This is a genomic window from Nocardioides sediminis, assembly GCF_003047295.1.
Lineage (GTDB): Bacteria > Actinomycetota > Actinomycetes > Propionibacteriales > Nocardioidaceae > Nocardioides > Nocardioides sediminis.
This window is the reverse complement of the sequence record NZ_PZYZ01000001.1, coordinates 169646-227316: the sequence shown is the minus strand read 5'-3', so window position 1 is coordinate 227316 and position 57671 is coordinate 169646. Positions and strand designations below refer to the sequence as shown.

Below are 57671 nucleotides of genomic sequence, written 5' to 3'. Positions count from 1 at the left end.
GAGGTGGGTGACCACACAGAGGAGGAGCAGCGTGTTCATCCAGATCATCCAAGGCAAGTGCACGCGCCAGCAGGAGCTCCACGAGCACCTGGACACGTGGCGCAACGAGCTCGGCCCCGGAGCACAGGGCTGGCTCGGAGGGACCTACGGGTTCACCGACGACGACATGTTCGTGGGCGTCGTCCGATTCGAGTCGCGGGAGGCCGCGATGTCCAACTCCGGCAGGCCCGAGCAGGACGCCTGGGCCGCCAAGATGATGGAGCTGTTCGACGGGCCCGTGGAGTTCCACGACTGCGAGGACGTCACGCTCCTGATGGACGGCGGGTCCGACAGTGCCGGCTTCGTCCAGGTCATCCGGGGCAAGGTCGACGACGTCGACCGGCTCAGGTCGATGATGACCGCCGACACGGAGTCGTTGCACCAGATGCGCCCCGAGATCATCGGCGGCACCCTGGCCATCGAGCCGGACGGCACCTTCACCGAGACCGTCGCCTTCACCAGTGAGGACGCGGCGCGACAGGGCGAGGGCCTCGAGCCACCGGCCGAGGTGCGTGCCGACCTCGAGTACGCCATGCAAGGCGCGCAGTTCTACGACCTGCACCACCCCTGGTTCGCGTCGAAGTGAGCTGACGCCGGGGCGCTCGGGAGCCCCGCTTGGGGTGTCGGCGCGCGCCAGACGCCCGGCCGCACCACGTCGGCGCACACCCCGAACATGGGCTCGCCCGCGTCGTTGGTCGGGCGCGAGGTGACCAGCGCCTTCAGCAGCCGGGCGTCATTTCCCCCGTCTCGGGGTGGTGGTCGATGACCGCCGACCGCGGGATCGGCCCGCCGACCCGGACGACAGGTCGCGCAGCGGCGCCGTGCCGATGAGCGTCAAAAGGCGAGGCGAAGGCCACCCCGCCCCGCGGCGCGGCAGCGAGTCGTTCCTGCGCGAGCGACCGCGAGCACAGCTCGGCGTGGGGACCGGAGGTCAGCTCGAGGGGCACGGAACGACCCCAGTAGTCGCAGTCGACCACCTCGCCCGTCCGCACCGGCTCCGCGGCGACCGACTCCCTGAGCCGCGCAACGACGTTCCCCAGGCGGTCGAGCAGCTGCGAGGAACGAGCGGCGCTTCGAGACCCATCCGTCAGGCGGGCGCGAGGACCTCGAGCCCGAGTGACGTCGCGGCGTCGGCCATCCGCTGGTCGTAGGTCACCACGGCAGCGACCTCGAGTCGGATGGCAGCGGCGAGGTGGAGGGCGTCCAGGGAGCGGAGGCGGTCGCCGGGCAGGAGGCCTGCTTCGGCGAAGAGCGGCGGCGGCAGCTCGTGCAGGTCGACGCCCCGGAGGAGATCGGTCACCGCTCGCTGCGTCAAGAAAGCCTCGCGCGCCACGAGGCGGCGCAGCTCGGTCTCGAGCAGGAGACACGCGACGAGCTCTGGCTCCGCGCTGCTCAGCTCGGCCGCCAGCGCGTCCGACTCGGCCTCCTGGACGAGGAGCTTCACCGCAGCCGAGGTGTCGAGGTAGCAGCGGCTCAACGCTCGCCCCGGAGATCATCGAGATGCTCCGCCATCGGCCGCCCCGCCATGACCCGCGGCAGGGCCGTGACGTCGTACGCGGGGTCAGCCGCCCGGACCCGCCGAAGGTCGGTCTCGGGGACGGGGACCAGGCACGCGACCGGCACGCCACGCTTGGTCACCGTGAAGGACTCGCCCGCCTCGACCGCGCGCATGATCGCCGCGTTGTCGTTGCGGAGCTCCCGCTGGCTGATGGTCCGCACACGAACGAGCGTAGCACCTTGTAGCACTTCGATGATGCGGCTCATTGTTCGCTCAGATCGGCCAGCTCGAGACACCGCTCCCGGACCGGCGACGGCGTTCCCGCCGCCAGGACCCGGAACAACTGCCCCTTGCCCTGTCCCACACTGTGTTCCTTCAGCGCCTCGTGGACGGCTGGATCCATCAGGACTGCCGTCACGTGCGAGGCGATCGGCCCGATGTCCCCGCTGACCTCGGCCACGATCAGGCCGACCTCGACGACGCACACGCCGTTGGCCTGGGGTTCCGTCAGCCCCGCCGCGCGCAGCTCCTTCATGCGACCCGCTTCGCTGCGCTCACCGCCACGCTCGGGAACGATGTCCGTGGACCAGAGCGTGCCGTTGGCGCACGTCGACCCGGAGGGCAGCCGGCCCTGCTCGCAGGCACTGGCCAGGGCTCAGAACCAACCGAGGTCGTCCTCGCCACGTGTCCGCTCAGCGACGTGCTCGGCGGTGGCCCGGTCGACCGGCAGCGGCCTCGACTCGAACATGGCGAACGGCCAGACCGACACCGGGACCACGCGGCCGACGACGGTGCGACCCGGCCCCACGTCCGTCATCGCCCCCAGGTTGAGCAGCCACCGGCTCGTCATCGCTGAGGCGGAGAGCATGAAGCACGTCATCGCGAGCCTCGATGAGCTCGTACGCCGTCACCGCGGCCCGTTCCCACTCGTCGATCTGGTCCAGACGGCCGAGCAGGCCCTGCTCCGCACGCACGTCGAGGAAGTCTCGCAGGCCCCCGAACTCGTAGGCCGCCAGCTGCTGGTAGACCTAGTCACTCGCCGCGACAGCGGTGCCGCACTCGTTCAACGCGGTCGGATCATCCAGCACGGGCTCGATGCGAGAGAAGTGGAGGGCGACCAGGATGGTGCGCACCACGTCGTCGCAGCGCGGGTCTTCGGTCATCAGCATCCAGCGCACTGCCTGGTCGACCGCCCAGCGCGAGCACATCCACGCCGGCGCCTCGTCACCGAGGTTGGCCAGCTCGAACAACCGGTGGTGCGTGAGGGCTTCCTCCACGACGAGCCCCGACATGTGCTCCTCCCACGCCAGGCGAGCCTCGCCGCGAGCCTCGGCGTCCAGCGCGCGCTGCATGCTGCCGTGGTCGTCCTCGGTCAGCAGGTGATCGAGGGACTGCCCCGGCCGGAGCGTCGCCACGAGCCGACGCTCACTGCCCGCTCGCTGCTGTCGGGCTCGCTGTCGTTGGCGAGCGGAGCGATTGCGGGGCTGGCGGTTCCGAGATCTGGGCACCCGTCCAGTCAAGGGCGGCAGACGCCGCTCCGCGAGGCCCGCCAGCACATCTGTGGAGAACCACGACCCGTGACCCCCCACCAACCAGGGGGCCACGGGTCGCAGGGGGACCTCAGCCCAGCACGCCGCCGATCATCAGCACGCCGTCCGGGTCGTAGGTCCGCCGCGCCCGGCGCAGCCGCGCGAGGGTCACCTCGTCGTACGCGTCGACGTACTCCTCCGGCGTGAACGTGAAGTTCGGCAGCCGGTGCCCGCCGATCCACGGCGCCATCGCGTCGAGGATCGCGGCAGCGTGGTCCTCCACTCCGGGGATCTCCGCGATGCCGACGACGAGCAGCGAGTACGCCGCGGCGCGCGACGCGAACGCGCTCGGGTGCTCACCCGGGCGGGCGAACGCGCCGCCGAGCTGGCGCACCTCGACCAGGATCTGCGGCGACGCCACCCCCGGCCCCGTCAAAGCGAGCAGCGCCTCCGCGGTCGCCTCCGTGAAGTCGGTGAGCACGTGGCCCGCCTCGTAGGCCGGGGTCGGGTCGAGCGGGTCCGTGTGGACCGAGTCGATAGCCGTGTAGGGCTTGTCGGCCACGTCGTCGAGGATCACCGGGGCGGCGGCCCGGATGGCGGCGAACCAGCGCTCCCCCTCCTCGGCGGGCCCCGTCCACACGAAGCGGATCGACAGCGTCAGCCGGCCGGCCAGCATCGGCGGCACGCCCTCCATGTCGGGCAGCTGGAAGAGCGCGAAGGACGTGGTGCCCTCCTCCGGCAGCTCCGCCGACCAGGCACGCCAGGCATCGATGACCGCGGGGGCGTCCGCGCCGTCGAACCACAGCGAGCCGCCGTAGAACCTCGGCTGCCGGACGAGGTCGAACTCGATCGCCGTGATGATGCCCAGCATCCCCTTCGCGCCGCGCAGGGCGAAGAAGAGCTCCGAGTCCTCGGTCGGCGTCACCCGGCGGAGCACGCCGTCGCCGGTGACGACCTCGATGGCGCGGACCTTGTCGATGGCGAGCCCGTAGGTGCGAGCCATCGGCCCGAGCCCGCCGCCGGTCGTGTAGCCGACGATGCCGACGTCGGTGATCGAGCCCGAGAGCGGCGCCAGGCCGTACGGCGCCGCGGCCTCCACCACCTTGAGCCACTTCACGCCGGCCCCGGCGCGGGCCCAGCCCTCCTCCGGGTGGATGACGACCTCGTCGAGCTCCTTGGTGGTGACCAGCAGCTCGGTGGTCAGGTCGGCCATCGGGCCGTGGCCGGTGGCCTGCGGGGTGACGCGGATGCCGTGCCGGGCCGCGAACTGCACGGCGTCGACGACGTCCTGGGCGTCGTGCGCCGCGAGGACGGCCGCGGGCCGGACCGGGACGGCCACGTTCCACGGCGAGACGAGGGCGTCGTACGCCTTGTCGCCGGGCACCGCGACGGTGCCGATGGTGAGTGCGTCCAGCTCCGCGAACGGGATGGCGGCGGTGCTGGTCTGTGCGATGGTCATGCTGTTTCCCTCCGGGTGTTCACGTGTCGTCGTTGACCCGACGAAGGTGCACCCGGGTGGTTGAGCCGGACTTGGACGCGACTTGAGCCGCGTCAGTCGCCGGAGCGCTGCGGCCCGACGAAGAGCCCGGTCGGGTCCGCCGCCCTGCGGATCCGGAGGAGCCGGTCGTACGACGCGGGCGACCAGCCGCGCCGGGCCGCGGCCTCGTAGGCCATCGAGAGGTACGACGCTCGCGACGTCCACGGCGCGAGCGAGTCCAGGACCCGCATGGCGTCCTCCCGTACGGCGCTCCAGCCGGTGCCCACGTCGAGCCCGACGCCGAGCACCAGGAACGAGCCGTCGAGGTGGTCGAGCGCGCCGCCGCGCGGGGCGGGCCGGGCCAGCGCGCCACCCAGCTGGCGCAGCTCGACGAAGAGCAGGTTGCTGCCCGACCCGGGGCCGGCGGCCGCGACGAGCGCGTCGACCGCGTCCGCCGGGAAGCCGTGGACCAGGACGCTGTTGGCGTAGACCGCGGTGGGCTCCTGCGGGTCGAGCTGCAGGTGCGCGATGTCGGCGGCCGGCATCTGGGCGAAGGTGTCGAGCTCCGGCCGCAGCGCGCGCAGCGGGGCGATCGCGCGGGCGCCCGCCTCGGCGTCGCCCAGTGCCACCGCGTCGATCATGACCATCTTGCGGCCGCTGAGCCCGGCGGGCAGCCACTCCGCCTCGGGCACCTGGAAGATCCGGGCCACGCTCGTCACCGACTCGGGCGCGTCCTCGGTCCACTCGCCCCACGCGGTGAGGACGCGGCGGGCGTGCCGCCAGTCCCACGCCAGCATCCCGGCGTACGCCGTCGGGACCGGCAGCAGGTCGAACTCCAGCGACGTGACGACCCCGAAGCCGCCGTGGCCGCCGCGCGCCGCCCACAGCAGGTCGGCGTCCTGGTCCTCGGTGGCGCGCACGAAGGTCCCGTCGGCGAGCACCAGCTCGACGGCGGTGATCGCGCTGCACTGCAGGCCGTGCTGCCGGGCGTACCAGCTCACCCCGCCGCCGAGCGACGAGCCGACCACGCCCACGCCCGGGCTGGACATGTGCATCCCGGCCAGCTCGACCCGGCCGGCCCGGGCGACGACGTCGCCCCACAGCACGCCGGCGTCGGCGCGCGCCGTACGGCTCGATGCGTCCACACGCAGCCCGGTCATCGCGGACGTACGCAGCAGCACGGCGTCGCCGAGCCGGCCCGCGAGCGGCGGGGCGCCGTGCCCGGTGCCCTGGGGGGCGACCCGGAGGCCGGACGCCGCGGCGGCCTTGATGATCAGCGCGACCTCCTGCGGGTCGGCCGGGTAGGCGACGGCCGCCGGGTGCTCGTCGACCTGGAGGTTCCAGGGCATCCGCGCCTCGTCGTAGAGGGCGTCCCCGGGCAGGTGGACGGCACCACCGGCCAGCCCGCGGAGCGCTTCGGTCTCGGGCACGGTCACCACCTCACGATCGGGGCACCCCAGCGTGCCCGGGCTGACTTGAGGATGACTTGAGTCGGCGGCTCATCCGCTCGTGGAGGAGCGCGCGCTCACCCGCCGGGATGTCGGCGTGGATCGCGTCGCGCACCAGCGGGTTGACGAAGTCGAGCGGCTGCCCGTCGAGGAGGATCTCGCTGCGGGCCAGTACGTCGAGCGCGGCCGCGACGTCCTCCTCCGAGTGCTGGGCGACGTCGGCGACGGTCACCAGGTCGGCGAGCGGCCCGAGCACCGCCACCGCGTGCGCGACCGTGGTGACGGTCGCCGGCATCCGACGCAGCCGCAGAGTGACGAGCGACGTGATCGCCCGTGACCCCACCGCCCGGACCGTGTCGACGTGGGCGGCGTCGGGCGGGACGCCCTGGTCAGCCAGCGCGCGCAGCAGCTGGCGCAGGAGCAGCGGGTTGCCCGATGTCATCCGGTGGCAGGTGGCGACGAACGTGTCCGCGCCCCGGCCGAGCCGGTCGGTGACCAGGGCGGCGGTGCCCAGCTCGGTGAGCGGCGCGGGGTGCAGCACCGAGACCGCCTCGTTGCCGGCGAGCTCGGCCAGCAGGTCGTCGGCGCCGTGCGTCTCCCCGGAGCGCACGGCGAGCACGACCAGCACGGGCAGTCCCTCGAGGCGCCGGACCAGGTAGGCGAGGAACTGCAGCGACGCCACGTCGCACCACTGGATGTCGTCGACGCATAGCACGAACGGTGCGTCGTCGGCGAGCTTCGTGGTGACCTCGCAGAGGCCGCGCAGCGCGGCGAACCGCTCGTCGCGACCCACCGCCTCGTCCGCGCCGGCGCCGAGCAGCTGCCGGACCACTCCCCACTCGAAGTCCCGCTCGAGGGAGCTGCTCCGCGCCGACCGCACCCAGACGCCGGCACCGACCGCGAGCCTGCGCAGCTCGTCGAGCAGGCGCGTCTTGCCGATGCCGGCGGGGCCCTCGATCAGCAGGCACCCGGAGCTCCCGACGCTGAGGTCGTCGACCAAGGCGCGCAGGACGGCCATCTCACGCTCGCGGTCCACGAGCCCGTCGGGCGTCCGTGGCCGTGGGACGAGCGGGGTCGCGTTCGTGGTCTTCGCGGTGGTCGGCACGTCGAGGTGGGGCGACTGGGCGAGCACCTCCGCTTCGAGCGAGCGCAGCGCGGGGCCGGGGTCGACGCCCAGCTCGTCGGCGAGCACCTGGCGGGCCCGGCGCAAGGCCGCCAGCGCCGCGGCCTGCCGGTGCGCCCGGTAGAGCGCGAGGGTGAGGAGGCGCCAGCGCTCCTCGCGGAGCGGGTCCTCGTTGACGAGCGCCTCGAGCTCGCCGATGACGAGCTGCGCCTCACCCAGCTCGAGGCGCGTGGCGAGGAGGCGCTCGCGGGCGACCGCGCGGAGCTCGGTCAGCCGGCCGATCTCCGCCTCCGCCCAGGACTCGTTGGCGTAGTCGGCGTACGCCGGGCCGCGCCACATCCGCAGCGCGGGCTCCAGCGTGCACACAGCGTCCGCAGGCGCCAGGCCCGCCGCCGACTCGACCGCCGCCTCGAAGGCCCACGCGTCCACGGCGTCGGGTGCTACGCGTAGCACGTAGCCCGGGCCGGCCCGGGCGATCACCCCACCGCGGTGCCTTGCCGTGGCGTCCGGCTCGAGGCGTTTGCGCAGGTGGCTCACGTAGGCCTGCAGCGCCCCGTTCGCGTTCGTCGGTGGCTCCTCGCCCCACACACAGTCGACGAGCCGATCCGCCGGGACCACCTCGTCCCGCGCGATGATCAGCCCAGCCAGTACGGCGCGCTGGCGCCGCCCGCCGAGGTCCACGACCGCGCCGTCGCGCGTGGCCGTGAGCTCGCCGAGCACGTGCAGGTGAAGTTGCGGCTGGCCGTCCACCCCATTCCTCGCGTCGTCTCCGTCGAGGATAGGGCTGGGTCAAGGTTGCCGGCTGCCCCGAATTTGGGCACGCAGGGCTCACGTCGACCCCGCTCAGGGACGATGTGATTGAGGGACGGTCCGGCTACAGATGCTCGAGCTTGGCGTACGGGCTCGTGATGCGCACCGTCTTGGCGCCGAAGTCGACCGACACGGCGTGGGCCTCGACGCCGAGGACGCGCCCGAGGCCGTACAGGTCGTGGCAGACCTGGTCTCCCACGGCATACACCTCGATCTCCGGCTCGGGCTTGGGATGGAAGGGGCTCGAGGAGAGAGGCTTCCGCGTGGACCAGGGTGAAGTCGTCATTGCCTCCAGTATGCGCGCTTGCGGAAGCGAGAGCGGCCAATACGGGCGGATCCACCGCGCTCGGAGACGCCCCAGGTCGCGGTCGACGTCCAAACCTTCCTCGCGAGGCAGCGCGGTTTCCTCATTCCCGTTCTGCGGCGAGCTCCTCGCTCAGCTCGTCGTGGAGGTCGTCCAGGCTCTCCCAGAGGTCGTCTTCACGCACCGGATAGACGATTGTCACGGACCGATTCCGAAAGCCGATCTCGAGATGGTGGTCGTCCACCCGCACCCATGCGTCGTGCTCGTACTCCTCGGAGATCCAATCCGCCAAGTCGTCCGGGGTGTCCACGTGTGCATGCGCCATCACCTCGAGAACGCTGTGGAAGGTCGTCTCAGAAGAAGCCGTCCACGTCCCTCCGCACGACGCGCAGCGTCGGTTGTAGCCGGGATGCGCACACCCCACCCACTCGACCCAGACCGGCCCACTGCCCCAGTCTTCGGGCAAGGCAGGCATCCCGATCACCAGGTGGATGACGTCGTCGGATGCGCAGACCGGGCACGTGCCTCGTGATCCCGTGTGCGTCGCGCCACCGCCCCGTGGCGGCGGGCGGTCTTCTGTTCGGTCCTCGGCCATCAGTCGGCCGCGTAGCGCGAGTGGTACTCGTCGCTCGTGATGTGCGGATCCAGGAAGATGACCGGATCCAGGCTCACGAACGCCTCAGGTCGTCGGAGCAGGCTGCGCCACACCTCGCTCACGGTCACACCGCGACCGCGCAACGACGGGGAGACGTAGGAACGCTGGTACGCCGTGTTCTCCGGGGACAGCACGTGGACGACGGTCACCACCTCGGCGGCTACGTCCGGGTCCCGCTCAAGCTCACGCGCGAGGACCTGCTGCCGCACCAGCTGGTAGAGCGGCTCGTGGAACAGGTCCCCTGGCTCGACACCGTCGACGTCGATGGGTCCGTCCGGCCGGAGCAAGGCCCGTTCGTAGCGCCTGCGACGGGTGGGCTCCTTGCTCGGCGCGTCCCGGTCGGCGCTGGGGTAGGTCTCGGTGAACTTCCACTCCACGAGAGCAAGGGCGTCCTTGCCTCCACTCGTGCGGTAGGCGAAGGCAGCGTCGACGCTGGTCGACTGGGCTCCCCGCGTAAGGACGCCACTCTTGCCCTCACCGAAATAGTCGCGCGGCCCGACGAACTCGAACGTCAGGAACCGGCCCTTCTCCGCAGGGTCGATCTCGCCCAGGTCACGGACCGACTCGATGTCAAGCACTCCACCGAAGGCGCGCCCGATCCGCGTCGGGTCGGCCATCATCTGCCCCAGTGCGTTCACACACTGCACCTGGGACGAACGAAGGTGTGGCGTCGGTCCGCCGTTAACCCCTTGGTGCCAGGTGATTTCGAGGTCGCGGAAGAGTGCCAGCGCCTCGTCCCTCACCTCAGGAAGAAGGTTGTGGGCGGCGTACGCAGCAGGCAGCACGTAGGGAGCCTGGACCTGCTCACCGGACCGGGCGCGTACTAGTCCCGGAACTCGTGCTTCGTCCGGTAGCGCCCGCGACTTCAGCTTCCACCGGACGGCCGAGTCGTTCGACCGGCTCGCGTAGGACCGCAGCGCACGGGGACGGCCGTCGGGCAGGCGCGAATCGTCGAGGGGTACCAGCTCGCCGATCAGGCTCACCTCGAAGATCTCGACGGGCGCGACCCCCAGGTCGACCTCGGCGAGGACCTCACGGACCTCGAGCATGCGTCGGATCATCTCGGCAGACGCACCACGCTGGAGCGCCACGACCGGCACGACCCGCTGATCGGCCGCAAGCGTGAAGTCGCCCGCCGGTGCGAGGCGCACGCGGTGCCGCTGTTCGGCCATCTCACGTAGCACCTCCGTCGGGCCGCCCTCGTCCGTGTCGCCGGAATCGATCCATCGCTGGAGGATGCGCGCGTACATGGTCGCCTGGGCAGCGACCCAGGCGGTGCTGCCGACGCCCAGAGGCTTGACCTCGATGGCCAGCAAGCGGCCGGACCGGTCGATGGCCAGCGCGTCGCACTCGTTGCCCAGCTTCTTCGGCATCCCGCCGAACCCGAGAGCGGCCTTCTCCAGCGCGTCGAGGATCGGGTGCTGACACTCGTCCATGAACTTCTTCTTGAAGGCCTGGTCTCGGAAGGACGGCGTGACTTCCCGGTCCAGCACGACACGGTCCGGGGACCGGTGTGCGGCGACGGCCGCCTGAACGGCGCCCTCCCTGGTTCCGTGCGACCGGGCGGCAACCGGGATGACCCGGTCCAGGTACAGCTCGACGTCCGGCCAGATGGTGGCGAGCCGGTCGGGCGTCATCGGAATGCCCCAGTCCGGAAGGAACTTCCCGTTCTGCTGGTGGGTCTCGTGCACCTTCAGCCGGAGCTTGCCGGACTTAGCGTGGCGCACGTCGAGCACCGACGTGAGTCCGACATAGAGTGACGCGTGCTCGGACCGTGTCTTGACGTCCCTGCGGAATCGCAGGTCGATCGGAAGCAGTCCGCTCTTGGCGTACGACGCCAACGAAGCGGCGATGCCGCCGGGCTCGAAGTGGCTCAAGAACTGTGCGGACACTCGCCGGTCGTAGCGGACGTCGAACGCATTGGTCTTGCTCATGTTGCTTCCCCCATGGTGTGCGTAGCCGTTCGCCGCGCCTTGAAAGGGTGGCTCAGGACATGGGCCGTCGTTCAGCGATCAAGAAAATCGACTGACGCCGCCCCGGTGCCGCGTGCTGAGCTCCTGCGGCGATCGGGACACTACGGCTGACCACCGACATCTCCGCACGCGTCTGCTCAGCTGCGATGTTCCGTGACGAGCTGCTTCAGCAGCCTGGTCCGCTCGGGACCCGGCGGAGCACCAGAGCCCACCTGGCTGCTTGCCACCACGACCTGGCCCGACGGGAGCTTGAATAGGCTCACCCGCCAGTGCCCCATGCGCGACGGCAAGGTCGTGCTCTCCGACGGCCTTCGCGGCCGGCCGGCGACGCTCTATGACAGGCGGCGCTGACCGCTCCCTTGCACGCCGAGGTCCTCGAGCCGACGCACCAAGGGCGCCCACTTGCTGACCTCTCGCTTCGACAAACGCTCGTAGAGAGCACGAACGTCGGCTGCGAGCGCTGCATCCTCCCGGTCGGCGAGCAGACCGTCGAACCGCTCATCGAGCAACCACGACGAAGTACGCGCAGCATGGAAGGCGATGCGGTCGAGGACGAGCTCGAGTGCGCGGAACCCGGGCACGCCCACCTCCTCGGGCAGGTTGATCCAGTCGAGCTGTCCATCCCACAGACGGCCGCGGAGCTTGTCGCCCTTGGAGTCCAGGACCGTCCCGAAGGTCGCGGTCCCACCCTTCTGGTGCTGGACGCGATACTCGTCCACCTCGTGCGCGAGCCGGATGACGTTGTCGTCGGTCATCGACACGCCCACCGCCAAGAGCCGCTTCGTCAGCAGGAGCGACTGGAGGACTGCCGCCGACGGCCGGTTGGCGGCGTCGTACCTGACCATGTGGCGACGCGTGAGGACGATCTGCTCGGGGTGGTCGACATCGCCGTGGAGCTTGAGGATCCATCGATCCGCTCCGTGGGCCGACGCCCACGGCATGACGCTCTTGATGTCGTTGCCCGTGGCAGACACGGCGGCTTCGTAGAGGACGTCGTAGTTGGTCGTCACCACCTGGTGGCAGTCGAGCCCGGCCAGGAGGACGTGCGGCAGGGAAGGTCGCGCGGTGGGCTTGATCAGTTGGGCCACCTGCCACTTGAAGCCGTCCTTGTCCTCGCGCTCGATGAGCTCCGCGCGGTCGGTCAGGGTGATGTCCAGTCCCTCACCAGGCGGGTCGAGGTCGTAGTGCCGCTCGAGGTTCTCGATCAGGGAACCCCAGCCGGGCAGCCCGGCCGCAGCACTGACACCCGCGCCCAGAAGTAGTGCAAGGTGTCCACTCCGGGCACTTGCCGCGAGATCTGCTGCGGTCTCCTCCAGTCGCCCGGGGAGCTGCGGCGCCACCTTGCGTCGGGCGTACTGGGCTGCGGCGTAGACCGCGGCATCGGGGGTCACGAGCGCGAGGTCGAGGTCGAGCCGTTTGGCAGCTGACGTGAGGCGCTCGACGAGCAGCCGCAGCACCTTGCCCCGGTCCTCGGAGAATCCACCGAGGCCGATCCCGATGACGGGCAGGGCGACCAGCGGAAGCGCGCCCGCGCCCCGCTTGACCGGGAGTAAATCGCGAGACTCGTCGACGCGGCCGAGGGCCCCTTCGATGCGCTCGAGGATCACGTCGTAGCTCTCGGTCCCGTCGCCGATGCTGACGGCCCACACCCGGTCCGGCGCGGGCTCGATCTCCCCGAATCCACGCTTGCGCCAGTCGCGCGGTAGAGGCGGATTGGGTCCCACCAGACCCGTCCACACGTAGTTGAAGCGATACGCCTCGTCCACCGGGATCAGCGCCGCGTCGTGGATGACCGACTCGATCCGCCCGTGCACGACAAAGAGGTGCCCCTCGATCCCCGTCATGGCCTGGAGTATGCCGCTTGCCAGCAAGGTCGGCTCGCGAATGCGATCACATGAGGATGATGCGGTCCTTCACGTTGTCGAAGGTGCTGGGCTGAAGGCCGGCGAGGTGGATCAGGTCCTCGGGGTGCTCGAACCGGCTCAGATGCTGACGCGTCTCGACCACGTGCGTTGACTGCTCGCCCGTAAGTCCAAGCGCCTGTCGCAGGACCTCGACGGGGGCACTGTTGATGTCGACCAGTCCACCGTCGTCGTATTGCCGTGGCAGGTCGGGCCGACCGATCCGCAGGTCACGAGCCATCTGAGGATCGCGCCTGGCAATCTCCCGCGCCTCCTCTCGCTTGATGCGCAAGGCGTGGACTCCCGCCACCGCTGCGGCGTTGGGGTTGTAGGGCGGGGGCGGAGGAGGTCCTCCAGGCGCATAGGTCTCCTTGGGCGGCCACAGCACCTTCGGACCCATGACGAGGGCGTAAACGACAGCGCCGATCCATACCGCGAAGTAGATCGTGAGGCCGAGATCGGAGAGCGCGCCTTCGGAGTCGCCGCTACCGACGAGCATGAAACCGACAAGCCACGCAGAGGCCAGAGCGCCGGCCCAAATCCAAGCCTGGCGGGTCTTGGCCTTCGCGGCGATCGCGATCGGCGACACGAAAGCCAGCAGTCCGCACGAGAAGACAGGGAGCATCCACAGCCACCTCGGTGGCCTGCTCGTGTAGTGACCTGCGGGCGGGAGCTGCTGCATGCGCCCGATCGTAGGTGCCGGCAGGGACAGTCGGGCGTGAATACCCAATCGCACCCGGCAGCGGTGGCGCCGGGGTAGCGTCCGCGCATGAGCACGTGGGCGCCCGGCTGGTACCCCGACCCTCTCGGACGTCACCACCATCGGTACTGGGACGGCCGTGAGTGGACGCACCACGTCGGCAGCCGAGGGCAGCAGGGCGTCGACCCCGTCTATGCCGCACCTCCCGCCCCGGCGCAGCCGCAACCGCGGGCTTCGCTGGCAACGGCTAATCAGCCGCCGCAGCCGGCCCAGCCGCGCCACCCGGCACCGCCAGCCCGGACCGACAAGCGAGTCCAGAAGCAGCTCAACAAGCTCGGCGTGACCGACGGCTCGAACTCCGGTGATGACTCATGGCTCGACGAGGCCGTGCTCGTCGTTCACCAGAAGGGCAAGCTCCTCGAGGTCAACGCGGAGTACGTCGTGCACGACCGGACCGGACGGCAGGTCGGCAGCGTGCGTGAGGTCGGGCAGAGCCTGGCCAAGAAGGCGCTGACTCCGACGAACCGAACGCGCAGGTTCCACGTCCTCGATGCTCACGGACGGGAGCTCGTCTCTCTGACCCGTCCCACCGTGTGGCTCAAGGCCAAGATGATCGTACGAGGATCGAGCGGCCACGAGATCGGTCAGATCGCACGCACGCTGTCCTTCGACTACTCACGGTTCAAGCTCGAGGCCGGTGGCCGCACCGTGGGCATCATCAAGGGCGAGAACAGCAAGCAGTCCGACTTCAGCATCCGGGACGCCTCCGGCGCCGAGATCGCCGCATCACGAGGACGCACGCCGGCCTGGTCAAGGAGATGCTCACCAAGGCCGACAACTACGTCGTCGAGGTATTTCGGCCTCTCGAGGAACCGCTTCGATCACTCGTGATGGCTGCCTCTCTTGCAGTCGACACCGCGCTCCGGCAGAAGTAGATCGCCACACCGCCCACGGCGGATAACATCGGCGCCGTGCGCCCAGAAGCGTCAGGCGACGCTTGACGATCCGTCGACGGTGGCCTTACATCACGTGCGTGGCCCACTTCGGATGGCTTGACGGGGACGACTCTCATCGCAGCGCCATGTTGGAGGTCGTGAAGCTCTTCGAGGACTCGTCGACCGTGGACGAGCTGGGCATCGGCAGCGTGCGCGACACGTTCTCCAACGCGTTTTTCCCGGGCACCTCGACGCTGCACACGCGGTTGCGCTACCTCCTCTTCATCCCCTGGCTCGTCAACGACGTGGCTCGACATCGCTGGTCTGCGGAGAAGGCCCAGGGTGAGCTTCGACGTCGGGAGACCGAGCTGATCCACGCTCTCGTCGCCGGTCAGGAGATCCAGGGAGTCATCGGGCGGGATGCGAAGAGCTCGCTGAAGACCATGCCGAGCGCTCTCTACTGGGCCAGCCTCGAGATCCTCGGCATCCGCAGGTGGAAGACCACCATCTCGGGCTACTTCCGCAACGCCGCCCAGCGGTCGACGGCCGTCGATGACCCCGACGCCGACGGAGCAGGCATCGACCACCTCGGCATGATCCATCTTCCCAAGCCGCCCGAGTCCCTGGCCAGCAGCACGACCTTCGACCTGACCCGCGACGAGGCCGAGTTCCTCAAGGCGCAGATCGCTTCGAGCCATCGCGACTCGGCCTTCGGTTGGCTCGCTGTTCACCATCCCGACTCGGAGGCCCGCAGGCTGTGGGAGCACGAGGCACGTGGCGAGTTCCCGGAACCTCTTCGGCAACTGGTCGATGAGGCGCGAAGGTTCCACTTCACGGGCACCGGGCCAGCAATCCTCTACAACCTCATGCTCGCCGAGCTTTCGGACAACGAAGAGCTGGTCGAGCGCTTCTCCGACGATCTGGACGCCTGGGCGGACGACCTCGACGAACAGGAGATCTTCGACGGGTGGGACCGGCAGCTCTTCTGGAGGAGGCTCACGACGCTCAACCCTCGGATCCGCCCTGCCACACAGGCATTCCTCAATGACTGGTGGCACCTCGCCGCCACAGGAGCACATGCGTCGTCGGCTGCACGCGACCTGGTGCAGCGTCGGGAGCTGAACCTCAAACGAGCGCGCGCCCGCCTCACCTACGCCGACGCTCGCTCGACGTGGGGTGTCGGCGCCGGCACCGGCGCGCTCGACTTTCGCTGGACGATCGCCCGCAGCCACCTCAACGACATCGCTGCCGGCCTGGAGGCATGACGTGCTGAACCCCGACGTACGCCACCTGCTCACCGACGCCCTCCGGCCTCCCCACGGCTGGCGCATCGACGCTGCCGTGGCAACGACGTACACCTTGGACCTCAACTCACTCCTGCTCGCACCCCTGTCCATGGCGGCGTACGACCAGGTGGGCAACGGCATCGACGGTGCCGCGCCTCACGAGCTCCTCGAGGCCATCCGGCGGTACGCGGAGCGCACCGTCGTGCTCTGCCAGGCGGGCGGGATCCACGTGCCGTCGACGTATCGCAAGCTGACCGTCTTCGCGGAGGAGTCGATCATCGAGGTGGCCCCTCCCGCGGGACGGGTCTTCCATCCGAAGATCTGGGTGCTGAGGTTCACCAACGTGACGGGCGAGTTCACCCACCGACTCGTCTGCTTGAGTCGCAACCTCACCGGTGATCGTTCCTGGGACACCGTCCTGTCGACGGACGAGGATCCCAGCGCAACGCACCAGATGGCAGCAAGGCCCCTCTCGGGGTTCCTTCGAGAGCTGCTCGACCTGAGCGTCCGCGAGATTCCTCCAAAGCGAGCAGAGCTGGTTCGAGACGTGGCCCGCACACTCCGCGACCGCAGCCTTGCAGTGCCGTCGCCGTTCACCGGCGGCCTCCTGCTCCCCTTCGGCACGAGCGAGGGCGGCGCATGGCCCGTGCCGGCCCGGGCCGACAGGAGCGTGGTGATCTCCCCGTTCCTCGACGCCACCACGGTGCGCAAGCTGCCGGCTGGCGCGACGATCGTCTCCCGACCGGACACGTTCAATCGTTTGGGTGCCGCGGCACTTGACGGCTTCGACACCCAGGTCCTGCAACCGCACGCGGATGCACCACCCGAAGACCTCAGCGGTGACAACGAGACCGACGAAGCGGGAGACGTACGCCCCTGGGAGGTGAAGACAGGACTCCACGCCAAGGTCCTGGCGTGGGACAGCGACCGGACGGCACACCTCTTGACCGGTTCAGCCAATGCCACGTCTGCGGCCTTCGGTGGGAACATCGAGTTCGGCGTCCTGCTGACCGGCCCCGTCTCCAGCTGCGGGGCCGCTGCCATCCTCAAGGACGACGACAAGCAGACCGGATTCACGCGGCTCCTTCAGCCGTTCCAGGCATCGACCGAGCCCGAGCCCGACCTCACGTTCGACATCGAGCGCGAGATCGAGGAGTTCCACATCGCACTGGCGGCGGCCATGCCCGTCGTCACGATCAGTCATGCCGACGGGCAGTACGACGCCCGGCTCGACGTCGCGCGCCCCGAAGACCCCGGGCAGACCTGGGTCCGGCCCGTCACCCTCAAGCCGCAGCACGACCGACCACTGGAGGACTCGACCGGATGGCGCGGGCTCGGGCACCCAGACATCACGCCGTTCGTCGCGGTCCGCACTCGAGTCGAGCGGGACGGTGTCGTGGTCGAGCGCTCGAGCGCGCTGCGGGCCGAGCTGGTCGGCGCACCCGAGGACCGGTCTAACCGAGTACTCCGTGAGCTCCTCTCCAAGGTCGAGGACATCCTGCGCTACCTCGCGCTGCTCCTGAAGGACCCGGGCATCGACGACGTCGCGTCTGCCCTTCTCGACTCCACCAACGACGACCCGGCCGGTGACGGGTCGTGGGGGTCGTCGTGGGCCGACGACCTCATCCTGCTCGAGCCGCTGGTCCGAGCGGCCGCGCGCGAGGACGACTCCATCGACCGGGTGAAGGCGTTGATGGACGACCTCCGAGATGCGGACGGGAAGCTGCCCGACCTCGGGGCGGACTTCGAGTCCTTGTGGCACGTCGTCCTCGCGTCCAAGGAAGCCCGATGAGCAGCCGCCCGACGAAGTGCCCGGACGCAGAGGTCGAGCTCAAGGGCCTCAAGGACTTCCAGCGCGCCACGGTCGACTACATCGACGAGAGGCTGTGGGGCGGCGACGCGACCCGTCGATTCCTGGTCGCCGACGAAGTGGGTCTCGGCAAGACGCTCATCGCCCGTGGGGTGATCGCGAAGTCGATCGAGCATCTCTGGGACAAGGTCGACCGCATCGACGTCGTCTACATCTGCAGCAACGCTCAGATCGCCCGGCAGAACCTCGCCCGACTACGGGTGGGCACCGAGCTCGAGGACGACGGTTCCCCAGCGACCGACGAGTTCGCCGACCGACTCACCCTCCTCGCTCAGCGGATCGACAAGCTCAAGGGGCGCAAGCTCAACTTCGTCTCGTTCAGCCCCGGCACGTCCTTCAACGTAGGCGAGAGCGGAGGGACCGCCCGTGAACGCGTACTGCTCTACTGGATGCTTCGCAGCGAGCTGCCCGAGCTCAAGGGCAAGCACTGGCTCCGCTTCTTCCGGGGCGCGACTCGTTTCGACAACTTCGCTCGTCAAGTCAACGATTTCGACCTGTCCTCGATCCCCGTGGACACGAGTCGAGCCTTGGTCAAGCAGTTGCGCTCCGATTCTGGCTCCGGCGAGAACGAGAGCAAGCTCGAGGAGATCTTCACGACTGCTGAAGAGTTCAAGTACAAGAGCGACGACTGGTGGCCGGAGAGCCCTCTGAGCCGACGTCGCTACGTCTTGATCGGCTCGATGCGGCAGATGATGGCGCGTGCAGCGGTGGCCGCCCTAGAGCCCGACATCATCGTGCTCGACGAGTTCCAGCGGTTCACGTCCCTGCTGCACGACGACAACCCCGGGGCCGAGCTCGCCCGTGCCCTCTTCGACCACGGAGAGGCCAAGCTCCTGCTCCTCTCAGCGACGCCGTTCAAGATGTACACGCTGCCCGACGAGGCCGAGGGTGAGGACCACTACGACAACTTCGTGCAGACGATCGACTTCCTCGCCGGGCCTCGTCGTGCCGAGGTGGTGAAGCATTCCCTGGCCGACCTGCGACGAGGGCTGATGTCCGGCGATCGCGAGCAGGCGGAGGCGGCACGCGACGCCGCACAGGCGGAGCTGCGGCGGGTCATGGTCCGCACCGAACGCTTGGCGTCTACGCCTGACCGGGACGGCATGGTGGTGCAGAAGCGGATGGACGGGCTCGCCCTCGCCCCGCAGGACGTCAGCGACTACAGGTTCCTGAGCCGGGTGGCTCAGGCGCTGCGACAGCAGGACATGCTCGAGTACTGGCGTAGCTCGCCCTACGTCCTCGAGCTCATGGACGGGTACGTCGTCAAGAAGGAGCTCGAGAGTGCAGGCGCTGAGAGCGACGAGGTCAAGCGGGCGATCCGTGAGACTACCCGGTCGCTCACGAAGCGCCAGGTCAATCGCTATGCCAAGCTCGACCCTGGCAACCCCAAGATGCGGGCGCTGGCGCACGACGTGCTCGATCGCGGCGCTCACCGCTTGGCATGGATCCCGCCGTCCATGCCGTACTACGAGACGACGGGCGCCTACGCCGACCCCGACCTCCAGCACTTCACCAAACGTCTCGTGTTCTCCGCTTGGAACGTCGTCCCCAAGGCGATCTCGAGCGTGCTGAGCTATGAGGCCGAACGACGACTTCGTGAGCTCGGTGGTACTACTGAGCGGAGGTACGACGCCACGCGGCAGCGAGGGCTTCTCGCGTTCAACCGTTCGGACGGCCGTCTCTCCGGAATGCCCGTCCTCGCGCTCATCTACCCCTGCGCAGCGCTCGCAGCTGCTGGCGACCCGCTCTACATTGCCCGTCGTCTCCGTGCACCTCTACCTCTCCCGCGGGAGACGATGGTTGCCGAGATCCGCAAGGAGATCGAACGACACCTCGAGGAGCTGCCGCAAGGACCTCGGACCGGGCCCGCCGACGACTCCTGGTACTGGGCCGCGCCCGTGCTCCTCGACCAGTTGAGGATGGACCTCTCCCCCGACGAGGCGGTGAGCTTCGACTACGGCGAGGAGTGGGGGGAGCACGACACCGAGTCCCGCTTCCATGAGCACCTCACGCGCGCTGCAGGCGTCCACGCCGAGGAGCTCGGGCGGAGGCCCGAGGACCTTGTCGATGTACTGACCAACATGGCGCTCGGCGGCCTGGGAGTGTCCGCGCTAAGGGCCCTGAGCAGGGTCGCCGGCGGGCTCGAGAACCTACGCGATCCGGACGTGCGGAACGAGGCCTCGACGATCTCGTGGGCGCTGCGCAACCACGCGAACCAGCCCGAGATGATGGCACTCATCCGAGCGGGCTCGGAGGAGACCGCCTACTGGAAGGACGTGCTGGCCTACAGCGTCGACGCAGGCCTGACGTCCGTACTTGATGAGTACGCGCATGTCCTCAACGAAAGTCTCGGGGTGAACCTCAAGGACGCACCGACCAAGGCGAGGGCGATAGCCGCGGAGATGAGCGCCGCGTTGGGGATGCGGGCCAGCGTCAACAAGGTGTCAGACCTGTCCTTGACCGGCGGTGAGCTGCGCCTGGACACCTTCACCCTGCGCAACCACTTCGCGGTGCGCTTCGGTCGCGGTGTCACCGAGGACCAGGCCATCGCACGGGAGGGGCAGGTCCGCCAGGCCTTCAACTCGCCATTCTGGCCGTTCGTCCTGTCGTCCACCTCGGTCGGCCAGGAAGGTCTGGACTTCCACCAGTACAGCCACGCGATCGTCCACTGGAACCTGCCCAGCAACCCTGTGGACCTCGAGCAACGCGAGGGCCGCGTCCACCGCTACAAGGGCCACGCAGTACGTCGCAACGTCGCTATCAAGTACGGCGCACGGCAGGAGCTGCTGGCCGCTGACGACCCGTGGAAAGCCGCCTTCGAGCTGGCTGACGCCGACCGACCTGATGATCAGACGATGATCTATCCCTACTGGGTGTTCCCGCTCGAGGGTGGCCATCGCATCGAGCGTTACGTGCCTGCGCTGCCCTTGAGTCGGGAGGCGCACTCGTACCGTCGGCTGATGCGCACCGTCGGTGCCTACCGTCTGGTGATCGGGCAGCCACGGCAGGAAGACCTGCTGCGCTACCTCGGCGACGACGCAGAGGACTACTCGGACCTACTGATCGACCTCAGCCCATCGGCGGCGCGCTGATCGATGGTCAGTCGCAGTTGTCGCAGGCACCCGTTGCGGGGATCGCCATGTTGCAGCGCAGGCACACTCGTGCCGGGCGTGGCGCTTGAGCCTTGCGTTGCCGCTCGACTGTGGCTGCGAGCTTCGGCGCGAGCGCAGGCACTCCGCCGTCGGGCGGTAGATCCGAAGCCCGTGCCCAGCGGTAGCACTGCAACCTTGCTTGCGCGGCGTGGTTCTCGCGCTGCATGGCGTCTTCGAGGGGCGGGATCCCCTCGGCACGGAGGACGGCGTCGTATCCATCGCCGACCATTCCCGTGTTCTTCCGGACGACCAGCGCAGTGAGCGCCGGAATGCGGTTGCGCGCGCATCGATGGACCACGATCTCGAGCACGCCGCCGATCCAGTTCCTGATCGCCATCCGGGTCGTGACGCCCGAACGGCGCTGAATCTCCTCTCCGAGCTCGCTGTACTCGATGACCGCGTGATAGCGCCCCGCCACCTCGACGAGGATGTCATAAGCAGCCTCTGCCCAGACGTCCTTGTTGCTCATGCGTCGCCGGCGTCGAACTCGTTGATGACCTCGATCTGGAGGTTGAGAGACTGGGCGATCCGATCGAGAAACTTGGTCGAGGTCAGGAACCATTCGGCACCTGCACGTTTGGTCCGGGCCGCCATGTGGTCGGCGTCGCGCAGCCACGCGTGGAACTTCTTCTCAGCAGCAGCCGACTCGTCCACCGCGTAGATCCGTAGAAGGATCGGCTCCTCAGGAAGAGCCGTGAGTCTGCCAGCGGATCCCGCGCGGTAGTACGCGTCCTTCGCCGAGTGCCCCACCTTGAGGAACGTCTTCCCTGTGTCGGGATCAACCGGATAGCGCACGTAGTGGGGCAGCGTGTAGACGTAGATCCCCGGAGTGCCCTTGGACTCAGCGACCTCCGAAGCCTTGAGCATCCTCGGCCTCAACGAGCTGAGCCTCAACGTTGTCTGCCTTCGACATCAACTTCTGCTCGAGGGTCTGAAGGTCAGCGCGGAGCTCGGGCCTCACCGGGACAGTCTTGAGCCACTTGCGCACCCGTCGAGCTGCTGCGAGGGCCAAGTTGGTGCTGTTGGGAATCTCTTCGTCGAGCAACGCCTTCAGTGTGCTGCGGTAGCCGTAGACGAAGCCCGGACTCGCGTTGCCCTCCTCCTCTGCTATCTCCAGAGGTGTCCGGCCTTCCAGGTCATATCGATAGACGCGGCCAAGCAGGGTGTCATCGCCCGCAAGGATCGCCTCGACCTCCGCGCGACGGTCGTACTGCGACTGCTGACCGTCATCGGCGTTGCTGATCACGATGACCCCCCGTTCGCGTCGCCGAGACTGATGGCCCCGAAGTAGGCGGAGTGGCCATCCACGCCACGGCTGACATTGCGGTTCTTGATCTTCGGGTACTTGGTCCCGAACCCGGCCTGGCCGGCAGCGCGCTCTCCTGCTGAGCCCATGGCGTAGAGGTACTTGAGCACCATGTCGTCGGTTGACCAGTAGTTCCAGACCGACCCCGTGACGGAGTCGTTGAGCGTGCGCCAGTCACCCTTGGCGCCGACGGCGGCACCGAGGAGGTGGACGTCCTCGAGCTTGGGTGCGTCCACACGGGTGCCCAACAGCTGGGCAGTGGTCGCCACCACCCGCGCGCCGAGACTGTGGCCGACGAGGACAAGGGCGGGCTCGTCCGTGCGGGCGATCAGGTCAGCCAGGACGGCTCCTGTCATGCCGGCACGCGTCTTCGCCACTGTCCACGGGTTGGCGGCAACGTCCTTCGCGAGAAGGAGCCAACCGAACCACGAGGCACGACCAGCGGCCTTCCTCGACGCTGTGCTCGCGGCCCGTCTGGCGAAGGCCATCGCAGCCGTGCTTCCTGCTCCCGCAGCTGCGAGAGTTCCGAACACCTTGAGCTCTTTGGCGCCCCAGTGGACGCGGTAGACGGGGCGGTCCGGATAGCGCTCGTCGATCAGTCGCTTCCAGGTGCCCCAACCATCGTCCTTGTCGGTGAGGAAGCCGCTCGCGACCAGCACCGGCGCACCCGTCCCATCCCGGAGCTTCTGCAGCTTGAACGACGGGTCAGCGCCCACGTAGGCCGCCGTCGCGGTGCCACCGATGACTCCGCCCAGTCCGCCGCCAACGGCAGACACCACAGCAGTGCCACCCGCCATGCCAAGGCCACCTGAGGCAACTGATCCACCGCCGAGCATCGCGAGGCCGTGACTCGTAGCCGCTGCGCCGGTCAGCCCCGTCATGCCGCCCAAGGCCCCACCGATGGCCGGCGCCGCCGCCCATGCCGCGGGCGTCACGACGGCGGCGGTGAGCACGACGGCACCCACCACCTTCGTGGTCCTCGAAAGGTTGCGGGACTCGAAGCTCAGCCAGTCCGACCAGTTGTCCAGCGCACCGACCTGCGAGCCAGCCTTCTCGAAGCCGGTGATCTCGTGACGGTGCTGGGCGCAGTAGCGGGGCTTAGTGACGCCAGACGTTCCACGGTTGGACATGTGCTTGCAGGACGGCGCTGCACAGGCGGTCGTGGGAGCACCGCACGTGCCGCACAAGTAGGACTTCGTCGGACCGCGGAAGCGGCGCACCGCGCGGTGCTCCGCCAAGGAGAAGCACGCCGAGCACCACCCTTGGCGCGACTCGTCGCCCAACTCGGACACCAGGTCGGTGATGACCGCTGCCGCCCACTTGTGCTTCTCTGCCTGCTCCGCATGGCTCTTGCGCTTCTCAGCGGACCTGAGCCTGCGTCGATACGCCTCGTGCTTCGCGTAAGCCCACGCATTGGTGACCAGCGCAGCGTTGCTCGTCAGCTCCAAATCTCCGTGCACGGCAGGCGTGACGTCCTCGAGCGTTCCGGAGACCGTCAGCGCCAGCGCCGCCTTCTCGACCGTGCACTCGAAGCCGTCGCGCCCGCGCGGCTTGTAGGCCACCTCGGCCATGGTTCCCCCCGTCCTAATATGGTTAGTTGCCCTGGTCCTCTCGGATGGCCAAGGCAGGCAGGTTGTCGACGATCTTCATCGTCTCGAGGCTCACCGTGACGATGCGGGCGAGCAGGTCGATGATGTAGCGAGGGTCCGACACTTCCCGGGACCAGTCGTTGGGGTCGTTGACGATCCCGGACGCCTTGTCGGTCTTCACCTGGTAGCGGTCGATGATCCACTCGATGGCCGAACGGGAGCCGAGCATGTAGCGGTACGCCGCCTCGGGGATGCCGCTGAGCTCTATGTGCGAGTTGTAGACGACCTTTGTCTTGTCGGCGACGAGCTTCTTGGTCTCAGGATCGCGGACCTTGGCGAAGGCCATCTTCTGGACGCGGAAGAAGTCGTAGGGGTCGGAGATCGGGTCGACGTCGAGTCCCTGGAGCGGGTACGGCGTCACGGACTCGTAGCCGAGGTGGAGGTCCGACAGCTTCCGACCGGCCTCGACGAACGGCCACGGGTCCTCGACCAGCGGGATGCGGGGCAACATCTTCTTGAGGTCGGCGGCATAGGTATCGCGATACTCCGGGGAGTGCAGCAGACCGTAGACGTAGAAGAAGATGTCGTCCTTGGTGATCTCGCCGTACGCTGCCGCGAAGCGCCTGAGCGCCTCATCAGTGATGTTGTCGACCCGGCGGTGGCCCTCGATAGTTCTGCCGTTCGCCTCGAGATCGAGGATGCCTTCGTCGTTAGCGTGGTACCGCCAACGGGCAAAGAACTGCGTTGTGTATACGAAAGCGGCTACATCGGGAATCTGCGCAGACATCAAGACGGCGGGGTTCGCTTCGGCCCGTGGACCCATCACAACTAGTCCGAGATTCCCAGCCCCATGATCCGGAAAGAACACTGGCAATCTATACCGACGCTCGTTCAGCGCCTTGTCAAAGTAGACGTAGCTCTTGGTGAAGGGTCGATATAGAGCAAAAGTGACCCCTTCTTCGTTAAGTCGAAGTGTCGTTCCCCGGCGTGCCATCGCCTCCAGGCCGCCGCTCCAGGAGATGAGTTTGGGATCACGCGTTGTCCTGGCGTGCAGCCGGTCGCTCTCGTAGGTGTCTAGCAAGCGCTCGACATTGGAGCGAACTTCTGTCGCTGAGTAGTTGTAAGTCCAAGCATCTCTGTTGGTCTTCAGTCCACCCGAGTAGGCGCCAAAGAAATCGATGACTGGCATGAACTTATCAAAGTCGTCGCGTCGCTGATTCAGCCAATCTCCGTGATCATTCGGAGTGATCGCCTGAGCCTCCACACCCTCCAGGGACCCCGCCTCAGCGACCAGGGCCAGCTTCTGCTCACGCGTCAGGTAGTCCCCGATGTCGGTGTAGTGGATCGTGGCGCGCCCCGACCCGCCGGGTCGCTTCACCAGAACGGTGATGGCAACGGTAGCCCGGCTGCCGGCGTCGAAAACCTTGCCGCCCTCTTTCCGCGACTGCTCCCCCGCCGTCCGCTGGTTCCCCCGCAGGTTGTAGACATGGATCGCGTCGAACTCCTCGGCCAGCGTCTTGCGCATGCCGTCGGCGGTGTTCGAGTCGAGGAATCCGCCGTTCGTCACGAATGCGATGACGCCCCGGTCCTTGATCCGCAGGGTGGCCCACTTGATGGCGCGGATGTAGGAGTCGTACAGCGAGTTCTTGTTCGTGGCACTCGATCGCTCCGCATAGGTGGATCTGATGGCAGCGTCCAGCGCCGGGTACTTCTCGTTGGCGTTGTCGTCGTTGGCACTGTCCTGCCCAGCCGAGTACGGCGGGTTACCGACGATCACGGTGATCGGCAGCTTCTTGAGCCTCTCCAACCGCTCGTTGTTCTCCGGGAACACGTCGAGGTCCTGGCGGTCGTTGTCCTCCCAGGACTGGAAGGTGTCGGTGAGGATCAATCCCGGGAACTCGACGTACTCGTGACCAGGATCAGCGGCGTGCTTGCCGCCACCCGGCGCGGCCACCTGGGTCATCACGTCGTAGTAGGTGGTCTCGATGTTGACCGCAGCGATGTAATAGGCCAGCAGCAGGATCTCGTTGGCGTGCAGCTCGTTGGCGTACTTCCGAGCGAGGTCCTCCGGCTTGATCAGCCCGGACTGGAGCAGACGGACCATAAAGGTGCCGGTGCCGGTGAAGCCGTCGAGGATGTGGACCCCCTCGTCGGTCAGCCCCTGGCCGAACTCCTGGCGCAGCACGTCGTCGGCGGACTTGAGGATGAAGTCGACGATCTCAACGGGGGTGTACACGATGCCGAGCTTGTCGACGGTCTTCTTAAAGGCCGTGGCGAAGAAGGTGTCGTAGAGCTCGATAATGATCCGCTGCCGGCCCTCGGCGGTGTTGATGCCTTGGACGCGCATCCGGACCGACTCGTAGAACTTCTGGAGCGTGTGGTTCTCGTCGTCGACGTTGTGCTCGTCGAGCGCGGAAAGCATCCGCTCCATCGCCTTGGCGACCGGGTTGTGGTCGAGGAACTGCGAGCCTTCAAAGAGCGCGTTGAAGACGGGGCGGGTGATGAGGTGTTGGGCCAGCATGTCGATTGCGTCGCTTCGGCTGATGCCCTCGTTGAGGTTGCCCCGCAAGCCGCTGAGGAAGACGTCGAACTCCTTCGCGACCTCCGAATTCTCCTCGGCGAGCAGCGCGTTGATGCGGGTGGTCTGTCGAGTGGCGATGTCAGCGACCGACTTCGCCCAGTCCTGCCAGTAGCGACGGGTGCCGACCTTGTCGACGATCTTGCTGTAGATCGCGTCGCGCCATGCGTCGAGGTCGCCGAAGGCGAGGTCGAGCGCGCCCTGCACCGAGTCGCGGGAGTCCGCGCCGCCGACACCGATGACGTTGATCTTGCCGTCACGATTGGACGTCAGGTCGATCCGGTTGACCATCGCGTCGAAGCGCTCGTCGTGAGCGCGGAGGGCCTGGAGCACTTCCCACACCGCGGCGTACCGCTTGTTGTCCCGCAGCGCCTCCTCGGGCGACATCCCCGAGGGCACACCGACCGGCAGGATGATGTAGCCGAACTTCTTGCCCGGTGCCTTGCGCATCACCCGGCCGACCGACTGGACGATGTCGACGACCGACTTGCGCGGCGACAGGAACATCACCGCGTCGAGGGCGGGGACGTCCACGCCCTCCGAGAGGCAGCGGGCGTTGGTCAGGATCCGGGCGTGGTTGGGCTTGGACTCGGCCTGGAGCCAGTCGATGCGGGTGTTGCGCTCGAGGGCGTTGAAGGTGCCGTCCACGTGTCGGACCTGGCAGCTGAGGGGTGACTCACCGGACTCGTCCTCAAGATTGGCCCGGTCGACGTAGTAGCGGGTGACGTCGGTGAAGAGCTCCTCGATCCGCTTGGACGACTTGATGTTGCCGGCAAAGGCCACTGCTCGGCGCATTGGCTCGGGGTCGTCGGCGAAGTCGTGCTCGGCCTTGCCGCGCTTGGCAAGACCGTTCCAGCATCCGACGATCTTGGCGGCGTCGTCGAGATCGAGCTCGTGGTCGCCGTCGGAGAGCTGGGACTGGAACGTGCGGGCGACGGACTCCTCGTCGACGGTGAGGACGAGGACCTTGTAGTCGGTGAGAAGGTCGGCCTCGACTGCCTCGCCGAATCCGAGGCGGTGGAACTCGGGACCGTAGAGCTCTTCGTCGTCCATCGAGGCGAGGACGGCGTTGGCCTGGCCCGCCTTGGCGCGCGAGTTGTCGTCGTAGATGCGCGGGGTGGCGGTCATATAGAGCCGCTTTTCGGCGCGCAGGTAGTCATCGTCGTGGACCCGGACGAACGCCGACTCCGACTCGCCGACGACGGTCGCACCCGTGGTGCGGTGCGCCTCGTCGGAGACGATCAGGTCGAACTTGCCGCCATCGATGGCCTGGGCGACGACGTCGATCGACTGGTAGGTCGCGAAGACGACGGTCATCGCGGACGTGTCGGCAGCGGCATCCGCCAGGCGCTGCTTCAACACCGCGACGTCCGTGGTCGCCGGCAGCGCGAGGTCGGTCGTGGAGATGTCCTCGCTGGTGTTGGCCGACCGCTTGGTCGACTTGGCGTCGGAGCAGACGGCGAGCGGGCGGATCGGCAGTTCGGCCTCCCCCACCCACTCCCGCACAGTCTGCGACAGCAGACTGATCGACGGGACCAGGAACAGGACGCGGCCGCCGGCGCCGACGTTCTCCTCCGCCAGGCGCAGCGAGGTGAAGGTCTTGCCTGTGCCGCACGCCATGATCAGCTTGCCGCGGTCGGTCTCGCCAAAGCCGGCGGTCACCTTGTCGATGGCGATCCGCTGGTGCGGGCGGGGCACCTTCTTCCCGTGGACGGGGAGGTACTCCGGCGTCTCGAGGGAGAACTGCGACCAGTCGACCCGGGAGTGCTCGAGCTCGCTCATGCCGATACGGCGCACCGGGATCAGCTGCTGGCGGATCGTCTCCTCGGCGTTGCTGTTCCATCTCTCGGTGGTGGAGACGATGATCCGCTCCTTGAAGCCGTCCTTTCCGGACGCGGCGAGGAAGGAGTCGATCATCGGCTTCGATACCGAGGTGCTCGGCGCGAAGAACTTGCACTGGATCGCGACGTGATGGCCGGTGTTGCGGTCCTGCGCGACGAGGTCGATGCCCGTGTCGTGCTTGCCGTTGTTGCCCGGGTACTCGCTCCACAGCCAGACGTCGGAGAACTGGTCGGCGAAGACCGGGTCGACGCGCAGGTAGGCCCTGATCAGCTTCTCGAAGCGCGTGCCCTTGTCTGCCTCGGACGTAGCAGTTGCGCGCAGCTCATCGAGCACGTCATAGATCGTCGACCCCATAAGCATGTTCCTATCAAGGTCCGGCGAGCAGGCGCACGCGTATCACCGTTTCATCGCGCCCAGGGGTGAGCTCGACCTACTCTGTTCGTGCACCAAGGGGGATCTCGTGGGAACACTCATCGCCGGAGGCGGCAGCGGCGCGGTCGCCGCGTCGTCCCATGCCGCCTGCGCACGCTTCAGGCACACCGACCCGCTGCTCACCGGAATGACCCGGCGCGCGCTGGCCAGCCTGGTCGACCGACCCGACACCGGTGGCGGCATCCCGGAAGCGCGCTGGGTGCGGGCGATGGCCTTCGAGCGGGCCGTCAACGACACGTCCTTCGTATCGGAGCTCCTCACTCGCGCTGTGGGGCTGCTCGGGCTCGACCGCCCCACCGCTGTGCGCGTGCGATCGGGCGGCGACCTGGCCGACACCACCGCCAAGGAGCTGGCCCAGGCGCACCTCGCGGCTGAGTACGCCGGCGAGGCCACGATGTTGCACCGGCTCGCCGTGCCCTTCTTGAGCCTCGAGTCCGAGGACCACGCCACGTCGATCAAGCCAGACTTCGCCATCGTCGCCGCCCGCAAGGAGGGTGACCAGGTCGTCGGGTCGTGGCTGATCATGGGGGACGCCAAGGACTACGAGCGGGTCCGCGCCCGGATCGACGACCAGCGCATCCTCAAGGGATTCCTGCAGGTAGCCCTCGGCGCCGAGTCCGCGGCCGCCTGGAGCCGACTCCCGAGTGGCATGGAGGTGCACCGGTACGGTGCGCTGGCCGTGCCGCGCAACGTCTACCTCCGGCCCGAGGCCATCGTCGAGGACCTGGGCGACCACCGACGGGAGGTCCGCGGGCGGGCGAAAGAGCGTCTGGAGCAACTGGCCAAGGGTGAGGTCATCACGGACCTGCCGGCGCACCTGGCCCACCTCGAGGCGACCTTCGATCCTCGGTCCTGCCAGTCCTGCAGCCTCTTTGTCTACTGCCGGGCCGAGTTCCGTGACTCGACGGACCCCGAGGCGCTGCTGATCGAGATCGGGGTCCCCAAGCCGTCCCGCCCGGCCGTCATCGGGCTGGTCGACGGCACCGGAACGGTCGGTGCTGCGCCGGGCTCGCTCATCGCCAACGTGGCGGCCACCCGAGAAGGCCGGGCGCAGTGGACACGGCGACGGCGGCTCGACTCAGCCGGCGTCCCCGGATCGATCAACGTCGTCGTGGTGAAGTCGGACTCCGCGGCTCTCGGTGTGCACGGCATCGCCATCCAGCGCCTCGACGGATCGGGGAATGAGGCGTGGGCCTTCGACACCTTCGAGCGCACGAACGCCACCGATACGCGACACCACGTGATGGAGATGCTCGGCCGCGTCGTGCGGGCGGCCATGTCCGCAGGACAGATGCCCGTCCATCTCGTGGTGCCGGACAAGCCGACCGCCGACGTGCTCGTCTCCATGGCCGACTCGCTCGCCGGCGTCGAGCTCAGCCGGATCCGGTGGGAGCGTGACCTCGAGATGGGGCGACCGGTCCTCACGTTCGACGGCGAAGAGGCGACGATCCCCGAGGCGCTGTCCGAGGACGCTCGCCTCGCCGTGAGCTTCCTGCTCGAGGAGGACCGGGCTCGCGCGTTCAGCCTCCGCCAGCCGGTCGTCGTCCTCCGCGACGTCCTCGCCTCCCACCTGGTCACTGGCGGGCCGATGGTCGACGCCGGACGACTCGACTACCTCGTCGAGTGGGCCGAGGCGACGAGTCCCCTCGACCACCGCGCCGTCTCGGACGACATCTCGTCGCGCCCACACACGCCAGGAGCGCGCCTGGCCAACGCCTCCTCGGACGAGATCCACCGCGCCGGACGTCCGGGCAAGGGCGACCCCATCCAATACCGCAACCTCGTCACGGACGAGCTCGAGTACCGCATCGACATCCTGTGCCGCGCGCTCGCCGTGCTGGACCGGATCGAGGACTCCCGATTGCGACCGGTGCACCGCGCGCTCGAGATGGACGCCCAGGTCGTCTGGGGCCGTCGGCTGGCCCTCGAGGCGTCGGACCTCGTGCGCTTCTCGCGCACCTACCGCTACTGGCGCAACGCGCAGGTGGAGATGCTCGACGCCGACGAGAAGTGCCGCGAACAGCTGGCTGTGCTGGCCGACCACGACTACGCCTCTGATCGCGCCACAGACGCAGGGATGCGGCACGTGGCGATGGCGAAGGTCATCTCGACGTCACCTCTGAGGCTCGACGTGGCCTCACGCAACCTCAAGCACGGCGTCGAGGTCGTGGCGCTGCACGTCAACGGAACGGCGTACGCAGAGAGCGACGAGGTGACGCTCAAGATCCAGGCCGGGAGCTTCAAGTTCGGCAACCTGTCGATCGGACGGCTAGAGAAGGACGACGAGCCCGGCTTGCTCTGGCACGCGAAGGTGACGCCCGGAGTGGAGGTCGGTGACGAGCTCGTGCTCGCGACCATGGAGTGGTTTGGTGTGTCGTTCCGTTCCGGACACGAGCTGGCGGTCACACGACCGTCCGTGGACAAGATGGCGGCCCCCAAGGAGTCGTGCACGGCAAGTTCCTACGCCGAGGATCCTGGCACCCACCAGTGGTGCTGCCGGTCGCACCTGTCCGCCGAGGCCGAGTACGCCGACGACCTCGCCGAGCGCCGCGAGAGGGGCGAGCTCAACCCGCAGGTGTGGCCGCCGCTCATCGACCAGGACCGGTTCGACATCGCTCTCGACGACGACCCGGCCGGCTCCGTCGAGGACGTCGTGATCCCGGACGGCCTGACCATGGATGACCTGGAGTGAGGCCATGACAGTCACCTTCACGCCTCCCGCCGTCTCCGTCGAGGCGGACCACCATTCAGCAGCTGCTGCCGGCAACGTCTCGGCCGCAGCCGAGGCAACCCAGGCGCTCATGCACGCCCTCAACGGGGTCGAGGACTACGACAAGGTGCTGCTCCGCGCCGCCGCAGGCGCGGGCAAGTCGTACGCGCTCGTGACGATGGTCAAGGAGGCGCTGGCCAACCCCAACTCCGCACGCGTCGTGGTCACGGCCTTCAAGAACCGGCAGATCTACCCGCTCGCCAAGCGGCTGGGCGGCGAGCTGGGCAAGGAGAAGGTGTGCCTGTTCGTATCCGCCAAGCGGCTCGACGAGGTGCCCGAGAACGTGATCGAGGCGGTCACCGTCGCCACCAAGACCAGCGAGATCCCCGAGGGGGCGACTCTCGTGCTGGGCACCTCTCACAAGCTCGGCGTCTTCGGCGAACCGCAGCGGCTCCTCGACCGGCTAGGCCCCGGTGGCAACGGCGAAACGCCGTTCGACGTGCTGTTCGTCGACGAGGCGTGGGAGATGGCACTCCACCTCTTCAACAAGGTCGAGCGGCTCGCTCCCATCGCCGTCGGCGTGGGTGACGTCGGCCAGCTGCCACCCATCGACCACAGCCAGAACCCGTGGCGGGGGGACCCCGGCTACAACCCCTACCGTGCGTGGCCCACGGCCTTTGAGAAGTCGACGACGACCTTCGTAGCGGAGCTGCCGGCCGTGTGGCGCCCCATCGGCGAGCAGCTCGGGCTGTGGCGTGCGTTCTACGACTCGTGGGACAAGCTCGACTGTGTAGCCGCGCCCGGCGACCGCTCGCTCAAGCTGCCCGCGCTCTCGGGACCAGCGGCTGACGTCTGGGGCGCCGTGGCAACCGGCCAGCCGGCCCTGCTCGAGGTGGAAGGTCTCCCGGACGCCGAAGCCGCCGACATCGACCAACCCCTCCTGGCGGTCGTTGAGGACCTGCTCCGCTCCCTCTTGACTAACGGGTTCACCTTCACCGAGCGGGAGTACGACGACACGGGCGCTCCTGGTCCGGTCGTCTCCATCTCGTCCTTCGAGCCAACGGGTGACCCGTTGATCGTCATCCTTGCTACCCGTAACCAGGCCGTCGACGACGCAGCAGAGATGGTCGAACGGCTGACCGAGGAGCTCAACCTGCCCGAGGGGCTACTGCACGCGTCCACGGTCGACAAGTGGCAAGGGCAGACCAACCGGATCACGGTCGCCATCCACCCCCTCTCGGGGGCCGCTGGGCTCGACGAGTTCAACTCGGCATTCGGGCGGCTCGCAGTGACCTGCACGCGGGCCACCCACGGGCTGCTGATGCTCGCTCGCGCCGGGCTGGACGACTTGCTCACGGACTCCCCCGCACGACCCGGGACTCCGTTCGGGGAGCCGGGAACACGGGCGCTGCCACGCCAGACACACCAGCGAATTCTCCGAACGTTCAGCCGCGGGGTGTGGAACGTGACCACGCATCACGATGCGTAGAGGCATAGACATGCACGTGTACCGCCGACTCGATCTGACAGAGGGTTGTCGGATCCAGTTCAGGCACTCCGCGTCATGACGACGAACCTTGCGACCAGGGTCGTCAGCCAGCTCGAGGCGTCCGGGCGCAGCGGTGAGGCTCAACTCTTGCTGATCAGCCATCGGACTCTGTCATGAAGTGGTCTCGAGAGGCGCCCCACGTACCCTGCGCTGCTTGCGGTGGGCGACTCCGTCAGCGCTGGTACACATCTGAGTGGGGGGATGTCTGGTGCGACTTCCATTCCGGCGCGCCGAGCTGCACCTGGTGCGTGGTGCCGATCATCGACACGTCAGGCACTCTGTGTCGCTCATGTCAGCGGGGTTCGGTCTCGACGAAAGCAGACTTGGCAGGTCCGCTGCACAGCGTCGGCAGATACATGGCCGCGGAAGGAGTCGTCGTGGCTCATCCCGCAAAGCTCGTGCTTCGGGAGAGCGCCGACCTGAAAAGGCTGGGCTACTTCGACAACACGCCCGACGTTCACGGAATCACGCGGTGGAACTTCGATCAGTCGGGCGGAACCGTGACAATCGAGATCGCCATTCAGGCCGGCTTGCCCGACGTGCTCTTCCGTGCGGTGCTCGCTCACGAGTACGGACACGCACTTCTGGCGGGCAGCAAGGCTAGGTCACTGCCGCTGCAACTGACTGAGGGCTTCTGTGAGGCACTGGCAGGAGCCTATTTGGAGTCTTGCCCGCAGGACCGAGCGCATCGAATCGCGCTCGAGCGGATGCGCAGGAATCCCGACAGCACGTATGGGGGCGGCTATCGCGCGGTCTCGCCCGCGCTTCGCCAGTTCGGGCTTGCCCGCACGCTGCGCGCGTTCAAGGCGGGTGCCGTCACGTCGCTCGGGATACCTCCGCCGAAGTAATGATCACGCGGCAAGCGCGTCTAACCACTCGCGCATGGATGGCCTCGAACCGCTTGCGCCGGCTGCGCGGCTCCACAAAGTCCGGAGACGATGTGTCTGGGCCGCGCTCAAACCGGATACGGCAACAGGCACGTTGGCTGGATCCAAGTCCCCTCCGAGCTGACGTGAGACCAGCAGCCGAAAAGCCAGGAGAGCAAACTTGTATCGATCCGTGTCCAAGGTCGCAGCGAAGCCGCTGCTCGCGTATGGGTCGTGCCAGTCGGGACTGTGCGCTGTCTCCTGAGCAGTGAACGAGCGAGACCCAAGCACTCGAGCGGAGTCGAAGTCGAAGACAGCGACGCGGACCTCCGGATCAAGGCTGAAGCAAAGGTTCTTGAAGGAGACATCGCCGTAAGCCACGTCGGTATCGTGCATCGCGCTGAGCCAGCGCGCCACACAGCGGACGATTTCCAGCCGGTCGGCATCGGTGACCTTGAACGGGACCTGAAAGGCATTTGAGGTCCAGATCGCCCAGTCAAGTGTCCTCTCAATCTGCTTGATGCCGCCCTTCGTGGCGACTGGGAAATAGTTGCTCGTTTGCAGCCTCGGCATCACATAGCCCTCGAGGTCGGTCGCCGACCCGTGCACCTCCTCGGGCCAGCACAGGTCGACCTTCGAAGCAGCGAGCACCCTCTGAACGCGCTCCCCCCGGTCGATCAGTTGTTGGAACTCGCGAACTCCACCGGCTATGGGCCGCGCGAAAGTCTTGAGGACGAGGTCGGGTCTTCCAGACACCGCACTCACCGTCCCCTGTCCGCCTGTTCCCAAGGCGTTGCCAGGGGACAACCGGCCGTTGCCGATCCCGCGCCGCCCCTTGCGCGGGTTGAGCGGGGTGGCGCTCGAAGGGTTCGGCGCGGGGACCTGTGAGGGCGAGGCGGCTGCGGCTGTTGTGACAGCCGGCGTGCTCGGCGTCATCGAATGGTCCGAGGCTGAGGGCACTGGGGGGAGCGCTACCGCTGCGAGCGGCGCACTCGGAGCGGCATGTGAGGTATGCCGTCCGCGACGAAGCAGCACGCGACCCAGGAATCTGACTGAACGGCCTAAGCAGCTCACGGCAGCGTCGGCTTCACTGGAACGAATGTTCTAGGCGTCACTCCCAGCATCTCTGGCTTCGCTTCGGGAGCGTCGAGGGCCCGACGGGGTCCAGCCGGCAAGACCGGCTGGGTCGCTCGGTCTGACAGGGCAGCTTGCCACTCGGCCGCCGTTGGCCTAGTTCCGGCTGGCCCGGCTGCTCGTGCCATCATCCCGCTGACTGGCGCCCCGAGGTGGCCGAGGCCGGACACGTCGAGGCCACGGACGGCCGGTCGCGCATCGAGGCTTCGCGTGAGGACTCGGAGGATGGCTAGGGCTAGTTTGTAGCGGTCCTGGTCCATCGTCGGTGGTGCACCCGGGGATGCCTGCGGGTCATTCCAGTCGATGGTGTCCGCTTGGGGCAGCACCGACGAACGGCCCTTGAACTGCATCCCATCGCAATCGAGCAGTAGGACTTGATTCCGCCCCGACCCAGCCCAGAGAACGTTCGCGAACGAGATGTCGCCAAGAACTGTGCCCGACGCGTGAAGCGACGAGACGATCCCCGCGAGATCACGCAGGATCTGAAGCTTGTCCTCAAGTGGCGGGAGCGACACAGGACCCCACATCGGCCTCGGCTCGGCCGCCAGGTAGCTCATGTCCGCGAGTCTCACTCGACCCGCGATCTCGAGAGTGAAGGCTTTCACCACCCGTTGCATGACGAACCCGATGGGCTTGGCGCCGTCCACGACAACTGCTTTAGGCCAGGCTGCGAACTCGTCGACCGCTTTACCCTGGTGCCTGACCGAGTTTCGCTCGGCCACCATGAGCTGCAGGGCTTGACCATCGAACTGCGCATCATCAGGGTTGTGATACCGCTTCATGACATTCGAGGGAGTGCCGGCCAGTTCGTAGACCGCGCCCTGACCCCCATCAGCGATCTGTGGTCCCACCTGCAGGGATGACAGTTGAACGGTCGTCACAAGAACCGGACCCCGATGAGAGTTCTGTCGTCGTCGAAGCTCTTCACCGAGGCATCGATGATCGTCAACAGGTTTCCCAGTGAAGGCGCAGACCCGGCCCAGAGGCGCGCGAGCTCTCGCTCAAAGGACGGATTCCCCAGCAGTAGATTGCCCACTCCGTCCGAAACCAGCGCGAAAGTCTCTCCGGGACGGAAGGTCTCTCGCCACACGGCGGCTTGCAGGTGGAGCGGAAGCGGGTCCACGGCATTGCTCACGATCTCGTCAGCTCCTTCGGCCTGTCCGAGCTGCGACCATGCGGTATCAGTACGTCTCCACGCAGTCGAGTCTCCAAGCTGCGCGAAGACCACCTCATAAGACCCGTCCGCGCTGGGACTTCGAGACACAATGGCCAACATGAGTGTCGTTGCGACGTCTCGAGCAGCAACCTTCAACCCCCGAGCCTCGTGGGTCAGCACCGCAGCGAGATCGCCTAGGCCCAAGGTTCCGAGGGCCGCCGCTGCGACTACGTCCTCTAGGAGCTGAGGGTTCCGAGTCGACTCACGCGCGGCGATGGAGGAGCCGACGTGTGAATGGCTTGCACTTCCCAGACCGTCGGCAACAGCTATCGCAAGGTAGTCGTCCGTCGCTTCCACTGCGAACGCGTCCTGCCGCACTTCACCCAGGTAGCGATGCATGTGCCCACGAGCCGACACGGCTCGCACCTCAGCGAAGCCAAGGTCCACCCAGTCGAGTGCAATGTCAGGCACATGCTCGAGGGCTTCCGGCGACTGCTCTGCGGTTCGTGGCGGGGCAGCTTGGAGACGACCGGCCTGTCCGAACCTGAACTGCCCGTCCTCGCCGATCACCGGCTCCTCGATCACCGGCTCCTCGATCGTCGGCTCGGTAATCGCGCGCTCGGCGACTTCGAGCTCTCCTACACCCGACAGATCAAAGTCCTCGGGCTCGACGGCCCTAGGTGGTGCCTCCACCGAGTCGACCACGCCGCCAGAGCCCGCCGAGAGCTCAGCCGTCAGACCTTCATGGACCACATGATCACCAGGCGGCACGTTCTGAATTTCAACATGCAGATCGAGGGGCATCATCGCCTCGTTAGCGTCCTCGTTCGTGTCCGTCGAGGGGGCGCTGACGTCGCGGACATCCGCGGGATGATCCTCACCTGAGGCTTGCACCTCAGGCTCGCCGATCGAGCGATGGGTCATCAGAGTGCGTCCACCGAGAGGCTCTTGAAGCCGGGGATCTCGTCGGGAGTCTGGAGCGTCATGCCGCCACCGTCGGCAGGGGTGCTGCCGCTTCGAACGATCGACTTCGTCAGCGCGACCGCGAACTCCTGCAGTGCCTGCGCCGGAGACATGGTGCCGTCGGACACAAAGGCGCGGAACGTTGCGACCGCCGAGATGGTGGCGGGGTCGACACCATCCCCCACACCGAACGCCACGATGTTCGGCCGAAATGGGAATGTGGACGCGGTGAGGTCTTCCCACTCTTGCTTGTAGCTGCTTGTCGGCTGGCCGTCGGTCAGGAAGAAGACGACGGGCCTGTAGACCTGGTGTCCCTGGCTCTTCAGACGGTTTACGTCTGCATCGATCTGGACTTTGACCTCAGTGAAGGCAGCTGCGTAGTTGGTGCCGCCCTTGGTGGCAAGGACAGGCAGGTTGGTTACTTGGCTGAGGTCCGAGAGCGGGAGCAGGACCTCCGCAGAGTCGCTGAACCCAATGATGGCGAACTGCGTCTTGTCGGCAACGACCGGGTTGAGCCCGATCTCCTGGTGGAGCTCCGGCAGCGCCTGGTTGATGGCGTCGATCGGCTTCCCCGACATCGAGCCGGACTCGTCACAGACAAGGTAGAAGGGCAGGATCTGCTGGCCCATGAGGCTACTCCTTAGGACGTCCGCGGCGCGGACTGCTTGGTGGTGAACACGAACACTTCGAGACGGGCGGTTCCAAGGGGCAGGCCGCCGTCCCAGAAGGCGCGGAAGGGAGTCCGGGGTGGGAACAGCGTGCGGTCAGCGCAGGCAAGCTGGCTACCGATGGCGGTCGCTACACGTTGCCCCGCTGAAGCTTCCGGAGCACCTCCAAAGATCAATACGAGGGCGGCCCTTTCCCCTTCCAGCTCCCCCCTCGAATCACGAATCGTCCTACATACCGATTCGCCTTCAACAGATCCAGCAGATCCGCCCGCGACGAGCGCAGCAGCGCTGAACTTGATCGTCCTGGAGACGGGAGCAGTCTTCATTCCGACGATCTGCTTGACCGGCTTCGGTTCTTCTGTCTTCGCCGCTGGCCTCGGCATTGGCGGTGGTTCCTGCGGTACTGCGCTCGCCAGGCCCACCACGAACAGAACCAGCAGCAGGTCTGCGAAGACCCATCCGGCGATCGACTCGAACGAAAGCAGACGTCCACGTCGAGAATCCCTTGCCCGAGTGCTCATCTCGCTAGACCGAGACCTCGCTGCGACCGTTGACGTCGGCCCCCAGCTCGAGCTGGCGCAGCAGTCGCTCGGCAGCGTCGCGCGCGGCCGTGAGCTCACTCACCTGCGCTTGAAGGGCGCTGTCGTGTGAGCTCAGTGAGACGCCGAGAGTCGTAACGGCGTCCTTGAGGTCGACGATCAGGGAGCGGGTCTCCAGGGACGCTGTGGTTGACGCCGCGGTGAACGCCTGGAGTTCCGAGCTCACAGCTTTGTGGCTGCCCGAAGCCTTCGCGACCTCGCCTGCAAGATCTCCAGCTGCCTGGGTGGTGGCCACCTTGAGCTGATCCGTCTGCAGTCCGAGGGCCGCCGACATGTCGAGAAGCGACTGAGCAATCCCTGCCTCAAGCGAGTCTGTCTTCTCACCGATAGCGCTTCCAACATTGGCCAAGGCCGTATCCAGCCCTGACTGCACCTTCCCCAGGACGTGGGCGAGGTTTGCCTCAGCCCCATGGAGCGTCGTTGCGGCGAGGCCTAGGTCACCGGTCGCTTTGGTGGCAGCCACTAGGAGGGGACCGACGGTTGCGCCCAGCTCCTCAGCTGCTTCCTTGAGATCGGACGCAGCATTGCTCGTGTCCTCATGTGCCTGACGCAGCTGGCGGACTGAACGTTTGATCAATGCCTCAACGTGTCCCGGCGTGTCGGACCGACGCTGGTTGAGGTGACGTTGAGCGGCCGTCAGCGCCTCCGTAAGACGGGCTTCGCATTCAGCCTGCTCGCCGTCCTCCTTGGCAACTGCCTGTTGCGCCACCCAGCGATGGGCCACGATGCAGATGACCGCAAATACGATCAACGACAGCGACACCATCGCCATCGGAACAAGCCGGTGAAGCCGCTCGATGACGCCATCGAGCCGTCCGTCGAATCCACCGGTCCATAGAGCGAGGAAGGTGCGGCCGCCCTCATCACCATCAGCCAATAGATCGTGGTACGCGCTCGTCGCCGAGTGCAGGCTCCACCAGGTCCAGGCGATGGGCAAGAACACTGAAATGCCAGCCGCCATCCCCCACAGCGTCTCCGCACGGGACTGGTGCCGCACGGCGACGGTGGAAGCGGGGGGAAACGCCGCGAAAAGATCGACGCCTGTCCAGCTGTCGTCGTCCTCATCCGCGACGGCAGACGACAGCGATCGCAGGTCGTCGGCACGTCCTGCGTATCTCGAGTCGGCGACGATCGCGTTCAAGCGCGTGACTACGTCAGGTGACATGGCAATCAACGGGCCCTTCCCCCACTAAGGCTCCCTCGACACCATGCAGAGAGCGAGCGTCAGCACGATACGACGGCTGACGAGACGAGACCTGGCAAACCGGGAAACTGGGCCAGCACCCCGGGACATAGGTGCAAAGGGTGCTTCTCGCCCAACAAACGACGCGCATCCTTGCGAGGATGCTCAGAACTTGTTGCTCTTCCCGAGGTTGCATGGTTCGCACAGCGTCTGAAGGTTTTCGAGGACGGTCTTCCCGCCCTTGCTCACGGGAACGATGTGGTCCACGTGAAGCACAGCACCGTGGATCTTCGCGCTTGCCCCGCAACCCCTGCAACGCGAGTCGTCGCGGTTCAAGACCGCGAAACGCAGGCGGGCTGTCATGCGGTTGCGCTCCTGCTGACGAAGGAACGCTGTCGTGGTCTGAGCTTCGCGGATCGTCCGCATCTCCTGGAGGCCCGCAGCAAGCTGCTCGAAGTCCCAGTCCCGGGATTTGCGGTACGAGTTCCTGCCCTGCGGAGTCGTGTACGAGACCGAGCAACGTACCTGTGCGTGGCACGCCGGCTCAGGCAGGCGCTGCCTGGAGAAAAGCTTCCGCTCGATGCGCTCGAATGTGGCGGCACTCAGACGCTTTGACAGTGTCCGACCGAGCGCCGCCGCTTCGAGCTGATCGAGCTCTCGTTTGTACCGACTGTAGATGCCAACATCCCGTCGGTGCAGGTCGAGCGCGAGCCCTACTTCTTGCTCGAGTCCTATGAGTCTCTCCAGAAAGAACTTGTGAAGGTCGTATCGGTCGAACTTCGATTTGGAAGTGACCCTGTCCTCCCAGGCGTAGGAGATCGGGGCGGGGTAGCGCAGTTGCGCCGCGAAGCGTTCGTTCAACGCCACGAGCCGAGCCAGTGCGTCACTCTCCGCGGTTACGATCGCACGGCGCTTGGAGGCAAGCGTGACTGCGGCAGCGATCCCGACGCTAGCGAAAACGCCTAGGACCAGAAGGACTGTCGACTCTGCACTCACGCGCGCAGGCTAATCGCGCAGCGACGCCCCGTCTCAGGATTGCGAGGACGACCGCTCGAAGTTGGGTGTAGTGACGCGGCGGCCGACTTGGCCCCGATGGGCGAATGCACGAGACTGTGGCACCTTCGGACCACGGTTACCAGTTCAGAGAGTCAGCAGTCGACATGACGCTGCGCCGCGCGGAGTCACCCAGCAGGGCGCGTTCGTTCGGCACGCCGTTCGGGTTTAAGGTACGGCAACTACTTCCAGTCCATGATGCGCGCGGTGATAGCTGAAGTTATTCCCATCCAATTTATGAGCGTCGTTGATATGCAGAACACCTATCAGGGTTCCATCATGGGTTCGGACTTGGAAATCCTCGTCAACGAAGATTCCACCCTTGTCGAATGCCGCGTGATGATTAGGACACATGCAGAGAATGTTGCCCATGACGTCAGGACCGTGATGTGGCTTGCCCAGCGGTCGCACGTGTGCGCCTTCGGAGTAGTAGCCAGTGCTTGTAGCAAGCTTGGTACCACACAGCTGACAAGTGTTGTCGTACATCATCTTGACTGCAGCGGTGATCTTCGTGTCCCGAATGACACGTTCGGTGACCACGACCTTGCTTCCAGGATCAGTTTGGCCGGCGGGCAGGACGAGCATGAGCGGTTGATGGAAGAACGGGTCGACAAGGTGACTCGAGGGCCCGGAAGCACTGCTCGCCGCGACGCCTGAGCCCAGGTCCTTCCTCACGTACGCCTCGGCGTTCGCCTCACGATTCTCTGAAGGCGTGTAGCTGGAGGCTTCCTCGGGCGTGAGCTGCACGAGATGAAACATCCACCGCAGGTAGCCATCACCCGAATGTTTCAGCGGGTAGTGTTTCGTCACCTTGTAGAGACCGTCATAGCGGTACCCGGCGGCCGGCGAAAAGGGACTGTCGTGGCCGGACCCTCGAATTATCCGCAGAGGCTGACCCGTTAGCTGGCTTGTCACGAGTGCAGCGTTATCACTTAGACCGAGGTCTTGGTCTGCGATGTGCGGGCCACGCGGGTTCGACGGGTCCTGCCCGCCGCGACCCGTGTAGAAGATCTCGTGGCCATAGTCCTCATCGGTGTCATACCCGCCAGACAGCACAATCGAAGCGCACCCAACTTTTCGATTGCCCGCAATGCCTTGCTGACGCACCTGATGGACGCCAGCACGAGCAGCGGCCGCACGATTTGGGTAGGCGGTCCCAACTGGCTCACCCGGCAGCTCGCCGAAGAAGTAATCGGCCATCAGTCGCCGATCTCGACAAGGAGATCAGTCCAGGAGACGTCGAGCGCCGTTGTGACGGCGTGGAGCGTTCCAAGTGTCGGGTTGGCCGTCGCGGCCTCGATCCGCCGCACTACTTGAACCGAGACCTGAGCTCTACTCGCCAAGTCCTCCTGCGTCAGCCCCGCGGCCTCTCGGCGGGAGCGGAGAGCAGTCGCTAGGGATCTAGCGGTGGATGCTGGAAGAGGCCGGTGAGAGCCGGTCTTGGTATTCGGCACGCACCAACCCTTGTGGAGTCACTGCAGCCTCACGAGAACATATATGTTCTCTCGCCGATTAGGCTCTTCTCGTCATCTCCCTGCTTCTTCCCGAGACTGAAAGGAGGGCCGGGGTCCTTAGATCCTGGCCCTCCCCTCTCGCAGATCATCAGCTGCAGCCGCTGGTGCTCCCGCATCCCTCGCAGACGTAGCACGAGCCAGCCGGCCGCATCTTGGTGCCGCAGGTCATGCAGAGCGGCGAGTCGACCGCCGTACCGGTGATCTTCTCGAGCAGCTCGGCGGAGGTGTGCGCCTCGCCGGCGGTGACGTGAGCCGGGACCTCGCGGGCCTCGGAGCCGTGCGTGTCCTTGGTCTCCACGTCGAGGACTTCGTGGGTCTCGACGAGCTCGGCGGCCGAGCCGGTCTCCTCCACGATCGGCTCGTAGGAGCCGGTCTCGAGGTGACGCTGGCGCTCCTCGGCGGAGTAGATGCCGAGCATCGAGCGCTCCTCGAAGGACAGGTAGTCCAGGGCGAGGCGGCGGAAGATGTAGTCCATGATCGACTGCGACATCCGCACGTCCGGGTCGTCGGTGAGGCCGGCGGGCTCGAAGCGCAGGTTGGTGAACTTCGAGACGTAGGTCTCCAACGGGACGCCGTACTGCAGGCCGATCGAGACAGCGATCGAGAAGGCGTCCATGACGCCGGCCAGGGTCGAGCCCTGCTTGCCGAGCTTGAGGAAGACCTCGCCCAGCTCGCCGTCGTCGTGGGCACCCGAGGTCATGTAGCCCTCGGCGCCGCCGACCGTGAAGGACGTCGTGCGGGAGACGCGCGACTTGGGGAGGCGCTTGCGGGTCGGGGCGTAGACGACCTTCTCGATGACCTTGGTCGCCTCGGCCTCGGCGGCGTCCGCGGCGTCGGCCGCGTCCTTCTTGGCCTTGCCGCCACCGTCGGAGAGCGGCTGGCCGACCTTGCAGTTGTCGCGGTAGATCGCGGTCGCCTTGAGGCCGAGCTTCCAGGACTGCATGTAGACGTCCTCGATCTCCTCCACGGTCGCGCTCTCGGGGAGGTTGACCGTCTTGGAGATGGCGCCGGAGAGGAACGGCTGGGCGGCCGCCATCATCCGCACGTGGCCCATCGGCTTGAGCGCGCGGGCGCCCATCGCGGTGTCGAAGACCTCGTAGTGCTCGGTCTTGAGGCCCGGGGCGTCGATCACGTGGCCGTGCTCGGCGATGTAGGCGACGATCGCCTCGACCTGCTCGGGCTGGTAGCCGAGCTTCTTCAGCGCCCGCGGGATCGTCTGGTTGACGATCTGCATGGAGCCGCCGCCGACGAGCTTCTTGAACTTCACCAGGGAGAAGTCGGGCTCGATGCCGGTGGTGTCGCAGTCCATCATGAAGCCGATGGTGCCGGTCGGCGCGAGCACCGAGGCCTGCGCGTTGCGAAAGCCGTTCTTCTCACCGGTCTTGATCACGTCGGCCCAGGCCTGGGTGGCGAGCTTGAGCACGCGGCCGTCCTCGGTGTGCAGCACGCGCACCTGGTCGTTGGCGGCCTGGTGCTTGCGCATGACCCGCTTGTGGGCCTCGGCGTTGCGCTGGTAGCCGGCGTAGGGGCCGACGATGCCGGCGAGCTCGGCCGAGCGCTTGTACGACGTACCGGTCATGAGCGACGTGATCGCGGCGGCCATGGAGCGGCCACCCTCGGAGTCGTAGCCCAGGCCCATGGCCATCAGCAGGGCGCCGAGGTTGGCGTAGCCGATGCCGAGCTGGCGGTAGTCGCGGGTGGTCTCACCGATCGACTCGGTCGGGAAGTCGGCGAAGCAGATGGAGATGTCCATCGCGGTGATGATGAACTCGACGGCCTTGGCGAAGAGCGCGGCGTCGAAGGTGTCGTCGTCCTTGAGGAACTTGAGCAGGTTGAGCGACGCCAGGTTGCACGAGGAGTTGTCGAGCGACATGTACTCCGAGCACGGGTTGGACGCGGTGATGCGGCCGGTCTCGGGGTTGGTGTGCCAGTCGTTGATCGTGTCGTCGTACTGCAGGCCCGGGTCGGCGCACTCCCACGCGGCCTGGCTTATCTTCTTGAACAGGTCGCGGGCGTCGACGGTCTCGATGACCTCGCCGGTGCCGCGGGCACGCAGGCCGAACTCGGTGCCCTCCTCGACCGCGCGCATGAACTCGTCGCTGACGCGGACGGAGTTGTTGGCGTTCTGGTACTGCACGGAGGTGATGTCGGCGCCGCCGAGGTCCATGTCGAAGCCGGCGTCGCGCAGCGCGCGGATCTTGTCCTCCTCGCGCGCCTTGGTCATCACGAACTCCTCGATGTCCGGGTGGTCGACGTCGAGGACGACCATCTTGGCCGCGCGACGCGTGGCGCCGCCCGACTTGATGGTGCCCGCCGAGGCGTCGGCGCCGCGCATGAAGGAGACCGGGCCGCTCGCCGTACCACCGGAGGAGAGGAGCTCCTTGGAGGAGCGGATGCGGGAGAGGTTGAGGCCGGCACCGGAGCCGCCCTTGAAGATGAAGCCCTCCTCCTTGTACCAGTTGAGGATCGAGTCCATCGAGTCGTCGACCGAGAGGATGAAGCAGGCCGAGACCTGCTGCGGCGAGGGCGTGCCGACGTTGAACCACACGGGAGAGTTGAAGGAGAAGTACTGGTTGACCAGCAGCCAGGTCAGCTCGTGCTCGAAGACCTCGGCGTCGGCGTCGGTCGCGAAGTAGCCGTGGTCGATGCCGGCCTTGGTGTAGGTCTTCACGATCCGGTCGATGAGCTGCTTGAGGCTCCACTCGCGGGCGTCGGTGCCGACGGCGCCGCGGAAGTACTTGCTGGTGACGATCGTGGAGGCGTTGACCGACCAGAAGTCGGGGAACTCCACGCCACGCTGCTCGAAGACGGTGTCGCCGGTCTTCCAGTTGGTCTGGACGACGTCGCGACGCTCCCAGGTGATGGCGTCGTAGGGGTGGGTGCCCTCGGTGCTGAAGACGCGCTCCAGCGTGAGGCCCTTGCCCTTCGCCTTGGCCTTGGAGCGGGTGCTCACCGTCTCGGTCATGGGTTCTCCTGATCCCTCGTGTGTGGTCGCTGCTGCCGGCCGGTGTCTCACCGACCTTGAGTGGTGCGCCCGGCACGCCGCTTCCCCACGACGTGCCGGGCAGTCTGTGTCAGCCCGCGGGCGCCGAATGGCGCTCCATCCGGAGCATCTCGATCTCCGCCTCGAAGTCCTCGGCGCTCTGGAAGGCGCGGTAGACGCTGGCGAAGCGGAGGTAGGCGACCTCGTCGAGCTCGCGGAGCGGGCTCAGGATCGCGAGGCCGACCTCGTGGGCGGGGATCTCGGCAGAGCCGCTGAGGCGCAGGGCGTCCTCGACGGCCTGGCCCAGGCAGGCGAGCTGGTCCTCGGTGACGGGACGGCCCTTGCACGCCTTGCGGACGCCGGAGATCGCCTTGTCGCGGGTGAACGGCTCGCTCGCCCCGCTGCGCTTGAGGATCGTCAGCTGCATCTGCTCCACGGTGGTGAACCGCTTGGCGCAGTCGTTGCAGGTACGACGGCGGCGGATGGAGCTGCCGTCGTCGGCGACGCGGGAGTCGAGCACACGGGTGTCGGTGTTGCGGCAGTAAGGACAGTGCATGTGCGGGCCTCCCCTCCTCGCTCGTCCGCCCGGTCCTGGGCGCGACTCGAACACCCCTCTGGGGTGTCAACGCCTGTGGACCGGCCGGTGATTCCTGTGGACAAGTAGCCTCTGGCTGTGAGGTCGACACCCGGTCCCTGTGGACTAGATGTGGAGAACCACAACGGTGTAACTACTAGATGTAGTGGTAACCGTACGTCGGTGCGGAGGTGTTGGCAAGTGGCCCGAACGGGCCATTCGGCGTGTCGTTCCCGTGCTGGGCAAACGTGCAGGTCAGGGGCTGCGGAGGGCTCGAGACTTGGGTTGCTCTGACCCGATCGGGCGGCGTGTCGGAGGTCTCCCTTGCGAGTGTTCCGGCCCCGTTCGGCGGCCCCATCGGACACAATGCTCCCGTGGCATCTTCGGGGAAGCGGGCAGGGTCGCGGCGCGGCCCCAAGCAGCGCACGGGCATCAACCACGCGGCCCTCGCCCTGGCCGCCGGCGTGACCCTGTGCGTCGTCGCGTGGGGCTACCTCGTGTGGGTGGCGATCGACTTCGGCACCTCGGCGCGCAGCGGGCAGTCGGGCGCCTGGGCGCTGCTCGCGCTGGCGTCGGTCGGGGCGATGGCGTGCCTGTTCGCCGGGTTGCTGATGATCGCTCGGCTGCTGCGGGTCCTGGGCATCACCTCGGCTCCCGACGAGCCGTCGGAGCCCGCTCCCCCGCGCGTCGCGGGCGGACGCAGAGCGGCCCGCTGAGCGTCGTACTGCTCAACGGGCCGGCTCGGTCCTGTGTCAGCGCAGGGTCGGTCGTGTCACTCGTGCATGGAGCGCGGGATGCTGTTGTTGGCGATCCGGTTCTCGGCGTCGATCATCCAGGCGAGCTGCTCGAGGCGCTCGAGGATGGTGTGGATGATGTCGGCGGAGGTCGGGTCGTCGGCGTCGACCTCGTCGTGGATGCGGCGGCCGGTGCCGGCGACGGCGTACAGCGCGGCGACGATGGTGTCGACGCAGTCGGCCGTGTCGATCTCGTCGGCGGGGAACTCCGGCAGGCTCGTCCGCGCGGCGACGGTCGCGGAGCGCGCGTCGGGCGTGACGTAGATCGCGCGCATCCGCTCGGCGACGGTGTCGGAGAACTCGCGGGCCGCGTCGACGACCTCGTCGAGCGCGAGGTGGAGGTCGCGGAAGTTCTTGCCGACGACGTTCCAGTGGGCCTGCTTGCCCTGGATGTGGAGGTCGGTGAGGTCCACGAGGAGCTGCTGGAGGTGGTCGGCCAGCTGCTGGGAGGCCTGGAACGCCGGGTGGGCGGTGTGCGTGGGGCGGGCGGTCTGGGTCATGGTGACTTCCTCTCGTCGGGGACGGTCACCACCTAACCGGGTTTTCTGGAATGATTCCAGTAAGGCGAGCCTAGCCTGCGGTGCGGAAGAACCTGATCGCGTACGCCGCCGTGGGCTGCGGGAGGCCGTCGATGACGATGCCCTCCACCGTGACCTCGGCCTTGCCGACGGGGTCCTTGGGCCAGGTGCGGTTGGGCATCTCCCACACGAGGGTCGGCTTGCCGACGCCGTTGTCGGGGGTGCGGAGCTTGATGCCCTTCACGGGCTTGTCGTTGAAGGAGACGGCGACGGTGGCTCGGGAGAAGTCGGTGCCGTCTTCCCCGGATCCGAGCGACCAGCGACCTCTCGGGTCGAGGTTGTTGGGGAACCAGCCGGCGCTCGGCCACGGCACCCACTGCGGGTTGGGGGCCAGCTTGTCGAAGGGCGTGCCGAAGAGGTGGGTGACGTTGGCGCGGTTGGTCCCGCCGATCCCCACGGCGGCGAGATAGGGGTAGAGCAGCCAGCGCCGGTGCCCGACGCGGTGGTTGTTGCCGCCCCAGTCGTCGAGGTAGGCCTCGATCTTGTCGCTGTTGCTCTGCCTGCTCGTGCCCTCGTAGAGGTTGGACTGCGCCGCCGCCTCGTAGCCGCGGCGGGTCCAGCACGGCCAGTCCCGCGGCGGGTAGTGGCTGACCGCGTGCTCGGCGGTCATGATCAGCGCGGCCGCCTGGGCGTGCCTGACGGTGCCCTTGTCGAGGACGACCTTTTGGAGGCCGGTCATTCTCCTCGCGAAGTTGATGGCCTGGAGCTGGCGTCTGGTGGAGGTGTCGGCGAGCCTGCCCGGTCTGCAGCGGTCGGTGTCCCCGCCGATCCATCGTGGCCTCACCTCCTCGCCACGGAGCCAGAAGCGGCGGTAGGCGCGTCTCACCGCGCTCTGGCTGGTGGTGTCGATGGCGGCGGTGGCTCGTGGAGTGACGGGGCCGTGGACTCTGTGCTTGGCCGTCGGCGCGTCCGTTTCCATGGTCTGGCTGTTTGCGACCGCGGGCGCTGTGGCCAGAAGCGGGAGCGCCAGCAGGGCGGCGAGCGAGCGGCGTACGCGCATGGTCTGGCCTCTCGGAGGCGGGGTGGGCCGAACGTACTCCACAGGCTGCAGTTTCGGGGTCGTGCTCGCAGCGCCGCTCGCATAGTTTGGACGCGTCGGCCGCGCTCGGGCATGGATCCGGCGATCTCGGGAAGAAGGGCTCACATGAATCTCGGTCCGGTACGCCGCTCGCTCGTCGTCGCTTGCGTTCTGCCGCTCTTGCTCACGGCCTGCTCGGAAGCGGAGCCGACTCCGAAGATGCCGGATCCCACGCCGACGGAGTCCTCGCCCTCGGCAAGTTCATCCGAGACTCCAGAGCCGTGGGAGGAGAAGTCGGAGGACGGTGCGGTGGCTTTTGCCAAGCACTGGATCGACCTCTTCAACGACGCCCGCTTGCAGTTCGAGACCGCCCCCCTTCAATCCGCCAGCACTCCGGCGTGTGAGTCGTGCTCCAACTACGCAGAGGTAATCGAGCAGTGGCGTTCCGACGGAACCACGTATGAGAGCAAGCCGTGGAAGGTCTTGCAGGTGGGGGTGATCTCAGCACGAGAGGCCGAGACGCAGGTCGCCTTGCGCATCAGCCGGCCGGCAGAAGTCATCACACCCTCGAAAGGTCCCGCCGAGCGGAACTCCTCAAGTAGAGCCACCTATGACGCAACTGTCCGCTGGTCTCAAGGTCAGTGGCGCATGCACGAGCTGGTGATTCCGGAATGAGGATTGTCGCCGCTGCACTGCTGGCTCTGGTTGTGACCCTTTCTCCTACTGCGGCCTACGCGGAGGACGAGACGACAGTGACGAACGGCGCTACCACCTTCGACCTTCAGACCATCAAGAACGCCCAACCGAGCGCAGCCGGCGACGGCACGGAAGCGTCAGGATCGGACCTGGCTAACGTTTCGGGTGGGCCAACGCCCGAGGTGAACTACGTGCCGGTCTGCCTTCGAGGTCAGACGGATCTCGAGGACAGCGCATTCGGTTGTCCGACGGGCGAACAAGTGCAATGCGGTAACGACGGACGCCTATTCACTCAGTACGTTACGTACCCAGGTCGCGAGCCGGTCATCTCGAGTGTGTGCCTTGAACCAGGCGAAACCCCACCCGGAATGGACGCACCGCCTGTCGACATCCCGAGCGAGGTGCTGAAGGCGTTCAAGCAGGCCGACCTTCCCGAGTCCACGATCAACGTGCAGCCGCCCGGGGGCGAGACGCTGGTCAACCTCCCCACGATCCTGTCGACGAGCGCCGAGCGCCACCAGATCCCGGTACGCCTCGACGAGGTCAATCTCGACGTCACCCTCGAGGTCTGGCCCAGCCGTTTCGTGTGGCACCACGGCGACGACACCAGCCAGGAGACGACCACCCCCGGCACGCCGTGGACCGAGGGGGCCGACACGGCCGACCTCATCGCCCACACCTACGCGAAGACTTCCGAGGGGCTCGAGCTGAGCGTCGACACGACGTGGTCCGCCCGGTTCAAGGTGGCCGGCCAGCCGAACTGGCGGCCCGTCAACGGCACCGTGTCCATCACGGGCGACCCTGTCACCGTCGCCGTCCTCGAGGCCAAGCCCCAGCTCGTCCGCTGACCCGCGCGTCCTCCCCACCGGCGGAGGAGCCGCAGTCAGCTCGCGCTGCGCCGCCGACCATGGCGGCCACATAGATCCACTCGCTGGCCCTGACGGGCCGCCATCGCTTTCCGCGGGTCCCGGGGGCTGTCCTCGCGGGACCTCTGTCCTGAGTCACTGAGTGACTCAACTCGTAGCACCCGGACGGCCACTACCGCCGCCACGACTTTGAGTCACCCGCTGACTCAAGTCGCAGCGCCCAGACGACTCCCCACGCCGCATCGACTTGAGTCACCGAGTGACTCAGGTCGTAGCGCTCGGATGGCCGCCGCGAACAGAGCGAAATTCGCCCGCCGAGCCGGACGACGCCAGCAGGCGGGCGTCCCCCCGCCACCGGCGCACGGTGGCGCCCCCAACCCGGGCGCACGGCGCGCCAGGGAAGACCCACAGAGACGCCGCAAGGGGCGGGCCAGCGTGTGGCCCGCCCCTTGTCTTCCCCGGCCCGCCAGCCGGGGTCGAAGCGGCTGGCGGAGTCTGTGGGTGGTCAGTCGGTGCTGACCGGCACGCGGAGCTTCTGCCCCGCGGAGAGCGCGACGGTGTCGAGGGCGTTGAGCCGCTCGATCTCGCGCATGGTGGTGCGGACGTCGCCATCGGTGGTGAGCTCGGAGGCGATGCTCCACAGGCTCTGGCCCGGCTCGACCATGACGATCTCGGTGGTCGGGCCCTGGCCGGCCTCGTCGGTGCCGACGGCAACCGAGCCGAGGAAGAAGCCCGCCAGCAGCACCAGGACCAGGCCCGCGAACAGAACGACGGCCCGGCCGCGACGCGTCAGTCGCACGGAGGACCGCGCCTGAGACCGCGCGGCACCCGACGTACGAGAAGCGGGACGCTGGGAGGTGCGGGGGGCGAGAACGGGCGAGATGGTGGCGGTGCTCATGATGTGGCCTCCAGGGGAAGAGTCAGCCGGTGGTCGGTGTCGATCGGTGATGGAGCAATGTCTAGAGGGAGCCACCGACAACGGGGTGGATCGCTCAGACGTTCGATCGAGCACGTGTTCGAGATTAGAGCGGGTGTTCGAACAACGCAAGGGGTGGGACGAACATTTGTTCGAGGCGGCGAGCCAGCGGGTGTCGACACGCCCTTCGAACAGATGTTTGAAGTCGCGGCATCGGCGGGACTAGGGTTGGCACACGCAGAACCGACCGGCGCAGCAGGAGGAACCCCATGGCCAGCAAGGACCGCAGCGGCAAGGTCGTCGAGATGCCCGACGGCCCGCCGGACGCGACCGGACTCACCCCGCGTCAGCAGCGCGTCCTGGCCACCATCAAGGAGGCCATCGAGACCCGCGGCTACCCGCCGAGCATGCGCGAGATCGGCGCCGCGGTCGGGCTGACCAGCTCCTCGAGCGTCGCCCACCAGCTCAAGGTCCTGGAGGAGAAGGGCTTCCTCAAGCGCGACCCCAACCGGCCGCGCGCGATCGAGGTCTTCCTCCCCGAGCTCATGGCCGCGCGCCGCTCCATCTCCAGCGCCGACGAGTCCAGCATCGACGAGACCGACATCGGCAACACCGCTCCCCCGGCGACGTACGTCCCGATGGTCGGTCGCATCGCGGCCGGCGGACCGATCCTCGCCGAGGAGCAGATCACCGAGGTCTTCCCGCTCCCCAAGTCGCTGGTCGGCGACGGCACGCTCTTCCTCCTCGAGGTGTCCGGCGACTCGATGATCGACGCGGCGATCTGCGACGGCGACTACGTCGTGATCCGTCAGGAGCAGACCGCCTCCAACGGCGACATCGTCGCGGCGATGATCGACGGCGAGGCGACCGTCAAGACCTTCCAGCGCAAGGACGGCCACGTGTGGCTGCTCCCCCACAACGACGCCTACGAGCCGATCGACGGCACGCACGCCACGATCCTCGGCAAGGTCACCGCGGTCCTGCGCCGCATGTGACGGAGCCGGCTCGACCCTGAGGACCCCCGACCGTCCCTGATACCCAGGTCGGGGGAAGCGCCGGGAAATTCCCGATGCGCGCGGAATGCTGACGCCGTTCACTTGGGCGGGTGACCACCCTTGTCGCCCCCACCGCCGGCACGCGGGCGGCGCCCGCCTCCCGGACGCGCCTGCCACGCGCCGGCCTGCGCGAGCTCGGCGTCCTCGTGCTGGTCTACGTCGGGTACGCCGCCAGCCGGGTCCTCGCCGACGACTCGTTCTCCCCGGCCGCCGACCGGGCGCTGCGGATCCTCGACCTCGAACGGACCCTGCACCTGGACATCGAGGGCTCGCTCAACCAGTGGTTCCTCGAGCACGACGGCCTGGGGATGGCTGCGTCCTTCTACTACGCCGCCGCGCACTACGTCCTGACCCTGATCGTCGTCGTGTGGCTCTTCCGCCGGCACCGATCGGCGTACGCGCCGGCACGGCTCGCCCTGGTCGGCAGCACCGCGGTGGCGCTCGTCGCCTACCTCGCGATGCCGACCGCGCCGCCACGCCTCATGGACGGGTGGACCGACCTGCTCGCCGTCCACTCCGCCGCCGGGTGGTGGGGCGGCGAGGCGTCGGCGCCCCAGGGCCTCGGCTGGATGACCAACCAGCTCGCGGCCTTCCCGAGCATGCACGCCGGGTGGGCGCTGTGGGTCGCGCTGGCCGTCTCCCACGTCGTACGCCGCCGCGCGATCGCCGTGCTCGCCTGGGCGCACGCGATCCTCACGGCCGTCGTGGTCGTCGGCACCGGCAACCACTGGGTGCTCGACGTGGTGGCCGGCTGGGCCGTCGTCCTCATCGCCTGGCGGACGGTCGGTCCGGAACGGACCGCCGGACCAACCACGGGTGAACAGACGGTGCTCACACCGAGCGGCCGTGATCTCACGGCGGGTCGCTCGTTGACCCGTGCGTGACCAACCTCGACCGACGTACCGTCCTCGCCTCCGGAGCCGCCGGCGCTGCCGGTGCCGGCCTCGCTGTCGTCAGCTCGCGCGCCAGACCGGCCGCAGCCGCTCCCTCCGACCAGGTCTTCCGGCAAGGCGTCGCCTCGGGCGACCCGCTGCCCCAAGCCGTCGTGCTGTGGACCCGGGTGACCCCCACGCCCGACGTGACCCCCGGTTCCGGGCTCGGCCGGGCCACGAAGGTCCGGTGGGAGGTGGCGGAGGACGCCGGGTTCCGCCGGGTCGTCCGGTCCGGCACCCTCACCACCGGCCCGGAGAGTGACCACACCGTCAAGGTCGACGCGACCGGCCTCGCCCCCGACACGGCGTACCACTACCGCTTCGTCAGCGGCGGGAGCACCAGTCCGGTCGGTCGCACCCGCACCGCGCCCGCCGAGACCTCCACGCCGGCCAACCTGCGCCTCGGCGTCGTCTCATGCGCCAACCTCCAGGCCGGCTGGTTCAGCGCGTACCGCCACCTCGCCGCCCGCGACGACCTGCACGCGGTGCTGCACCTCGGCGACTATCTCTACGAGTACGCCCCCGGCGAGTACGGCTACGGCCGCAGCAACGTCGACGTCCGGCCGCACGACCCGCCGACCGAGATGGTGCAGCTCGCCGACTACCGCCGCCGGCACGCGCAGTACAAGCAGGACCCCGACCTGCAGGCGCTGCACGCGCGCCACCCGTTCATCGTCACGTGGGACGACCACGAGGTCACCAACGACGCCTGGCGCGACGGGGCCGAGAACCACCAGCCCGAGGAGGGCGACTACGCGACGCGCCGGGCCACGGCCCACCGCGCGTACGACGAGTGGATGCCGGTGCGCATGTCGGGCACGGCGGCCACGGGCGACGGGACCCAGCTGTTCCGGCGGCTGAGGTTCGGCACCCTCGCCGAGCTGAGCATGCTCGACCTGCGGACCTACCGGGACCAGCAGGTGGCCACGCCGCTGATGGACCCCGCGATCGACGACCCCGACCGGACGATCACCGGTCGCGCGCAGCTCGACTGGCTCAAGGACTCACTGGTCGCGCCCGTCCAGTGGAAGCTGGTGGGCAACCCGGTGATGATCGCGCCGGTCACGTTCGCCCAGGTGCCGAAGGACCTCATCGGCCCCGTCGACGACGTGACCGGGATCCTGCCGCGCGACGGGGCGCCGTACAACGTGGACCAGTGGGACGGCTACACCGACGACCGCCGCGAGCTGCTGGGTCACATTCGCGACCGCGGGTTGCGCGACGTCGTCTTCCTCACCGGCGACATCCACTCGGCCTGGGCGTGCGACCTACCGCACGACCCCGCGACGTACCCGGTCGGCGACTCCGCCGGCGTCGAGCTCGTCTGCACGTCGGTGACCTCCAACAACCTCGACGACATCACCGGTACGCCGCCGCGCACCGCGAGCCTGTCCGTCGAGGCGGCGATCCAGACGAGCAACCGGCACGTGCGCTACCTCAACTTCGACGACCACGGCTACTCGGTGCTCGACGTGACGCCGGCCCGCACGCAGATGGACTTCTACGTCATCGGCGACCGGGCGGACCGCAACGCCACCAGCACCTGGACCGCGTCGTGGGCGACGCGGTCCGGCACCAACAAGGTCGAGCCCGTCGGCCGACCCGTCACCGGCGCCTGAGGAGGAATCGTGTGCAACCAGACCAAGCGGACCACAACCGCCTTCACCCGCGGCCTCGACGACCTCCGCACCGGACGCCGCTCGCTCCTCAAGGTCGCCGGCGCAGGCGGTGCCACCGTGGCGATCTCCACCGCACTCGGGGCGCGTCCGGCCGCGGCCGCGACGACGAGGCGGGCCTACGTCCTGGTGCTCGACGGCTGCCGGCCCGACGAGGTCACCGCCCCGCTCATGCCGCGCGCCGCCGCGCTGCGGGACGGCGGCCTCAACCACCCCTTCGCCTCCTCGATGCCGGTCATGGAGACGATCCCCAACCACGTGATGATGATGACCGGCGTGCGGCCCGACCGCAGCGGCGTACCGGCCAACTCGATCTACGACCGCGCCGAGGGCGTCGTCCGGGACATGGACCGGCCGAGCGACATCCGGGTGCCCACCGTCCTCGAGCAGCTGGGTGCCGCCGGGCTGACCACCGGCACGGTGCTGAGCAAGGAGTACCTGTACGGCGTCTTCGGCGACCGGGCCACCCACCGGTGGGAGCCCTTCCCGGTCGTCCCCGTCTCCGGGCACGCGCCGGACCAGGCCACCATGGATGCCGCCGTGGCGATGGTCGAGCAGCACGATCCGCACCTGGTCTTCGTCAACCTCGGGGACGTCGACCGGGTCGGGCACTCCGACGTCACCGGCCCGCTGTCGCTGCGGCTGGCCCGGCAGGCGGCACTGGCGGCCACGGACCTCCAGGTCGGGCGCTTCGTCGACGCCCTCAAGGCGTCGGGGCGGTGGGCCGACTCGATCGTCATCGTGCTCGCCGACCACTCGATGGACTGGTCGCGCCCGGACTCGGTGGTGCACCTGCAGCCCGTGATGGACGCCGACCCGCTGCTGGCCGGCAACGTCGTCATCGCCGACAACGGCGGCGCCGACCTGCTGTACTGGACCGGTGACCCGGCCTCCCGAGCGGCGGCCGTCGCGCGAATGATCGCACTCGCGTCCGAGACCCCCGGCGTCCTCGAGGCGCTGGACCCGCTCGTCGACCCGACGCTGCGGACCGGGCCGCTGGCCGGCGACGTGGTCGTGCACTGCCGCGCCGGCTGGCGCTTCACCGACCCCGACGTCTGGTCCAATCCGATCCCCGGGAACCACGGGCACCCGGCGACGCGACCGATCCCGTGGTTCATCGGCGGCGGCCACCCCGTCGTACCCCGCGGTGTCTCGGCCTCGGAGCAGGCGCGCACGATCGACGTCGCGCCGACGCTGGCGGCGTACTTCGGGCTCGGCGCGCCGGAGGGCGGGTACGACGGGTCGTCGCGGCTGCCGGCCGGCTGAGGCGCCGCAGCGGCGGCGAAGCGGAGATCAGCCGGCGGCAAGCCGCGCCAGCGCCTTCCGCACGAGCGCGGGGTCGGTCGTCGTCCACATCGGCGGCAGCGAGGCCTTGAGGAACCCGCCGTAGCGGGCGGTGGCCAGCCGGGGGTCGAGCACGGCGACGACGCCGCGGTCGGTGGTGGTGCGGATGAGCCGCCCGGCGCCCTGGGCCATCAGCAGCGCGGCGTGGGTCGCGGCCACCTGCATGAAGCCGTTGCCGCCGGCCTTGTCGGCGGCCCGCTGGCGCGCGGACATCAGCGGGTCGTCGGGGCGCGGGAACGGGATCCGGTCGATCAGCACGAGCTGGCAGGTGTCGCCCGGGACGTCGAGCCCCTGCCACAGCGACAGGGTGCCGAAGAGGCAGGTGTGCGGGTCCTCGACGAACTGCTTGGCCAGCTCGGGGAGCTGGGCGTCGCCCTGGGCCAGGGTGGTGAGGTGCGGGAGGACGGTACGCACGTGCTCCGCCGCGGCCTCGGCGGCCCGGCGCGAGGAGAAGAGCCCGAGGGTGCGGCCCTCGGCCGCGTCGACGAGCTCGCAGATCTCGTCGAGCTGGGCCTTGCCGAGCCCGTCACGGCCCGGCGGCGGCAGGTGGCGGGCGACGTACAAGATGGCCTGCTGGCCGTAGTCGAACGGGGAGCCGACGTCGATGCCGCGCCACGGCAGCACGCCGTCGCCCGACGGCGGTTCGCCCTCCGCGACGACCCGTTCGGTCGGCTTGAGGCCGATCGATGTGGCCACCGCGTTGAAGTCGCCGCCGAGCATCAGGGTCGCGCTGGTGAACACGACCGTCTTGTCGGTCAGCAGCTTGTCCCGCATCTGCCCCCACACCTGGAGCGGCGCGACGTGCAGCCGCGGCGGGACGCGGTTGGCCATGTGCGGCGGAGGCTCGCTGAGCCACAGCACGTCGGACTCGAGGTCGGCGGCCATCCGCTCGGCGTTGGCGAAGACGTCCTGGACCATCCCCTTGGCCTGGGTGCGGCCCGGGTCGGCCTCGCCGTCGCCGGCGGTCTCGCGGGGGTACGCCGACAGGCACGTGCGAGCCGCGTCGCGGGCGAGGGCGAGCGCGGCGCCGAGCTGCTCAGGCATCCGCTCGATCCGCCCCGCGCTCGTCGCCTCGAAGGCGTCCGACAGCGCGTCGGCGGCCTCCGCCAGCCGGTCGGCCGAGTCGTCCTCGACGATCCGCTGGGAGCGCCGCGCGGCCCGCTCGACGTCGTTGACCGCCAGCTCGTCGGTGGCGGCCTGGGTGACCCGCGCGGTGAGCTCGTGGGCCTCGTCGATGACCACGGCGTCGTACTCCGGGATCATCGGCACGCCCTCGATGGCGTCGATGGCGAGCAGGGAGTGGTTGGTGACGATCAGGTGCGAGCGCTGCGCCTTCTCCCGCGCGAGCTCGGCGAAGCACTCCTGGCCGAACGGGCACTTGGCGGCGCCGAGGCACTCGCGGTGGTTGACGCTGACCTGGCGCCACTCGCGGTCGATGTGGCGCGGGGCGTTGTCGCGCTCGCCGGTGCCACCGTCCTCGGCCTCCTTCTCGGCCCAGGCGCGCAGCTCGAGGACCGTCTCGGCCATCGACCCGACGGGGACGTCGACGAGCGCGCCCTGGTCGTCCGGCACGCCCTCGCGGATGCGGTGCAGGCAGGCGTAGTTGGAACGGCCCTTGAGCACGGCGTACGACGTGTCGACGCTGCCCTTGACGGCCTCCATGAGCCGCGGGATGTCGCGCTCGACGAGCTGGTGCTGCAGCGCGAGCGTGGCCGTGGCGACGACGACCCGCTGGTCGTGGAGCAGCGCCGGCACGAGGTAGGCCAGCGACTTGCCGGTGCCGGTGCCGGCCTGGACGAGCAGGTGCTCGCCCTCGGCCAGGGCGGTCGAGACCGCCTCGGCCATCTGCACCTGGCCGGCGCGCTCCTGCCCCCCGAGCGCCGTCACGGCCTCGTGGAGCAGGGTGGTCACGCCGGAGTCGGTGGAGGGCACCGGAGAACCCTATGTCGCGCCACCGACACCCGACGAAGCCGCTCCACAGGGAGACGGAGCGTCAGACGACGGCGCCGGAGTCCTCGGGCTCGCGGACGACCTTCTCGCGCTTGACCCGGCTCATCGGAGCCTTCTGCTGGAGGTAGGTCAGCAGCGGGGTGGCGGTGAAGACCGAGGAGTAGGTACCGACGACGAGGCCGACGAGCAGGGCGATCGCGAAGTCGCGCAGCGAGTCGCCACCGAGCACCGCCAGCGCCGCGAGGATGAACATCGCGCCGAGGCCGGTGTTGACCGTGCGCGGCATCGTCTCGACGGCCGCCTTGTTGGCCATCGCGTTGAACTCGTCCTCCGGGCGGGAGCCGTACCAGCGTTCTCGGATGCGGTCGAAGACGACCACGGTGTCGTTGACCGAGAGGCCGATGATCGTCAGCGCGGCAGCCAGGAAGATGCCGTCGATGGGCTTCT

48 protein-coding genes (1 of these 48 cut by a window edge) are annotated in these 57671 nt (G+C 67.9%); 15 read left to right on the top strand and 33 right to left on the bottom strand.

The annotated features are described in order from the left end of the window. Nucleotides 1–31: 31 nt before the first annotated feature. On the top strand, nt 32–625 hold the full coding sequence (locus DAI17_RS01050) for a hypothetical protein (protein WP_107771048.1): 594 nt from the start codon (nt 32–34) through the stop codon (nt 623–625). A gap of 501 nt (nt 626–1126) precedes the next feature. Here the strand turns inward: DAI17_RS01050 and DAI17_RS01040 are convergent. The 13 genes from DAI17_RS01040 to DAI17_RS00980 form a co-directional block, all read right to left on the bottom strand. Then, the gene (locus tag DAI17_RS01040) at nt 1127–1516 is read right to left on the bottom strand and encodes a type II toxin-antitoxin system VapC family toxin (RefSeq protein ID WP_107771046.1); all 390 of its coding nucleotides are present in this window, start codon (nt 1514–1516) and stop codon (nt 1127–1129) included. After that, a complete protein-coding gene (locus DAI17_RS01035; RefSeq protein WP_107771045.1) occupies nt 1513–1803 on the bottom strand; it encodes a type II toxin-antitoxin system Phd/YefM family antitoxin in 291 nt (96 codons plus the stop codon). The genes DAI17_RS01040 and DAI17_RS01035 overlap by 4 nt, the downstream gene beginning before the upstream one ends. Continuing rightward, nucleotides 1800–2072 (bottom strand): hypothetical protein, encoded by a 273-nt coding sequence (locus DAI17_RS01030; RefSeq protein WP_107771044.1) that lies wholly within the window; start codon nt 2070–2072, stop codon nt 1800–1802. The genes DAI17_RS01035 and DAI17_RS01030 overlap by 4 nt, the downstream gene beginning before the upstream one ends. 120 nt (nt 2073–2192) lie before the next feature. Beyond that, entirely contained in the window at nt 2193–2405 is a 213-nt protein-coding gene (locus DAI17_RS01025) for a hypothetical protein (RefSeq protein ID WP_159081276.1), read from the bottom strand. Between the two features lie 160 nt (nt 2406–2565). Next, nucleotides 2566–2952 (bottom strand): hypothetical protein, encoded by a 387-nt coding sequence (locus DAI17_RS01020; RefSeq protein WP_107771042.1) that lies wholly within the window; start codon nt 2950–2952, stop codon nt 2566–2568. Nucleotides 2953–3157: 205 nt separating this feature from the next. Beyond that, nucleotides 3158–4525, bottom strand: a complete 1368-nt coding sequence (locus tag DAI17_RS01015; protein ID WP_107771041.1) for an FAD-binding oxidoreductase — start codon at nt 4523–4525, stop codon at nt 3158–3160. A 92-nt stretch (nt 4526–4617) separates the two neighbouring features. Beyond that, a complete protein-coding gene (locus tag DAI17_RS01010) occupies nt 4618–5973 on the bottom strand; it encodes an FAD-binding oxidoreductase (RefSeq protein WP_199904875.1) in 1356 nt (451 codons plus the stop codon). 10 nt (nt 5974–5983) lie between these two features. After that, nucleotides 5984–7864, bottom strand: a complete 1881-nt coding sequence (locus DAI17_RS21160; protein ID WP_199904874.1) for a BTAD domain-containing putative transcriptional regulator — start codon at nt 7862–7864, stop codon at nt 5984–5986. Between the two features lie 124 nt (nt 7865–7988). Then, nucleotides 7989–8210 carry a hypothetical protein gene (locus DAI17_RS01000; RefSeq protein WP_107771039.1) on the bottom strand — a complete coding sequence of 74 codons (222 nt, stop codon included), beginning with the start codon at nt 8208–8210 and terminating at the stop codon, nt 7989–7991. Nucleotides 8211–8331: 121 nt separating this feature from the next. Beyond that, nucleotides 8332–8823, bottom strand: coding sequence for a hypothetical protein (locus DAI17_RS00995; RefSeq protein ID WP_159081275.1), 492 nt, complete (start codon nt 8821–8823; stop codon nt 8332–8334). Further along, nucleotides 8823–10817 (bottom strand): PGN_0703 family putative restriction endonuclease, encoded by a 1995-nt coding sequence (locus tag DAI17_RS00990; protein ID WP_159081274.1) that lies wholly within the window; start codon nt 10815–10817, stop codon nt 8823–8825. Before DAI17_RS00990 ends, DAI17_RS00995 begins: the two co-directional genes overlap by 1 nt. Nucleotides 10818–11188: 371 nt before the next feature. After that, the gene (locus DAI17_RS00985) at nt 11189–12700 is read right to left on the bottom strand and encodes an SIR2 family protein (protein ID WP_107771036.1); all 1512 of its coding nucleotides are present in this window, start codon (nt 12698–12700) and stop codon (nt 11189–11191) included. 46 nt (nt 12701–12746) lie between these two features. Continuing rightward, on the bottom strand, nt 12747–13439 hold the full coding sequence (locus DAI17_RS00980) for a ComEA family DNA-binding protein (protein WP_159081273.1): 693 nt from the start codon (nt 13437–13439) through the stop codon (nt 12747–12749). A gap of 87 nt (nt 13440–13526) precedes the next feature. Here DAI17_RS00980 and DAI17_RS00975 point away from each other — a divergent pair, with 87 nt between their 5' ends. From DAI17_RS00975 to DAI17_RS00955, 4 genes are all read left to right on the top strand, one after another. Beyond that, complete coding sequence (locus tag DAI17_RS00975) at nt 13527–14348, top strand: phospholipid scramblase-related protein (protein ID WP_107771034.1); 822 nt, start codon at nt 13527–13529, stop codon at nt 14346–14348. A gap of 142 nt (nt 14349–14490) precedes the next feature. Continuing rightward, nucleotides 14491–15657, top strand: coding sequence for a DUF6361 family protein (locus tag DAI17_RS00965; protein ID WP_107771032.1), 1167 nt, complete (start codon nt 14491–14493; stop codon nt 15655–15657). 1 nt (nt 15658) lies between these two features. Further along, entirely contained in the window at nt 15659–17470 is a 1812-nt protein-coding gene (locus DAI17_RS00960) for a phospholipase D family protein (protein WP_107771031.1), read from the top strand. Continuing rightward, nucleotides 17467–20640 carry a C-terminal helicase domain-containing protein gene (locus DAI17_RS00955; RefSeq protein WP_107771030.1) on the top strand — a complete coding sequence of 1058 codons (3174 nt, stop codon included), beginning with the start codon at nt 17467–17469 and terminating at the stop codon, nt 20638–20640. The genes DAI17_RS00960 and DAI17_RS00955 overlap by 4 nt, the downstream gene beginning before the upstream one ends. Before the next feature lie 7 nt (nt 20641–20647). Here DAI17_RS00955 and DAI17_RS00950 read toward each other — a convergent pair whose 3' ends face one another. From DAI17_RS00950 to DAI17_RS00930, 5 genes are read right to left on the bottom strand one after another with little or no spacing between them, the layout of a single operon-like run. Continuing rightward, the gene (locus tag DAI17_RS00950) at nt 20648–21169 is read right to left on the bottom strand and encodes a hypothetical protein (RefSeq protein WP_107771029.1); all 522 of its coding nucleotides are present in this window, start codon (nt 21167–21169) and stop codon (nt 20648–20650) included. Continuing rightward, nucleotides 21166–21567, bottom strand: coding sequence for a GIY-YIG nuclease family protein (locus tag DAI17_RS00945; RefSeq protein ID WP_107771028.1), 402 nt, complete (start codon nt 21565–21567; stop codon nt 21166–21168). The genes DAI17_RS00950 and DAI17_RS00945 overlap by 4 nt, the downstream gene beginning before the upstream one ends. Beyond that, nucleotides 21542–21946: a hypothetical protein gene (locus DAI17_RS00940; protein WP_107771027.1), complete on the bottom strand. Its 405-nt coding sequence runs from the start codon at nt 21944–21946 to the stop codon at nt 21542–21544. Before DAI17_RS00940 ends, DAI17_RS00945 begins: the two co-directional genes overlap by 26 nt. Then, complete coding sequence (locus tag DAI17_RS00935; RefSeq protein ID WP_107771026.1) at nt 21943–23577, bottom strand: DUF726 domain-containing protein; 1635 nt, start codon at nt 23575–23577, stop codon at nt 21943–21945. The genes DAI17_RS00940 and DAI17_RS00935 overlap by 4 nt, the downstream gene beginning before the upstream one ends. A gap of 22 nt (nt 23578–23599) precedes the next feature. Next, on the bottom strand, nt 23600–28369 hold the full coding sequence (locus tag DAI17_RS00930; RefSeq protein ID WP_107771701.1) for a DEAD/DEAH box helicase: 4770 nt from the start codon (nt 28367–28369) through the stop codon (nt 23600–23602). A gap of 106 nt (nt 28370–28475) precedes the next feature. On the opposite strand from DAI17_RS00930, the gene DAI17_RS00925 reads away from it, so the two are divergent. From DAI17_RS00925 to DAI17_RS20815, 3 genes are all read left to right on the top strand, one after another. Next, nucleotides 28476–31139 carry a hypothetical protein gene (locus DAI17_RS00925; RefSeq protein WP_199904872.1) on the top strand — a complete coding sequence of 888 codons (2664 nt, stop codon included), beginning with the start codon at nt 28476–28478 and terminating at the stop codon, nt 31137–31139. Nucleotides 31140–31143: 4 nt separating this feature from the next. After that, entirely contained in the window at nt 31144–32646 is a 1503-nt protein-coding gene (locus DAI17_RS00920) for a DEAD/DEAH box helicase family protein (RefSeq protein WP_107771025.1), read from the top strand. Nucleotides 32647–33083: 437 nt separating this feature from the next. Beyond that, a complete protein-coding gene (locus DAI17_RS20815) occupies nt 33084–33554 on the top strand; it encodes a protein DA1 (protein ID WP_159081271.1) in 471 nt (156 codons plus the stop codon). 3 nt (nt 33555–33557) lie between these two features. Here DAI17_RS20815 and DAI17_RS00910 read toward each other — a convergent pair whose 3' ends face one another. From DAI17_RS00910 to nrdR, 10 genes are all read right to left on the bottom strand, one after another. Continuing rightward, nucleotides 33558–34508 carry a hypothetical protein gene (locus DAI17_RS00910; protein ID WP_159081270.1) on the bottom strand — a complete coding sequence of 317 codons (951 nt, stop codon included), beginning with the start codon at nt 34506–34508 and terminating at the stop codon, nt 33558–33560. 134 nt (nt 34509–34642) lie between these two features. Then, nucleotides 34643–35557, bottom strand: coding sequence for a hypothetical protein (locus DAI17_RS00905; protein ID WP_159081269.1), 915 nt, complete (start codon nt 35555–35557; stop codon nt 34643–34645). A 26-nt stretch (nt 35558–35583) separates the two neighbouring features. Further along, a complete protein-coding gene (locus tag DAI17_RS00900) occupies nt 35584–36786 on the bottom strand; it encodes a protein phosphatase 2C domain-containing protein (protein WP_107771021.1) in 1203 nt (400 codons plus the stop codon). Continuing rightward, the gene (locus DAI17_RS00895; RefSeq protein WP_107771020.1) at nt 36786–37454 is read right to left on the bottom strand and encodes a vWA domain-containing protein; all 669 of its coding nucleotides are present in this window, start codon (nt 37452–37454) and stop codon (nt 36786–36788) included. The genes DAI17_RS00900 and DAI17_RS00895 overlap by 1 nt, the downstream gene beginning before the upstream one ends. Nucleotides 37455–38018: 564 nt before the next feature. Beyond that, on the bottom strand, nt 38019–39233 hold the full coding sequence (locus DAI17_RS00890) for a hypothetical protein (protein WP_159081268.1): 1215 nt from the start codon (nt 39231–39233) through the stop codon (nt 38019–38021). A 207-nt stretch (nt 39234–39440) separates the two neighbouring features. Continuing rightward, on the bottom strand, nt 39441–40271 hold the full coding sequence (locus tag DAI17_RS00885; protein ID WP_107771018.1) for an HNH endonuclease: 831 nt from the start codon (nt 40269–40271) through the stop codon (nt 39441–39443). Between the two features lie 225 nt (nt 40272–40496). Then, nucleotides 40497–41528 (bottom strand): YDG/SRA domain-containing protein, encoded by a 1032-nt coding sequence (locus DAI17_RS00880; protein ID WP_107771017.1) that lies wholly within the window; start codon nt 41526–41528, stop codon nt 40497–40499. Continuing rightward, nucleotides 41528–41782, bottom strand: coding sequence for a helix-turn-helix transcriptional regulator (locus DAI17_RS21750; RefSeq protein WP_107771016.1), 255 nt, complete (start codon nt 41780–41782; stop codon nt 41528–41530). Before DAI17_RS21750 ends, DAI17_RS00880 begins: the two co-directional genes overlap by 1 nt. A 148-nt stretch (nt 41783–41930) precedes the next feature. Beyond that, on the bottom strand, nt 41931–44807 hold the full coding sequence (locus DAI17_RS00870) for a vitamin B12-dependent ribonucleotide reductase (RefSeq protein WP_107771015.1): 2877 nt from the start codon (nt 44805–44807) through the stop codon (nt 41931–41933). A gap of 109 nt (nt 44808–44916) precedes the next feature. Continuing rightward, the gene (nrdR, locus tag DAI17_RS00865; protein ID WP_107771014.1) at nt 44917–45381 is read right to left on the bottom strand and encodes a transcriptional regulator NrdR; all 465 of its coding nucleotides are present in this window, start codon (nt 45379–45381) and stop codon (nt 44917–44919) included. A 392-nt stretch (nt 45382–45773) separates the two neighbouring features. Here nrdR and DAI17_RS00860 point away from each other — a divergent pair, with 392 nt between their 5' ends. After that, nucleotides 45774–46115 carry a hypothetical protein gene (locus DAI17_RS00860; RefSeq protein WP_107771013.1) on the top strand — a complete coding sequence of 114 codons (342 nt, stop codon included), beginning with the start codon at nt 45774–45776 and terminating at the stop codon, nt 46113–46115. A gap of 56 nt (nt 46116–46171) precedes the next feature. On the opposite strand, the gene DAI17_RS00855 is transcribed toward DAI17_RS00860, so the two are convergent. Continuing rightward, nucleotides 46172–46693: a Dps family protein gene (locus tag DAI17_RS00855; protein WP_107771012.1), complete on the bottom strand. Its 522-nt coding sequence runs from the start codon at nt 46691–46693 to the stop codon at nt 46172–46174. Nucleotides 46694–46763: 70 nt separating this feature from the next. Next, nucleotides 46764–47690: a CAP domain-containing protein gene (locus DAI17_RS00850; protein ID WP_267894704.1), complete on the bottom strand. Its 927-nt coding sequence runs from the start codon at nt 47688–47690 to the stop codon at nt 46764–46766. Nucleotides 47691–47915: 225 nt separating this feature from the next. Between DAI17_RS00850 and DAI17_RS00845 the strand changes: the two genes are divergently transcribed. Beyond that, entirely contained in the window at nt 47916–48464 is a 549-nt protein-coding gene (locus DAI17_RS00845; protein WP_159081266.1) for a DUF6318 family protein, read from the top strand. Between the two features lie 389 nt (nt 48465–48853). Continuing rightward, nucleotides 48854–49333: a hypothetical protein gene (locus tag DAI17_RS00840; RefSeq protein WP_107771009.1), complete on the top strand. Its 480-nt coding sequence runs from the start codon at nt 48854–48856 to the stop codon at nt 49331–49333. A gap of 523 nt (nt 49334–49856) precedes the next feature. Here the strand turns inward: DAI17_RS00840 and DAI17_RS00835 are convergent. After that, a complete protein-coding gene (locus tag DAI17_RS00835; RefSeq protein ID WP_159081265.1) occupies nt 49857–50150 on the bottom strand; it encodes a LysM peptidoglycan-binding domain-containing protein in 294 nt (97 codons plus the stop codon). A 386-nt stretch (nt 50151–50536) separates the two neighbouring features. Here DAI17_RS00835 and lexA point away from each other — a divergent pair, with 386 nt between their 5' ends. From lexA to DAI17_RS00815, 4 genes are all read left to right on the top strand, one after another. After that, a complete protein-coding gene (gene lexA / locus DAI17_RS00830; RefSeq protein ID WP_107771007.1) occupies nt 50537–51262 on the top strand; it encodes a transcriptional repressor LexA in 726 nt (241 codons plus the stop codon). A 110-nt stretch (nt 51263–51372) separates the two neighbouring features. Further along, nucleotides 51373–52206, top strand: a complete 834-nt coding sequence (locus tag DAI17_RS00825; RefSeq protein ID WP_107771006.1) for a phosphatase PAP2 family protein — start codon at nt 51373–51375, stop codon at nt 52204–52206. After that, nucleotides 52203–53873: an alkaline phosphatase D family protein gene (locus tag DAI17_RS00820; protein WP_107771005.1), complete on the top strand. Its 1671-nt coding sequence runs from the start codon at nt 52203–52205 to the stop codon at nt 53871–53873. Before DAI17_RS00825 ends, DAI17_RS00820 begins: the two co-directional genes overlap by 4 nt. Nucleotides 53874–53882: 9 nt before the next feature. After that, nucleotides 53883–55196 carry an alkaline phosphatase family protein gene (locus DAI17_RS00815; RefSeq protein WP_107771004.1) on the top strand — a complete coding sequence of 438 codons (1314 nt, stop codon included), beginning with the start codon at nt 53883–53885 and terminating at the stop codon, nt 55194–55196. Nucleotides 55197–55223: 27 nt separating this feature from the next. On the opposite strand, the gene DAI17_RS00810 is transcribed toward DAI17_RS00815, so the two are convergent. Both DAI17_RS00810 and secD read right to left on the bottom strand, forming a co-directional pair. Further along, the gene (locus DAI17_RS00810; protein WP_234412062.1) at nt 55224–57206 is read right to left on the bottom strand and encodes an ATP-dependent DNA helicase; all 1983 of its coding nucleotides are present in this window, start codon (nt 57204–57206) and stop codon (nt 55224–55226) included. Between the two features lie 61 nt (nt 57207–57267). Further along, nucleotides 57268–57671, bottom strand: partial view of a protein translocase subunit SecD gene (gene secD / locus DAI17_RS00805; RefSeq protein ID WP_107771003.1) — the 3' portion only. It continues 1870 nt past the right edge of the window; the window shows 404 of its 2274 coding nt (coding positions 1871–2274); the start codon falls outside the window, past its right edge; its stop codon occupies nt 57268–57270.

Bases quoted from the DNA above. Each gene is read 5' to 3' on its own strand.
- DAI17_RS00920 (WP_107771025.1), top strand. From the start codon at position 31,144: ATGACAGTCACCTTCACGCCTCCCGCCGTCTCCGTCGAGGCGGACCAC.
- DAI17_RS00955 (WP_107771030.1), top strand. From the start codon at position 17,467: ATGAGCAGCCGCCCGACGAAGTGCCCGGACGCAGAGGTCGAGCTCAAG.
- DAI17_RS01015 (WP_107771041.1), bottom strand. From the start codon at position 4,525: ATGACCATCGCACAGACCAGCACCGCCGCCATCCCGTTCGCGGAGCTG.
- DAI17_RS00910 (WP_159081270.1), bottom strand. From the start codon at position 34,508: ATGACGCCGAGCACGCCGGCTGTCACAACAGCCGCAGCCGCCTCGCCC.
- DAI17_RS00945 (WP_107771028.1), bottom strand. From the start codon at position 21,567: ATGCTCAAGGCTTCGGAGGTCGCTGAGTCCAAGGGCACTCCGGGGATC.
- lexA (WP_107771007.1), top strand. From the start codon at position 50,537: ATGGCCAGCAAGGACCGCAGCGGCAAGGTCGTCGAGATGCCCGACGGC.
- DAI17_RS00850 (WP_267894704.1), bottom strand. From the start codon at position 47,690: ATGGAAACGGACGCGCCGACGGCCAAGCACAGAGTCCACGGCCCCGTC.
- DAI17_RS00840 (WP_107771009.1), top strand. From the start codon at position 48,854: ATGGACGCACCGCCTGTCGACATCCCGAGCGAGGTGCTGAAGGCGTTC.
- DAI17_RS01000 (WP_107771039.1), bottom strand. From the start codon at position 8,210: ATGACGACTTCACCCTGGTCCACGCGGAAGCCTCTCTCCTCGAGCCCC.
- DAI17_RS00995 (WP_159081275.1), bottom strand. From the start codon at position 8,823: ATGGCCGAGGACCGAACAGAAGACCGCCCGCCGCCACGGGGCGGTGGC.
- DAI17_RS00930 (WP_107771701.1), bottom strand. From the start codon at position 28,369: ATGGGGTCGACGATCTATGACGTGCTCGATGAGCTGCGCGCAACTGCT.
- DAI17_RS00935 (WP_107771026.1), bottom strand. From the start codon at position 23,577: ATGGCCGAGGTGGCCTACAAGCCGCGCGGGCGCGACGGCTTCGAGTGC.
- DAI17_RS01025 (WP_159081276.1), bottom strand. From the start codon at position 2,405: ATGCTCTCCGCCTCAGCGATGACGAGCCGGTGGCTGCTCAACCTGGGG.
- DAI17_RS00975 (WP_107771034.1), top strand. From the start codon at position 13,527: ATGAGCACGTGGGCGCCCGGCTGGTACCCCGACCCTCTCGGACGTCAC.
- DAI17_RS00900 (WP_107771021.1), bottom strand. From the start codon at position 36,786: ATGACCCATCGCTCGATCGGCGAGCCTGAGGTGCAAGCCTCAGGTGAG.
- DAI17_RS00880 (WP_107771017.1), bottom strand. From the start codon at position 41,528: ATGGCCGATTACTTCTTCGGCGAGCTGCCGGGTGAGCCAGTTGGGACC.
- DAI17_RS00855 (WP_107771012.1), bottom strand. From the start codon at position 46,693: ATGACCCAGACCGCCCGCCCCACGCACACCGCCCACCCGGCGTTCCAG.
- DAI17_RS00980 (WP_159081273.1), bottom strand. From the start codon at position 13,439: ATGCAGCAGCTCCCGCCCGCAGGTCACTACACGAGCAGGCCACCGAGG.
- nrdR (WP_107771014.1), bottom strand. From the start codon at position 45,381: ATGCACTGTCCTTACTGCCGCAACACCGACACCCGTGTGCTCGACTCC.
- DAI17_RS00870 (WP_107771015.1), bottom strand. From the start codon at position 44,807: ATGACCGAGACGGTGAGCACCCGCTCCAAGGCCAAGGCGAAGGGCAAG.
- DAI17_RS00895 (WP_107771020.1), bottom strand. From the start codon at position 37,454: ATGGGCCAGCAGATCCTGCCCTTCTACCTTGTCTGTGACGAGTCCGGC.
- DAI17_RS01035 (WP_107771045.1), bottom strand. From the start codon at position 1,803: ATGAGCCGCATCATCGAAGTGCTACAAGGTGCTACGCTCGTTCGTGTG.
- DAI17_RS01030 (WP_107771044.1), bottom strand. From the start codon at position 2,072: ATGAAGGAGCTGCGCGCGGCGGGGCTGACGGAACCCCAGGCCAACGGC.
- DAI17_RS00845 (WP_159081266.1), top strand. From the start codon at position 47,916: ATGAATCTCGGTCCGGTACGCCGCTCGCTCGTCGTCGCTTGCGTTCTG.
- DAI17_RS00990 (WP_159081274.1), bottom strand. From the start codon at position 10,817: ATGAGCAAGACCAATGCGTTCGACGTCCGCTACGACCGGCGAGTGTCC.
- DAI17_RS00950 (WP_107771029.1), bottom strand. From the start codon at position 21,169: ATGAGCAACAAGGACGTCTGGGCAGAGGCTGCTTATGACATCCTCGTC.
- DAI17_RS00985 (WP_107771036.1), bottom strand. From the start codon at position 12,700: ATGACGGGGATCGAGGGGCACCTCTTTGTCGTGCACGGGCGGATCGAG.